54 protein-coding genes (2 of these 54 running past the window's edge) are annotated in these 55,257 nt (G+C 69.8%); 24 read left to right on the top strand and 30 right to left on the bottom strand.

Annotated elements, in window-relative coordinates; all coding sequences use genetic code 11:
* Together BLU09_RS07790 and BLU09_RS07785 are read left to right on the top strand one after the other, a co-directional pair.
* Nucleotides 1-515 carry the 3' end of a M16 family metallopeptidase gene (locus tag BLU09_RS07790; RefSeq protein WP_167371054.1) on the top strand. 790 nt of this gene lie to the left of the window's left edge, so 515 of the gene's 1,305 nt are visible here — the last part of the coding sequence; the start codon falls outside the window, past its left edge; the stop codon is at nt 513-515.
* Between the two features lie 87 nt (nt 516-602).
* Nucleotides 603-1,826, top strand: a complete 1,224-nt coding sequence (locus tag BLU09_RS07785) for a hypothetical protein (protein ID WP_244171513.1) — start codon at nt 603-605, stop codon at nt 1,824-1,826.
* Nucleotides 1,827-1,865: 39 nt separating this feature from the next.
* Here the strand turns inward: BLU09_RS07785 and BLU09_RS07780 are convergent, their stop codons facing one another.
* The 4 genes from BLU09_RS07780 to BLU09_RS07765 form a co-directional block, all read right to left on the bottom strand.
* Nucleotides 1,866-2,933: a DUF2804 domain-containing protein gene (locus BLU09_RS07780; RefSeq protein ID WP_090487797.1), complete on the bottom strand. Its 1,068-nt coding sequence runs from the start codon at nt 2,931-2,933 to the stop codon at nt 1,866-1,868.
* A 128-nt stretch (nt 2,934-3,061) separates the two neighbouring features.
* Complete coding sequence (locus BLU09_RS07775) at nt 3,062-4,234, bottom strand: ABC transporter permease (protein ID WP_090487795.1); 1,173 nt, start codon at nt 4,232-4,234, stop codon at nt 3,062-3,064.
* Nucleotides 4,231-4,968 (bottom strand): ABC transporter ATP-binding protein, encoded by a 738-nt coding sequence (locus tag BLU09_RS07770; protein WP_090487793.1) that lies wholly within the window; start codon nt 4,966-4,968, stop codon nt 4,231-4,233. Before BLU09_RS07770 ends, BLU09_RS07775 begins: the two co-directional genes overlap by 4 nt.
* A gap of 13 nt (nt 4,969-4,981) precedes the next feature.
* Nucleotides 4,982-6,487: an alpha/beta hydrolase gene (locus BLU09_RS07765; protein ID WP_090487791.1), complete on the bottom strand. Its 1,506-nt coding sequence runs from the start codon at nt 6,485-6,487 to the stop codon at nt 4,982-4,984.
* Between the two features lie 96 nt (nt 6,488-6,583).
* Between BLU09_RS07765 and BLU09_RS07760 the strand changes: the two genes are divergently transcribed.
* From BLU09_RS07760 to BLU09_RS07740, 5 genes are all read left to right on the top strand, one after another.
* On the top strand, nt 6,584-7,426 hold the full coding sequence (locus tag BLU09_RS07760) for an LEA/WHy family protein (protein WP_090487790.1): 843 nt from the start codon (nt 6,584-6,586) through the stop codon (nt 7,424-7,426).
* 105 nt (nt 7,427-7,531) lie between these two features.
* Nucleotides 7,532-7,924, top strand: coding sequence for an aspartate 1-decarboxylase (gene panD / locus BLU09_RS07755; protein ID WP_090487788.1), 393 nt, complete (start codon nt 7,532-7,534; stop codon nt 7,922-7,924).
* 109 nt (nt 7,925-8,033) lie between these two features.
* Nucleotides 8,034-8,477 carry a hypothetical protein gene (locus tag BLU09_RS07750; RefSeq protein WP_090487786.1) on the top strand — a complete coding sequence of 148 codons (444 nt, stop codon included), beginning with the start codon at nt 8,034-8,036 and terminating at the stop codon, nt 8,475-8,477.
* A 3-nt stretch (nt 8,478-8,480) separates the two neighbouring features.
* Nucleotides 8,481-9,113: an EcsC family protein gene (locus tag BLU09_RS07745; protein ID WP_090487784.1), complete on the top strand. Its 633-nt coding sequence runs from the start codon at nt 8,481-8,483 to the stop codon at nt 9,111-9,113.
* A gap of 159 nt (nt 9,114-9,272) precedes the next feature.
* The gene (locus BLU09_RS07740; RefSeq protein WP_141588111.1) at nt 9,273-9,857 is read left to right on the top strand and encodes a MarR family winged helix-turn-helix transcriptional regulator; all 585 of its coding nucleotides are present in this window, start codon (nt 9,273-9,275) and stop codon (nt 9,855-9,857) included.
* 51 nt (nt 9,858-9,908) lie between these two features.
* Here BLU09_RS07740 and BLU09_RS07735 read toward each other — a convergent pair whose 3' ends face one another.
* Entirely contained in the window at nt 9,909-11,618 is a 1,710-nt protein-coding gene (locus tag BLU09_RS07735) for a carboxypeptidase-like regulatory domain-containing protein (RefSeq protein ID WP_090487780.1), read from the bottom strand.
* Nucleotides 11,619-11,622: 4 nt separating this feature from the next.
* A complete protein-coding gene (locus BLU09_RS07730; RefSeq protein WP_090487779.1) occupies nt 11,623-12,486 on the bottom strand; it encodes an exonuclease/endonuclease/phosphatase family protein in 864 nt (287 codons plus the stop codon).
* 316 nt (nt 12,487-12,802) lie between these two features.
* Between BLU09_RS07730 and BLU09_RS07725 the strand changes: the two genes are divergently transcribed.
* The 5 genes from BLU09_RS07725 (at nt 12,803) to BLU09_RS07705 (ending at nt 16,797) form a co-directional block, all read left to right on the top strand.
* Nucleotides 12,803-13,459, top strand: coding sequence for a hypothetical protein (locus BLU09_RS07725; protein ID WP_244171512.1), 657 nt, complete (start codon nt 12,803-12,805; stop codon nt 13,457-13,459).
* Between the two features lie 46 nt (nt 13,460-13,505).
* Nucleotides 13,506-14,111, top strand: coding sequence for a hypothetical protein (locus BLU09_RS07720; protein ID WP_167371053.1), 606 nt, complete (start codon nt 13,506-13,508; stop codon nt 14,109-14,111).
* A gap of 121 nt (nt 14,112-14,232) precedes the next feature.
* The gene (locus BLU09_RS07715) at nt 14,233-14,880 is read left to right on the top strand and encodes a hypothetical protein (protein ID WP_090487773.1); all 648 of its coding nucleotides are present in this window, start codon (nt 14,233-14,235) and stop codon (nt 14,878-14,880) included.
* Between the two features lie 117 nt (nt 14,881-14,997).
* On the top strand, nt 14,998-15,699 hold the full coding sequence (locus BLU09_RS07710) for a hypothetical protein (RefSeq protein WP_244171510.1): 702 nt from the start codon (nt 14,998-15,000) through the stop codon (nt 15,697-15,699).
* A 114-nt stretch (nt 15,700-15,813) separates the two neighbouring features.
* A complete protein-coding gene (locus tag BLU09_RS07705) occupies nt 15,814-16,797 on the top strand; it encodes an Ig-like domain-containing domain (protein WP_261770718.1) in 984 nt (327 codons plus the stop codon).
* A 1-nt stretch (nt 16,798) separates the two neighbouring features.
* On the opposite strand, the gene BLU09_RS07700 is transcribed toward BLU09_RS07705, so the two are convergent.
* Nucleotides 16,799-18,118: an MFS transporter gene (locus BLU09_RS07700; RefSeq protein ID WP_090487763.1), complete on the bottom strand. Its 1,320-nt coding sequence runs from the start codon at nt 18,116-18,118 to the stop codon at nt 16,799-16,801.
* Between the two features lie 42 nt (nt 18,119-18,160).
* Nucleotides 18,161-18,748, bottom strand: coding sequence for a Crp/Fnr family transcriptional regulator (locus tag BLU09_RS07695; RefSeq protein ID WP_090487760.1), 588 nt, complete (start codon nt 18,746-18,748; stop codon nt 18,161-18,163).
* Nucleotides 18,749-18,813: 65 nt separating this feature from the next.
* Between BLU09_RS07695 and BLU09_RS07690 the strand changes: the two genes are divergently transcribed.
* Nucleotides 18,814-20,061 (top strand): sterol desaturase family protein, encoded by a 1,248-nt coding sequence (locus BLU09_RS07690; protein WP_090487757.1) that lies wholly within the window; start codon nt 18,814-18,816, stop codon nt 20,059-20,061.
* Between the two features lie 7 nt (nt 20,062-20,068).
* Here the strand turns inward: BLU09_RS07690 and BLU09_RS07685 are convergent, their stop codons facing one another.
* Nucleotides 20,069-20,908, bottom strand: coding sequence for a hypothetical protein (locus tag BLU09_RS07685; RefSeq protein ID WP_090487754.1), 840 nt, complete (start codon nt 20,906-20,908; stop codon nt 20,069-20,071).
* Nucleotides 20,905-23,520, bottom strand: a complete 2,616-nt coding sequence (locus BLU09_RS07680; protein WP_186817859.1) for a TonB family protein — start codon at nt 23,518-23,520, stop codon at nt 20,905-20,907. Before BLU09_RS07680 ends, BLU09_RS07685 begins: the two co-directional genes overlap by 4 nt.
* 131 nt (nt 23,521-23,651) lie before the next feature.
* Here BLU09_RS07680 and BLU09_RS07675 point away from each other — a divergent pair, with 131 nt between their 5' ends.
* Nucleotides 23,652-24,539 carry a hypothetical protein gene (locus BLU09_RS07675; protein ID WP_244171509.1) on the top strand — a complete coding sequence of 296 codons (888 nt, stop codon included), beginning with the start codon at nt 23,652-23,654 and terminating at the stop codon, nt 24,537-24,539.
* A gap of 7 nt (nt 24,540-24,546) precedes the next feature.
* Here BLU09_RS07675 and BLU09_RS07670 read toward each other — a convergent pair whose 3' ends face one another.
* The 7 genes from BLU09_RS07670 to BLU09_RS07640 all read right to left on the bottom strand — a co-directional run bounded on the left by BLU09_RS07670 (nt 24,547) and on the right by BLU09_RS07640 (nt 31,430).
* Nucleotides 24,547-25,782, bottom strand: a complete 1,236-nt coding sequence (locus BLU09_RS07670; RefSeq protein WP_090487747.1) for a hybrid sensor histidine kinase/response regulator — start codon at nt 25,780-25,782, stop codon at nt 24,547-24,549.
* 195 nt (nt 25,783-25,977) lie between these two features.
* Entirely contained in the window at nt 25,978-26,355 is a 378-nt protein-coding gene (gene trxA / locus BLU09_RS07665) for a thioredoxin (protein WP_090487744.1), read from the bottom strand.
* A 13-nt stretch (nt 26,356-26,368) separates the two neighbouring features.
* On the bottom strand, nt 26,369-26,692 hold the full coding sequence (locus tag BLU09_RS07660) for an FKBP-type peptidyl-prolyl cis-trans isomerase (RefSeq protein WP_011556774.1): 324 nt from the start codon (nt 26,690-26,692) through the stop codon (nt 26,369-26,371).
* A gap of 150 nt (nt 26,693-26,842) precedes the next feature.
* Nucleotides 26,843-28,054, bottom strand: a complete 1,212-nt coding sequence (locus BLU09_RS07655; RefSeq protein WP_090487741.1) for a hypothetical protein — start codon at nt 28,052-28,054, stop codon at nt 26,843-26,845.
* Nucleotides 28,055-28,144: 90 nt separating this feature from the next.
* Nucleotides 28,145-30,037 (bottom strand): NAD(+) synthase, encoded by a 1,893-nt coding sequence (gene nadE, locus BLU09_RS07650; protein ID WP_090487738.1) that lies wholly within the window; start codon nt 30,035-30,037, stop codon nt 28,145-28,147.
* 78 nt (nt 30,038-30,115) lie between these two features.
* Nucleotides 30,116-30,772, bottom strand: a complete 657-nt coding sequence (locus BLU09_RS07645; protein WP_026114049.1) for an LON peptidase substrate-binding domain-containing protein — start codon at nt 30,770-30,772, stop codon at nt 30,116-30,118.
* A 46-nt stretch (nt 30,773-30,818) separates the two neighbouring features.
* On the bottom strand, nt 30,819-31,430 hold the full coding sequence (locus BLU09_RS07640; protein WP_090487736.1) for a hypothetical protein: 612 nt from the start codon (nt 31,428-31,430) through the stop codon (nt 30,819-30,821).
* 52 nt (nt 31,431-31,482) lie between these two features.
* Here BLU09_RS07640 and BLU09_RS07635 point away from each other — a divergent pair, with 52 nt between their 5' ends.
* The gene (locus BLU09_RS07635; RefSeq protein WP_090487733.1) at nt 31,483-32,472 is read left to right on the top strand and encodes an alpha/beta hydrolase family protein; all 990 of its coding nucleotides are present in this window, start codon (nt 31,483-31,485) and stop codon (nt 32,470-32,472) included.
* 30 nt (nt 32,473-32,502) lie between these two features.
* Here the strand turns inward: BLU09_RS07635 and espC are convergent, their stop codons facing one another.
* Nucleotides 32,503-35,031 carry a serine histidine kinase EspC gene (gene espC, locus BLU09_RS07630; protein WP_090487730.1) on the bottom strand — a complete coding sequence of 843 codons (2,529 nt, stop codon included), beginning with the start codon at nt 35,029-35,031 and terminating at the stop codon, nt 32,503-32,505.
* A gap of 131 nt (nt 35,032-35,162) precedes the next feature.
* On the opposite strand from espC, the gene BLU09_RS07625 reads away from it, so the two are divergent.
* Nucleotides 35,163-35,384: a DUF5683 domain-containing protein gene (locus BLU09_RS07625; RefSeq protein WP_026114050.1), complete on the top strand. Its 222-nt coding sequence runs from the start codon at nt 35,163-35,165 to the stop codon at nt 35,382-35,384.
* A gap of 57 nt (nt 35,385-35,441) precedes the next feature.
* Here the strand turns inward: BLU09_RS07625 and BLU09_RS07620 are convergent, their stop codons facing one another.
* The 6 genes from BLU09_RS07620 to BLU09_RS07595 all read right to left on the bottom strand — a co-directional run bounded on the left by BLU09_RS07620 (nt 35,442) and on the right by BLU09_RS07595 (nt 40,629).
* Entirely contained in the window at nt 35,442-36,563 is a 1,122-nt protein-coding gene (locus BLU09_RS07620) for a HupE/UreJ family protein (RefSeq protein ID WP_090487723.1), read from the bottom strand.
* The gene (locus BLU09_RS07615; RefSeq protein WP_244171507.1) at nt 36,560-37,735 is read right to left on the bottom strand and encodes a tetratricopeptide repeat protein; all 1,176 of its coding nucleotides are present in this window, start codon (nt 37,733-37,735) and stop codon (nt 36,560-36,562) included. Before BLU09_RS07615 ends, BLU09_RS07620 begins: the two co-directional genes overlap by 4 nt.
* 189 nt (nt 37,736-37,924) lie before the next feature.
* Nucleotides 37,925-38,584 carry an HAD family hydrolase gene (locus tag BLU09_RS07610; protein WP_090487717.1) on the bottom strand — a complete coding sequence of 220 codons (660 nt, stop codon included), beginning with the start codon at nt 38,582-38,584 and terminating at the stop codon, nt 37,925-37,927.
* An 86-nt stretch (nt 38,585-38,670) separates the two neighbouring features.
* Complete coding sequence (locus tag BLU09_RS07605; RefSeq protein WP_090487714.1) at nt 38,671-39,255, bottom strand: ExbD/TolR family protein; 585 nt, start codon at nt 39,253-39,255, stop codon at nt 38,671-38,673.
* Nucleotides 39,256-39,280: 25 nt separating this feature from the next.
* Nucleotides 39,281-39,769, bottom strand: a complete 489-nt coding sequence (locus BLU09_RS07600; RefSeq protein WP_090487712.1) for an ExbD/TolR family protein — start codon at nt 39,767-39,769, stop codon at nt 39,281-39,283.
* A gap of 122 nt (nt 39,770-39,891) precedes the next feature.
* Nucleotides 39,892-40,629: a MotA/TolQ/ExbB proton channel family protein gene (locus tag BLU09_RS07595; RefSeq protein WP_011556787.1), complete on the bottom strand. Its 738-nt coding sequence runs from the start codon at nt 40,627-40,629 to the stop codon at nt 39,892-39,894.
* Between the two features lie 325 nt (nt 40,630-40,954).
* Between BLU09_RS07595 and BLU09_RS07590 the strand changes: the two genes are divergently transcribed.
* Both BLU09_RS07590 and BLU09_RS07585 read left to right on the top strand, forming a co-directional pair.
* Entirely contained in the window at nt 40,955-41,845 is an 891-nt protein-coding gene (locus BLU09_RS07590) for a GspE/PulE/PilB domain-containing protein (protein WP_090487709.1), read from the top strand.
* Nucleotides 41,846-41,977: 132 nt separating this feature from the next.
* Nucleotides 41,978-43,093: a bifunctional methionine sulfoxide reductase B/A protein gene (locus BLU09_RS07585; RefSeq protein ID WP_244171506.1), complete on the top strand. Its 1,116-nt coding sequence runs from the start codon at nt 41,978-41,980 to the stop codon at nt 43,091-43,093.
* A gap of 8 nt (nt 43,094-43,101) precedes the next feature.
* On the opposite strand, the gene BLU09_RS07580 is transcribed toward BLU09_RS07585, so the two are convergent.
* From BLU09_RS07580 to BLU09_RS07570, 3 genes are read right to left on the bottom strand one after another with little or no spacing between them, the layout of a single operon-like run.
* Nucleotides 43,102-45,018, bottom strand: a complete 1,917-nt coding sequence (locus tag BLU09_RS07580) for a GAF domain-containing sensor histidine kinase (protein WP_167371052.1) — start codon at nt 45,016-45,018, stop codon at nt 43,102-43,104.
* Entirely contained in the window at nt 45,008-46,990 is a 1,983-nt protein-coding gene (locus BLU09_RS07575) for a GAF domain-containing sensor histidine kinase (protein ID WP_244171505.1), read from the bottom strand. Before BLU09_RS07575 ends, BLU09_RS07580 begins: the two co-directional genes overlap by 11 nt.
* A 54-nt stretch (nt 46,991-47,044) precedes the next feature.
* A complete protein-coding gene (locus tag BLU09_RS07570; protein WP_244171504.1) occupies nt 47,045-48,709 on the bottom strand; it encodes a right-handed parallel beta-helix repeat-containing protein in 1,665 nt (554 codons plus the stop codon).
* Nucleotides 48,710-49,110: 401 nt separating this feature from the next.
* Between BLU09_RS07570 and queD the strand changes: the two genes are divergently transcribed.
* The 6 genes from queD to BLU09_RS07540 all read left to right on the top strand — a co-directional run bounded on the left by queD (nt 49,111) and on the right by BLU09_RS07540 (nt 53,492).
* Nucleotides 49,111-49,473, top strand: a complete 363-nt coding sequence (gene queD / locus BLU09_RS07565) for a 6-carboxytetrahydropterin synthase QueD (protein ID WP_011556793.1) — start codon at nt 49,111-49,113, stop codon at nt 49,471-49,473.
* A 42-nt stretch (nt 49,474-49,515) separates the two neighbouring features.
* Complete coding sequence (ydfG, locus tag BLU09_RS07560) at nt 49,516-50,265, top strand: bifunctional NADP-dependent 3-hydroxy acid dehydrogenase/3-hydroxypropionate dehydrogenase YdfG (protein ID WP_090487702.1); 750 nt, start codon at nt 49,516-49,518, stop codon at nt 50,263-50,265.
* A gap of 138 nt (nt 50,266-50,403) precedes the next feature.
* Nucleotides 50,404-50,967, top strand: a complete 564-nt coding sequence (locus BLU09_RS07555; RefSeq protein ID WP_090487700.1) for a Uma2 family endonuclease — start codon at nt 50,404-50,406, stop codon at nt 50,965-50,967.
* A gap of 50 nt (nt 50,968-51,017) precedes the next feature.
* The gene (locus BLU09_RS07550; protein WP_090487697.1) at nt 51,018-51,461 is read left to right on the top strand and encodes a hypothetical protein; all 444 of its coding nucleotides are present in this window, start codon (nt 51,018-51,020) and stop codon (nt 51,459-51,461) included.
* A gap of 1 nt (nt 51,462) precedes the next feature.
* Nucleotides 51,463-52,587: an alpha/beta fold hydrolase gene (locus tag BLU09_RS07545; protein ID WP_090487695.1), complete on the top strand. Its 1,125-nt coding sequence runs from the start codon at nt 51,463-51,465 to the stop codon at nt 52,585-52,587.
* Nucleotides 52,584-53,492 (top strand): alpha/beta fold hydrolase, encoded by a 909-nt coding sequence (locus tag BLU09_RS07540; protein WP_090487692.1) that lies wholly within the window; start codon nt 52,584-52,586, stop codon nt 53,490-53,492. The genes BLU09_RS07545 and BLU09_RS07540 overlap by 4 nt, the downstream gene beginning before the upstream one ends.
* 19 nt (nt 53,493-53,511) lie before the next feature.
* Here BLU09_RS07540 and BLU09_RS07535 read toward each other — a convergent pair whose 3' ends face one another.
* The 3 genes in view from BLU09_RS07535 to BLU09_RS07525 are tightly spaced (at most 40 nt apart) and all read right to left on the bottom strand, a layout consistent with a single transcriptional unit that may run on beyond the window.
* Nucleotides 53,512-54,261, bottom strand: a complete 750-nt coding sequence (locus BLU09_RS07535; RefSeq protein ID WP_090488735.1) for a queuosine precursor transporter — start codon at nt 54,259-54,261, stop codon at nt 53,512-53,514.
* A 40-nt stretch (nt 54,262-54,301) separates the two neighbouring features.
* The gene (locus BLU09_RS07530; protein ID WP_090487689.1) at nt 54,302-55,081 is read right to left on the bottom strand and encodes an SDR family NAD(P)-dependent oxidoreductase; all 780 of its coding nucleotides are present in this window, start codon (nt 55,079-55,081) and stop codon (nt 54,302-54,304) included.
* A 30-nt stretch (nt 55,082-55,111) separates the two neighbouring features.
* Nucleotides 55,112-55,257: the 3' portion of a dihydroneopterin aldolase gene (locus tag BLU09_RS07525; RefSeq protein WP_090487686.1), read on the bottom strand. The gene runs 694 nt beyond the window's last position; only the last 146 of its 840 coding nucleotides appear in the window; the start codon falls outside the window, past its right edge; it ends in the stop codon at nt 55,112-55,114.

Below are 55,257 nucleotides of genomic sequence, written 5' to 3'. Positions count from 1 at the left end.
GCGCACCGAGCACCTTCATCGCGCAGGGGTACCCGATTTCCCGCGAGGACCGAGGCACGTGTCGTGTGGTGGCGGACCTGATTCAGCTCCGGTTGCTGCGCGAGGTCCACCTGAAGGAGCCCATCGTCTCCAGCATGCGGGTGCTCTGCATCAACCTGCGAGGCAACGACCTGCTGCTCGCGTTCGCCTACACGCGCTCCATCGACGGTGCCCGGTTGCCCTACCTCATGCAGGAGACGTTCGACACGCTGGCGCTCCGTCCCCCGAGCGCGCCCGAACGGAAGCTGCTCGAGCAACGGAGCCAGCGCCTGTCGGAGTTGCTGCTTGCCGAGGGGCCGGAGCTGGCGGATACCGTGGCGGCGCTCGCGTCGGAGCCTCGTCAGGGAGAGCTCGTGAACCTGGGAGTCCTTCAGCCCGCTCGCGTCCCCACGCCCGCCGTGCTGAAGAGCTTCGTGCGCCGCAACTTCCAAGAGGACCGCGCAGTCAGAATCACCAGTTCCCCCCTGGAGGGCTGACGGCCGCCGGCGCTCCTGGGCACGTGAGGCATGATGCGGAGATTCGCCCCCCTGATGTGTCTCGCCCTGGCATGCGCCGGCCCCGCCGTGACGACGGTGAGGCCAGCGCCACCCGCGCCGCAGACGCCCGCCGCGCCGGAGCCCCCACCGAGGCCGCCGTCCGGCCCCTTCTCACGTGAGCTGGAGCCCCTGCCGAAGCAACGCGTGAACTCCACGGAGGGCATCTTCACCGCCGAGGTCGAAGCCGTGGCGGCGCCCAAGCTGACGCGGCACGAAGGCTCCACACGCCTGGAGATTCCCCTGGGCACCGAGGCCACGCTGGGCTGCTTCGTGTACGAGCGGCCCATCGACGCGGCGGGCGCGGTGCTCGCGGTGGCGAAGGCGGTGCAGGGCCACCAGGGCGTCACCGTGCGGAGCCTGACGCCCACGGACGTCTCGGTGGTCGCGGATGCGCCAGTCATGTTCGTGGACGTGGACTATGAAGTGGCCTCGCCTGGCGACAGTGTGAGCGCGGGCAGGCTGAAGCTGATGGTGAGCGCGAGCCCCGCGCTGCCCCTGCTCTGCGCGCATGACGAGCCCGGCTACGCGCGCACCTTCCAGCGCATCACGACGGGCCTGGCCTCCACGCTCCAGGTGCCGGGTCCACCGCGGGCGCCCGCGCCCATGGCGGAACTCCGGGTGCTGAAGCTGGATGGCCGGCTCGCGGGCTTCGACTGGCGCACCGGGCGGAGCTTGGGAGCGGGTGCGCAGCGCACGGAGGCCTCCACGAGCCTGCTGCTGCCAGGGGCCCCGAATGGCTCACGCGCGGAGGACCGCACCGTCACCACCATCACGGATGACGCGGGCCAGCTGATGGAGCAGCGCCACGCCCATGCCGAAAACGGCAACCTCACGCTCCAGGTGACGCTCCGGCGCGAGCGGCCACCCAAGCCCCCTCCGCGCGAGACGCCCAGCAGGGTGTACCGCTATGAGGGGCGGCAGGGCACCCGGCCGCTGAAGGGGACATTCACCTCGAAGCGAGGACTCGCCACCGAGGCGATGGTCCGCATGGGCGTGCGCGAAGGGCTGCTCACGGGCGACGCGTCCGAAGTGCTGTTCGACGTCTACCGTCCGGCGGAGCTGCTCTCCGGGCCCACGGAGGTCGTGCTGCGCAGGACGCTCTCCGCCGGGCCACGAGCCCTGGCCGTCACCATGGGTGCAACCAGCGAGGAGGCACGGGCCAACGCGAGCGGCGCATTCGAGTGGACCGAACGCACCCTCCCGGAGGGCCGCCTCACGTCCGAACTCGTCCACACCGTCCCACCGCCCTGAAGCAAACGCCTTGACGCTTCAGGCGGCGGGGCGGTCACCTCACCAGAGCATGTCCTGGTCCTCGGTGACGCCGGGGACGTTGGACAACTCCAGCGTGCGGCTCCCCACGCGCACCGTGCCGTTGAAGAAGCCCACCGGCTGCGCGAAGTGGCTCACGACGAGGCGCAGGTTCCGGTCCTCGCGGTGCACATGAAGGGGCTGGAAGCGCAGGTCCACCGCGCCATCCACCGTCGCCAGCCGCCACGGCGCCATCAGGTCCTTCGCGTCGTATTCGAAGCGGGCGCGCGCCAGCGGGTACAGCTTGTCCCCCAGCCACAGCGCGTTCTCGTTGGCGTCCGCATTGCCCTCGTTGAAGCCCTCCACAAGGTTGATGCCCACCGGCGTGCCGTCCGCCAGCCGCCCCGACGCGAAGGCCCAGCGCCACGCGGTGTGCCGCGCCAGGTAGCCCTGCGTGTAGTCCATGCCGCCCACGCCTCCGTCCAACCGGAAGCGCTTCCCGCCCGCCTCCAGGCTGCCGAAGGTGAGCAGGCCATTGCTCTTCATGGTGACGTTGACCAGCCCGTCACCCTCCACGGGCGCCACCACGGTGAGCGCGGGCGGGCCGCCGGCCACCATCATGTCGCCCTCCCACTGGAAGGACTGGAGGCTTCCGGTGCGCAGCCGGCTGACGTCCACCGCCACCCGGTAGCGCTCGTCGTCCTCGCCGCGCTGCACCGACAGCCGTCCGCCCAGCGTGCGAAAGGAGGCCTTGAGGCCCTGACCGGGCTTGTCGCCCAGCACCACCATGGGGCCGGGCGTGCCCAGGAAGCTCACGTCACACAGCGGCTTGCGCTCGCGCAAGTCCAGGGCCACCGCGAAGGCGCTCGACGTGTAGCCCAGGTCCACCACCGCGAAGAGCGCGGCGACCTCGGGCGTGGCCGCGAAGGTGTAGTGCCAACGCTTGCGCTTCAGCAGACGCGTGGTGCGGCCCGGGGCCCACTGCCCTTGCAGGCGCGGCAGGTCCACTTCGGGCAGCTCACCCTGGTAGGTACCGAATCGGGGCTCCCCCCCGGAGGTGGCCACGGAGACTGGCGCGGGAGGGAACAAGGCGTCTTGCTCTGGCTTCATCTGGCCCCATTGGAAGGCAAAGGCGCGTGGCTGTCATGTCAGGCCGCCGCCCAAGCGCCACCCGCCGACAGTGGCGCCTGAGAGGTTGTGCGGAGCGTAACGCAACAGCGGCGCGATGGGGACCCTCGTCAGCCCCGGCCGAAGACGATGCGCTCCTGGGACAACAAACGCGCGGTGACCGCCAGCGACACCACCGTGAGCAGGATGCTGGACGCGCCCGCGATGAGGAACGGCAGCGCGCCCAGCGGCTCACCGCGCATCACCTCGCCCGCGAGCACCTCCTGGCCCAGCACCGGCACCGCGAACATCCACATCTTCGGCTGGAGCGGCGACAGGGCCAGCACCATGCCCGGCAGCATGGGCACCACCATCAGGAGGGACAGGTACGTCTGCGCCTCCTTGAAGGAGCGTGCATAGGTGGACACCCACACCTGCACGGCGGAGGCGGCCAGGGCCAGCGGCAGCACGGCGGCGGCCATGCCCAGGGCGGCGGGCGCGTCGAAGCGGGCCTTCACCCCCAGGTCCTCCAAGGGCACGCGCCGCACCACCAGCATGTAGCCCACCAACGTAATGAGCACCGCCGCGACGGCCATGACCACGGTGGCCAGCCACTTGCCCGTCACCACCGCGCTCCGGGGCGCCGGGTTGAGCAGCAGGGGCTCCAGCGAGCCGCGCTCGCGCTCACCCGCCATGGCGTCGCTGGCCACCTGCATGCCGCCCGCGAAGGCGGCGATGACCAGGAAGAGCGGCACCATGTTGAGCAGCCCCGCCGCGGTGCGCTCCGGCGTGGACAGGTCCGCCTCCTGCACCCGCACGGGAATGGCCAGGTCCGGCGAGACGCCCCGCGCGTAGAGGCGCTGGTTGCCCAGCATGTGGGCGTACGCTTCCAGCAGCCGCCGCGCGCGCAGCACCGACTGGCGCGCGGACTGGCGCGAGCTGTCCACCACGAGCTGCACCTCGGCGGTGCGCCCTGCGGAGTACGCTTCGGCGTAGTCGTCCGGCACCACCAGCACCGCGTCCAGCGAGCCCGCCCGGATGCGCGACTCGTAGTCCTCCGGCGCCTCTTCCAGCTGCGCTCCGTAGCGCTCCAGGAAGGCCATCAGGCTGGGGGCATGCTCCCGCCCCACCACCGGCAGCGCCAGCGGCCGGTCCTGCCGGTACCAGGAGGCCAGCAGGTTGAACATCACCATGAACACGACGGGGCCAATCAGCGGCCACATCAACGAGGTGAGCACCGAGCGCCGGTCGCGCAGGTGGTCCTTCAGCTCCTTGCGGAAGACGGAGAAGGACAGCCCGCTCATTGCATCAACCCCTGGTCCGTGCCGATGGTCGCCACGAAGGCCTCCTCCAGGCTGTCCTTGCCGGTGCTCGCGCGCAGCGCATCCGGTGTCCCGTCCGCCACCACCCGCCCGTGTGCCACCACCACGATGCGGTCACACAGCGCGGCCACTTCCTGCATCACGTGGCTGGAGAACACCACGCACCGGCCTTCATCCTTCAGCCGCCGCAGCAGCGTGCGCACCGAGCGCGTGCTCATGACGTCCAGCCCGTTGGTGGGCTCGTCCAAGAGCACGTTGCGAGGCCCGTGCACCAGCGCCCGCGCCATGGCCACCTTCACGCGCTGGCCCTGGCTGAAGCCCTCCGCGCGGCGGTCCGCGATGTCCCGCATGTCCAACAGGTCCAGCAGCTCATCCACGCGCTTGTCCAGCGTGGCGCCGGACAGGCCGTGCAGCTCGCCGTAGTAGCGCGCGTGCTCGCGGGCGGTGAGGCGCGGATAGAGGCCACGCGCGTCCGGCAGCACGCCCAGCGCCCGCCGGGCCTCCTGCGGCCGCTGCACCACGTCCACGCCGTCCACCAGCGCGGTGCCGCGGTCCGGCCGCACCAGCGTGTAGAGCATGCGCATCGTCGTCGTCTTGCCAGCGCCGTTGGGGCCCAGCAGGCCGGTGATGACGCCGTCCTCCGCCGTGAAGGACACGTCCTCCACCGCCGTCACCTTCTTGCCAAAGCGCTTGTGCAGGTTCCTGGCTTCAATCATGGCGCGCGCGTCCTCAAGGCACCGGGCCGGCGAAGGAGGTGAAGAAGGGAGGACGGGTGAGGTTCGTGCCGCACGCGGACGACAGCCCCTCCACGCTCCCTTGGGTCAGCAGGTCCAGCATCAGCGTGCGCGCGCAGTCCGCGCCAATCGTGTTGTGGCCCACGCCGGGCACCACCACATGCAGGCTGTTGGAGAGCGTGCGCTTCGCCTCCTCGGCCCACGCGGGCGGCGTCACCGGGTCCAGCTCGCCCGACAAGAGCAGCGTGGGCACCGACGACACCACCGGCTCGCGATAGCCCTGGGGAAGGCTCCCACGCGGCCAGTCCGCGCAGACGGAGAGGACTTCGCGGCCCATGGTCGGGCCGAACCAGGTGCCCTGCGACTCGCGCACCAACGCCGCCTCGTCGTAGAAGGGCGCGTCCTCCGCGCACACGACGGCGAAGTAGAGGCCATGGCTCACCGTGCGCCCCAGGTTCTCCGTCAGGCCCACGCTGAGCGCGACGAAGGGGGACCAGTCTCCCTGCGTGGCCCGGTCCAGCATCAACGGCACCAGGGAGGACATCTCCGGGCTGTAGAGCTGCGCGAAGAGCTGAGACAGGAAGGCGCGGCGCGACAGGACGACCTCCTCCAACACGCCGGTGCGCGGGTGCGCCACCTGGGTGCGCGCGGGCGTGGTCTCCAGCGTCGTCAACAACGCCTCCGTCCTGGGCCGCAGGTTCGGATACGCCTGGGCACACGCCGCGTCCGCCTCGCAGTTCGCCAGCAGCCGGTCCAGCGCCTGCTGCGCGTCGCGAGGCGCGAACAGCGGCAGGTACAACCCCATGGGCGCCACGCCGTCCAGGATGGCGGTCCGCACGCGCTCCGGGTGCTGCCGCATGTACACGAGCGCCGCGCGCGTGCCGTAGGACACGCCCCAGAGGTTGAGCTTCTCGTAGCCCAGCGCCTCGCGGACCTCGTCCAGGTCATCCATGGCGACGGGCGTGGTGTAGTGCCGCACATCGGCGTCCCAGCCCTCGCGGCACTTGCGCACCTCCTCCGCCGCCTTGCCTTCCTCGAGCCGCGCGGACAGCCCCTCTTCCGGCGAGTCCGTCTTGCAGTTCAGCGGATTCGAGTCCCCCGTGCCTCGCTGGTCCACCAGCACGATGTCGCGCTTGCGGCGGATGCGCTCCACCGCCATCAACACCTGCGTCGAACGCGACGCCGCCTGGCCCGGGCCTCCCGCCAGCAGCACCAACGGATCCGGCTGCGGCTGCGCGGCCAGCGCCGGCACCACCACCACGCGCAGGGGAATCTTGCGGCCCGTGCGAGCCGCCCGGTCCTCGAAGACCTCGTAGGTCCCACACTGGGCCTGCGTGGCCAGCCCCTCCAGGCGGCAGGGCTTCAACGACAGCGTTCGCCGCTCCGCGGGGTCCTGGCTGCTCCTGGAACAGGACACCGATGCCGCAGCCAGGAGCCCCAGGGCCAGCACGGCGCGCCAGGGCGGAAGATGGGAGGAGATGTGTGCACGGACCCCGGACAAGGTGCCTCCATCTGGGTACGGGAGGCTCCCCACATACCACCTCCCACGGCATTGGATTGAATCCCGCGCGGAGAAGGGGCGTCCGGTGATACGCCCATGCCCACCATGAAACGTGCCCTTCTCGTCCTGGCCGTCCTTGGACTCACCACGCTCAGCGGCTGCGCCGCCTTGCAGAAGATGCTGAAGGGGGCTTTCAAGAAGCCCACCCTCTCCTTCAAGACGGCCCGGCTCGCGGATGCGTCCTTGTCCGACGCCACCATCAACCTGGTCTACGAGCTGAACAACCCCAACGGCTTCGGGTTGAACCTGGCCGAGGTGGACTACGCCTTCTTCGTGGAGGGCAAGCAGGTCGTGGCCGGCAAGCCGCGCTCGGGACTGGCGCTCAAGGCCAATGGCAAGAGCGAGCTCGTCTTCCCGGCCAACGTGAAGTTCGCGGACGTGGTCCCCGTGCTGGAGACCTTCCTCAAGCAGGACAAGGCCGCCTTCAAGGCGCAGGGCACGCTGGGCGTCAAGACGCCCCTGGGCGTGCTGAGCTTCCCGCTGGCGAAGGAGGGAACCTTCGAGGTCCCCAAGATTCCACAGGTGTCCTTCCAGGCGCCGCGCATCAAGGACATCACCCTGACCGGCGCCACCGTGGAATTCCCGTTGTCGATTACCAACCGCAACAGCTTCCCGCTGCCGGTGGCCGGCATCACTGGCGCGCTGAAGGTGGCGGGCGCGGATGTGGGCACGCTGTCCACCGGCAACCTGGGCAAGCTGGACGGCAGCGGGACGAAGCAGGTCACCCTGCCCCTCACCATCAGCTTCGCTCGCGCGGCGAACGCGGCCCTGGCCCTGCGCTCGGGCGGAAATGCGCAGGTCCGCCTGGACGGCAAGCTCACCTCGGAATCCCAGAGCGTTCCCCTGAGTCTCAATCAGCTCGTCAATTTCGTTAAGTGACGCCTGCCTGCACTACGGGCAGGGGAGCTGAACACAGGGTTGTCCCTGGGCGCCTCAGACGTTACGGTGGGGCGTCCTTGTCGCTTTTCCAAGGTCGAGACACACATGCGCCGCATCCTCTTCAAGTCGAAAATCCACCGCGCGACCGTGACCCAGGCTGACCTGGATTACGAAGGGTCCGTCACCATCGACCGCGACCTGCTTCGCGCCGCCGACATCGTGGAGAACGAAAAGGTCGCGGTCTGGAACGTCACCCAGGGCACGCGCCTGGAGACCTACGCGCTGGAAGGTGAGGCCGGCAGCGGCGTCATCTGCATCAACGGCGCGGCGGCGCACCTGAACAAGCCGGGCGACCTGGTCATCCTGGCCACCTTCGCGGAAGTGGAGGAAGCCGAGGTGGCGAACTGGAAGCCCACCGTGGTGTTCGTGGACAAGGACAACCGCGTGGTGCCCGGGCAGACGAAGGAGATTCCGGGCCCGCAGCGCCGCTCGGCCTGACGTCCCGCGCCGCGGCGGTCCGCTGGCTGCTTTGCCCCATCGAACGCCTTTTGCCATGCTCCTCCCCTCTTTAAAGGGTGGGGTCGTGGGCCCCGGAGGAGTCGATACGATGAGGCGGTCGTGGGTGAGCGCTGGCGCGCTCTCGCTGGTGCTGACAGGTTGTACGGGTACGGGGGCCTTCCGTCCGGATCCGAACAACGACGACCCGCTCTACGGGGTCATCCCCGTCGTGAAGGCGCCCCCGCAGAACCGGTGCGATGCGCTCGGCACGTCCTCCGCGCGGGGTTCGTGTGACGACGCCCTCTACCTGGCCACCGAGTACACCCGCCGGCTTTCGGTGGGGGATGAGATCTGCCTCGAGGGTGGCTACGGCGAGGACCCGGGCTCGGCGTGCAAGGCGCGCGCGGCCATCATCGACACCTCACCCAATCAGGTGAAGTTGGAGGTGCGCGGTCCGAAGCCGGACTCGCGCTGGTTCAACGTAGAGATGCGGCACGCCTGGTACGAAGAAGGCGCGCTGGTGGACCTCTACCTGTCCGAGCGGGGTTATTGAGGGATGGGTCTCTACGACAGCGTGGCCGAGCGGCTGGCCTTCATGAAGAAGATGACTCCGGCGGAGCTGAAGAAGCTCGGCTCGGCGCGGCTGTCGGACATCGTCCTCCAGGAGGTGGCGCGCTCGCGTGTGCGCATCACGACCCTGGAGAAGCGCTACCCGCAGGCGTCGCCGCGGGAGCTGGCCCAGCGCATCGTGGACGAAAAGAAGAACCTCGCCAGCATGGTGGGCGGGGTGAGCGGGGTGTTCGGGCTGGTGGCGTTGCCGGCGGACCTGCTCTTCATGGCGTACCTGCAAATCATCCTGCTCACGGACGTGGCCACCCTCTACAAGGTGAACCTCAAGACGGAGCGGGCGCGCGGGGAGATGCTGGACTTGTTCGGCTACGCCAACGGCCTGGGCCCGCTGCCTCGCGCGGGTCCCAAGGTGTTGGGGAAACTGGCCGCCATGCTGCTGGAGAAGGGCGGCATGCAGACGCTGGGGCGAGCCATGCCGCTGGTGGCCGCGCCCGTCACCGCCTACTTCAACAACCAGCACATCCAGATGGTGGGCGAGCAGGCCGTGCGCTTCTACGAGGGCTTCGACAAGGCCCACGCCAAGGCGAAGGCCCAGCGCAAGAAGGCCAGCGGCGCCTGACGGACCGCGCCCCGCACATTTCTTTCGGTGGGTCCGATATGCCTTCCGCGCCGGACCGTTGATCGCCCGGGTGGGGCCTTTGCCCCCTTGGAAGACGGGCGGTCATCGGGACTCCTCGGCCGGAGGGACGATGACGCCCGAGAGACGGAGGCGACCAGGATGTCCGAGCTCTCGGCGGAAGTGCGGGTGCAGGTGGCGCGGTTGAGGAATCTGCTCATCGACGTAGCGCGCTGCGGTGCGTTGGGCAGCCCCCTGGGTGCCCTACCCCATACCGAGCTGGACCCGATGGAGGTCCAGGCCGTCTGGTGGCTGAAGGCGGAGAGCCTCCTTCCCGTCAACGTCCTCGCGGAGCGGCTGGGCGGCATTGCCCCGCCCCGGCTGAGCCGGCTGCTGGACCGGCTGGAGGCCGCGCAGCTCGTCCAACGCGAGCGCTCCGTGCGGCATGACCGGCGCCGCGTTCGGGTGAGGCTCACGGAGCAGGGCCGCGCCCTGGCGGAGCAGGCGGACTCGGTGGTCCAGGAGCGCATGGCCCGGCTGCTGATGCCGTTGGAAGGCGAGCAGCGCAGCGCGCTGATGGACCTGCTGGAGGGGTGGGTGGAAGCCCTGGGCGGCAAGAACCGCGCGCCGGAGCTGGCCACCGAAGGGGGCGAGACGGATGCCCCGGTGGCCGATGAGCTGGAGCCCGCCGCGGCCCCCAGGCGTACTCGCACGGAGCTGATGGCCATCACCGCCAACGCGGCCTGACGTGTGCGGCCCAGGCCCTGCTCGTGGCCATCGCCGCGAGCGGGGTCTCCCCTAAAGCTGGACGCGGACCTCGCCCCCTCGCCGGCAGGCCTCGGCGACTTCGCCTGTCCAGGGCGCGTATCCCTCCGCCTCCACCTCCAGGTGAAGGCCGAACGGCCTCACGCGCCCCAACCGCCAACGTCCCTGCGCATCCGTGAGTCCCCACGCGGGAGGCAGTGAGCTCACGTCACTGGATGCCGTGACTCGCGCGCCGAACACCGGCTTGCGCCCATCCGTGACGAGCACCTCGCAATCGTTCCCCTCCACGTCCACCTGGAAGGTGACGGTGCCATCCGCCATGTCCTGGCCCACGTCCGCGGCGGTGCTGGTGTAGACCTCGTGAACAGAGAAGGACACCAGCAGCCGATAGCGCCCCGGTTCCAGAATGGACACGGCCATCCCATCCTCTTCCTGGATGAATGCGCCGGCGGAGGCCAGCTCCCACTGGTTCTCGCGGCGCCACCGCTGAAGAACGAACACGGGATAGGGCTTCTGGGTCCGTGCCTCTATCTGTGCCCGCATGGCGGCATCCATGCGCAGCACGAGCCACCGGTAGGCCTTCACGCGCCACGTCACCTCGGCGTCCCGCACACCCGGCACGGGCCTGAAATCGAAAGCCTGTTCCGTCGCGGCCACCGGACGTCTGGCAACGGGCGATGCCACCTCGACGCGGAAGCGGGACGGCTCCCAGGACGGCAGCCCCGAAACGACAAAGCGCCCATCCTGCGCGAGCGGGATTTCCACGTCCCCCGGCCCCAGGAGCCTCGCGCCTTCCGGTGGACGGAACGTTCCTTCCAGCTCCAGCTTCCCCCGTAGCGTCACCGCCTCACCCACGCCTTCAGGAAAGAGCGAACCCACGTCCAGCACCACCGGCTCCACACGCCCCTCGCGCAGAGGCACTTCCACCCACGCGCTTTCCCGTCCCGCCGCGCTCCGGAGCACCAACCCCACCGCGGGATCCGTGGGCAATGGCAGCAACTCCAGCGACTTCCCCACGGGGAGCGGCAGCGCCGTACCGTCCGCGAGCGCGGAGGCGATGTCCGGCGCGACATGCCGAATCACGGGCAACAGTTCGCTCGCGCGCTCCGCGTCGCGAACATCCCGGGATACGCCACGCACCACACGAAGGGAGAACGGGCCATGCTCGGGTCGCACTCCCGTGAGCCGCACCCGCACACCGGTAGGCGCCCGGGCAGACAGCACGGCCTCCACGACGCCCGTGGTGACCCCCTCCTCAAGCACCACATCGCCCAGCCAGAACGTTCCATCCGCTGCCCAGGCCACCACCCGGTAGAGCGGTACCACTGGAACGAGCACCGGTCCCAACGTCCCCCCCGTCGCGGACGGCGTCACCTCCACGGGCCGCCACTCCAACACGTTGGCCAGGTCCTCCAGCCGCTCAGGCCCGGCGCCCTCGCGCCCCTCGCGCTTCGACACTTCCCACAGGTGCCGGTCCGCGTCGGAGATGGAGGCCTCGCCCACGCGGGCCTCTCCCTGGAAGGGAACATCCCCTTGCAGCACCACTCGCAGAACCAGTCCCTCTGAGTGCGCGGGCTCCAGATCCTCAGGCGGCGGACTCACGGGGGTTGGGGCTTTCGTGCGGACAACGGGCGTGCGCGCGGGCGTCACCGGCGCGGCGGCGTCCGCGGGCCACAGCCACCACAGCACGAACGCGGCCAACACCAGCGCGGCCCCCCCCACACCCCATGCGCGACGTTTCAATTTCTCAATCCGTATCGCTGGTGGAATACAGCGTCAGGTAGATGGGCGCATGGTCCGCCAGGCGGGTGACGAAGTCCCGCGTGTTCCCGATGTAGTCGCGCCCCGCCGAGGAGAACTCCGTCACGTATTCGGGCTGCATCCAGAAGTGGTCATAGGCATTCACGTAGCCACCACTGAGATTGATGGTGGTGGCTACGTTCAGCTTGCAAGCCACCGTGGGAGACAGCGCCACCAGGTTCGCCCAGGACGCCGTCGTGCACGCCATGTTGTGGTCACCCACCAGGATGACGTCCTGGTCGGTGCGGCTGGCGTCCTGCACCGCCTTGAACACCGCGCCGAATTGCTTCACCTCCGCGTCGCGGTCGGAGGGATTGCCCCAGACGGTGTGCCAGTTGATGAACGTGTAGTCCGCGCCCGTGGGCGTGTGCCGCACGCGGACGATTTGCGGCTCGCGCTCGAACGTGTCGCCGGTGTCCTCGTACACACTGGATGACAGCAGTGACACCGTGTCCTCCCGGTACAACACCGCGTAGATCTCCTTGTACGATGAGCGCCCGATGAGCGGCGTCTGCGCATAGCGCCACTTCACGCCGGAGACCGCGTTGAGCTCCGCCACGATGGCCGGAACCACGCTGGTATTCATCACCTCCTGCAGGAACACCAGGTCACAGCCGTTGTTGGAATTGCTGTTCGCGCCGTACTGCCGCCAGATCTGCTCCGCGTCCTCGCGATACGTCTGCTCCGCGGTCCACCCCTCGTGACGCAGGTTCCAACTGACGACGCGCAGATACGAGCCCGCCTGAGCCCACGTGGGAACAGCCAGGACAACCAGCACCACCACGCGCAACAAGAAGGACGGAAATCCCATGGAGTGACCTCGGCGTGAGAGGGGCGGCCATGCGGGGCGGCCGCACGCGCGGACCAAGCACGTGCAACGGTCCTAGTGGATGAGGTTCGTGACCGGCAACCAACCTTCCTGAAAAACAAGAAATACAGGGTCCCAAAAGACCCACCACACGGCGCGATTCCCCCCCTCCGCGCACGTCCCCACGTCACCGCTCTACCTCTAAAATGCAACTTGATTGCAACTGACTCACGATGTCACATTATCGCGAGCGTTCCTGGAATGGGGACCTGGCGGGGACGGCAGCGCTCTGTCCCGCCGCGACGGAGGGCGCGTCATCGTGAGCCGACTCATCTGGAGCATGGGATTCACGGGACTGGCGTTGGCCTGCGCCGTCGCGGCCTGGCTTGACCGGCCCGTGGCGCTTCCGTCCCAGGCCGCGGAGCCCGAGGTTTCCACCTCGCTCGCCCAGGCCCCCACACCGCGGCCGCGCTCCGTCACGCCCCCGCCTTCCACGCCTGTCGCCCCCGCGCTGGCGGACTCTCGCCTCATCACCAGGCCCACCTCGGCGTCCGACACAGAGCGCTCCGCACGCTCCCGGCGCACGCCCCCTGCCCAGCGCCTGCGGCTGGTGACGGCCCTGCGCGGCGCGTACTCCTCGCCTGAAGCCCGCCGCGACGCGGTGCTGGCGGAGCTGACGGCCTCCGGCGAAAGCCACGAGCCCTGGACGGCGCAGGCCCGGGCGGCGCTGGCGAAGTGGCATGCCCAGGTGGAGGCCGACGTGCTGCCCGTCCAGGCCGAGCCACCTCGATGCTTCGCGGCCGGCTGCGTCGCCCGCGTCACCTTCCCGGACAGCGACTCATTCCAGGAGTCCTTCCGCCGCACCGCCGACCTGCGGCTCGGCGAGGACACCACGCACATGCAGCTGCCCCCCGAGCGCCGGGCCTCGGGCGAGGTCGTGGCCGCGTGGCTCGTCCTGCGTCCCGCCACGCCCTGAACACCCCCCCTGTCACCCCGCAGTACCCCTCCAAGGAGCAACCACCATGAAGCTGGAGTTCCCCTTCAAGCAGTCCCTGCTCGCCACCAGCGTGGCCGTCCTGATCGCCGGCTGCGGCACCCCCGTCGAGGAGGAGTCCCCCGTGGCGCCCGAGGCCGCCGCGCTGGAGAGCAGCGAGGACGCCCTGTTCAGCATGCTCCCCGCCTGCGAGGAGCCCGAGGAGTTGGAGCACGTCGTGGAGCACGCGTGCTACCACGCCGAATACGGCCCCTTCGAACCCATCACCGCCGCCGCCCTGGGCGCGCCCGTCCTGGTGGATGTCAGCCAGGCCCACACCGCCTACCAGGTCACCCTGCCGCAGCGCTCGCCGTTCAACTACGCCGGTCGCGTCTCGTTCCTCCCGGACGAGTCGGGTGAGTTCGCCTTCATCCTGTCGCGTCAGCGAGGCCTGCGCATCTTCGAGGCCGCCACCGGCACCGAGGTGGCGCGCGAGTGCCGCTACACCGTCCCCACCGAGGTCTGCTCCAGCCTGAAGACGGCCTACGTCGCGGACCTCGAGGCCGACACCGAGTACTACCTGGAGTTCCGCTCCATCCTCCCCTCCAACGCCGCCTTCACCCTCATCATCGAGGAGGCGGGTCACCACCACTGACCTGACCCGCGGAGCATCTTGAAGGCCCACGGCGGGAGCTTCCTCCTCCCGCCGTGGGCCTTCGCCCGTACACACTTGGACGCAATTGCACTTTAGTTGCATTTGAATTCAGGAAACACATATGAAGCACCTCATGCGCCCGACCCTCCGAGTCCTCTTCCTGACCGCGTGTGCCGCGGCGGCCGTCGCCTGTGGCGGTGACGATGACCCCGCGCTCATCGAGCCCGGCGACCCCTGCGAGCCCGACGGCCACATCCACCGGGAGCCCACGGGCGACTGGTGCCACTGCAACAAGGGTTACGTGGCCGCCGATGATGGCCTGGCCTGCGTGCCGGACCCGAACCACGTCCCTGGCGACGGCTTCGACTTCGGTGACGACGGCGAGCACGCCTGCTGGCACGTGACGAACGGTCCCTTCGTCACCGTCAACGCCACCACCGCCCGTCATCCCCGCGTGGACGACTTCCACACCTACTACACGGTGAAGCTCCTCCCGGAGAACGGCCAGTACGTGGGGACGTTCAGCTATAAGGCCTTCGCCACCGGCAACTTCGTCGTCTACCTGAGCAGCCCGGACGTGCCCGTCACCCTCACCGAGACGGCCATCAGCACCACCGTGCCCCAGGCCGGCGCCCAGGCCACCGGCGGCTTCTGCGACGAGCTGAAGCACATGGTCGGCTACGAACTGACGGACCGCGTCCAGTACACGCTCCAGCTCGGCCCCACGTCGCTGCCCGAACTCCACATGGTCATCGAGCACGTGCAGTAACGCATCCGGGACGAACCGACCTCTCGCGTTATTGCAATTAAGTTGCGTTTACATCATGAGTGGGGACTGCGGGTGCCCGCGCCTCGCGGGGCCCGGCTCACGAAAGGAAGCCTCATCATGAAGCTGACCCAGCGGCCCCTTTGCAGTGCATTCCTCGGCCTGGTGCTGGCCGCCTGCGGCCCCATGGACGACACAGGGCAGGACTTCACGTCGGAGCAGGAGCAGCCCCTGGAGGCCACCTGCGCCAGCGTGGACAACACGGCCATGACGACGCACGCGTGCGCCCATGCGTCCAACCCTGGTGACAACGTGAACGTGAATGGCGCCACGGGGGCGCCCGACATCAGCACCCAGCACAAGCACTACACCGTGACGCTGTCCGGCAGCGGCACGGGCAAGGTGACGTACATCCCCGTGGCCAGGGCCTCGGCGGGCTCCACCGTGGAGTCCGTCGCGTTCTACGCCACGCAGAACGTCACCATCACCGCCGTGGACAAGAGCGTCACGCCCAACGTCACGCTGACCGCGCTGGTCAGCACCAACGGCATCACCGAGGGCACCTGCACGCTGCACCACGCACGGGTGTTCGACCTCACGGTCGGCCACACCTACGAGCTGAACATCACCGCGCCCACCACCTCGGTCGGCATCGTGCCCGAGTACCTGTTTGACAACCGCGGCCGCTACTACCGGGACGCGGACGGAGATGGCTACGGCGCCAACAGCCCGCTCTACCGCTTCGCGTGTGAGGCGCCTGCGGGCTACGTCACCCAACGCTTCGACTGCGACGACACCAACCCCGCCATCTTCAACTGCTAGCCCGTCACCCTCGGGGTGACCTGGGCATCACCGCAGCCCCTCCACCGGGGCGCCCCGCTCACCTCGGGGGGCGCTCCGGACCTTCTCCCCGCCCCACCTCACCAAGGCCCTCCGATGCGAACCGTCGCCACCACCACCTTGCTCGCCACGTGCGCCCTGCTGGCTCTGGCCGGCTGTGACCATGACGACCCCGTCCCTCCGACGCCGGACGCGGGCACCCGTCCGGATGCGGGGACCGAACCTGATGCGGGCAGGCAGCCCGATGCCGGAACACAGCCCGACGCGGGCTCGGTCCAGGGCCCCGCGGTCATCGGCTCCACGCCCTCGGAGGGAGAGACGAACGTCCTGCCCGTGGAGATGTTCAAGGCGGATGCGACGACCACCGGAGTGCGCAAGCTCGTCACGCTCACCTTCGACACGCCCATGGACACCACGGCGGCGGAAGTCACGCTCGTCGACCGGACGACGCCGGCCAATCCCCCTCGCACGCTGACGGGCACCTGGTCCGAGGATGGCCTGACGCTCTCGGTCGCCATCCCCCGGCCCGAATCCGACCTGCCGCCGCTGGAGGAGGAGACGGCGTACACCCTGGAGCTCGGCGCGCTGCGCGGCACGGAGGGCCACGCGGTGGACACGTCGCATGCGGGACTCGGTGATGGGCGGCTGGACTTCACCACCGGCCGGCGCGACGGCACCACCGAACACGCCTGCGCCCACGCACTGCTGGAGAGCCCGGTGCCCGTCACCGCGAGCGCCTCCCCGACCATCTACCCCGCGACGGATAGCTCCCACGAGTTCTACGGCCTGACGCTCCCCGCCAGCGGCACCTCCTTCCTGGGCTACACGGAAGTCGTGTCGGGAGAGAGCCGGGACGAGCCCGTCATCCTGTACCTCAACCACCCCATCCCGGTGGCGGTGCACGACACGACGGAAGGGGAGGACGCCGTCGCCTCCACGCTGGAGCCCGCCCGCCCCGTCTGCCTTCCCGCCATCACCCACACGCTGAAGTTCACCGCGCCCGGCGGCGACCGCTTCCTCCGGCTCACCTTCGGCCCGACGGAGCGGGAGACGTTCACCTTCGTCTTCGAACGCTACTGAGTCAGCGCTCGGTGGCGGGGTGCAGCGCCGAGCCCCGCCCCGCGCGCAGCAGGTGCAGCGCGATCCCCACGCCCATGACACTCACCGCCGCCACGTAGTGCGCGGGCGCATGGGGCGACGCCTTCATCATCAAGGTGACGACCAGCGGGGTGAGCCCGCCGAAGATGGCGTAGGCCATGTTGTATGAGAAGGAGAGCCCCGAGAAGCGCACCGCCGCGGGGAAGGCGCGCACGATGGCGGTGGGGACCACGCCCACCACGCCGACGCAGAAGCCCGCCAGCGCGGACAGCGGCACCAGCGCCTCCGGCGACGACGCCGCGCCCAGGTACAGCGCATACGTCGCCGAGAGCATCAACGCACAGCCCAGCCCCAGCGACGGCCCCACGCCCACCCGGTCCGCGAGCAGGCCATACGCCACGCAGCCGAACGTGAGGCTCAGCGTGGCCACGCTGCTGGCGACCAGCGCTTGCGTGGCGGTGATGGCGTGCAGGGTCTGCATCAACGTGGGCGTCATCAGGATGACCACCACGATGCCGGCGGTGAGCACCCAGGTGAGCAGCATGGACATCACCACGGTGCCACCGTGGCCTCGCAGCACGGCCTTGAGCGGCAACTCCCGCACCAGCGCCTTGCGCCGCCGCAGCTCCTCGAAGACGGGCGTCTCCGCCAGCCACCGGCGAAGGAACACCGCCAGGAAGCCGAACACGCCGCCGATGACGAAGGGCGCTCGCCAGCCGTAGGCATTCACCTGCTCGGGGCCCAGCAGCGAATTCACCGCAGTGGCCACCAGCGAGCCCAGCAGGATTCCGAACGTGAGGCCCGCGGTGAGCGTTCCGCACGCCAGCCCCACCCTGCGCGTGGGCACGTGCTCCGACACGAAGACCCAGGCCCCCGGGACTTCACCGCCCACCGCCGCACCCTGCACCGCGCGAAGCAGGAGCAGCGCCAGGGGCGCCGCGTAGCCCGCGGTCTCATAGGTGGGCAGCAGGCCAATCAGCAGCGTGGGCACCGACATCATGAACACGCTCAACGTGAACATGCGCTTGCGGCCTGCCCGGTCTCCGAAGTGGGCCATGACGATGCCGCCCAGCGGGCGCGCCAGGTAGCCCGCGGCGAACAGTCCGAAGGCCTGCAGCTGTCGCAGCCACTCCGGCGTATCGGGCGGGAAGAAGCGCTCGCCGATGACCTTGGTGAAGAAGACGAAGATGATGAAGTCGTAGAACTCCAGCGCGCCACCCAGCGCCGCCAGCGTGAGCGTCCGGGCGTCGTCACGGGTCAACGGCCGCTGCGGGAGGTCCTGCGAGGCTGGGAGGGAGGACATGGCGGTCGGCCTTCGATGAAACCATGGACCGCGCCGCCGCGCTCACTCCGCCCGCTTGCGGCGTCGTGACACGATGCGGCTCAAGGCCACCTCCGTGATGCCCAGGTAGGCCGCGACGTCCCGCTGAGGGACACGCCCGTGCAGGTGGGGATGCTCCTGCCAGAAGCGCTCCAGGCGCTCCTCCGCGGACAGGTCGAGGAACTCCTGCTCGCGGCGCTCCTTCAGGATGTAGTGACGCTCCGCCACCCGCCGGGCGAGCTGGGCCCAGCAGGGATGGCCGGCCTCCAGCGATTGAAGGTCATGCGCCTGGAAGGCCAGCACGCGGCCCGGCTCCAGCGCCTCGATGGCTGTCATGGAGGGTTGGCCCTGCAACATCTCCGCGTAGGCGCCAATGAACTCACCCTCGGCGCGGAAGGCCTTGATGGACTCCTCGCCCCGAGCGGAGACGCGCACCGCGCGGAAGACGCCCTGGAGCACCAGCCCGAAGCGGTCCGCGGCGTCGCCCGGCCGCAGGAAGAGCGCCCGCTTGTCCAGCGCCTGCTCCCGCGCCAACGCCTCCGCCTTCAGCCATTCGCTGGCGGGAAGCGGCGCGAGCGCGGTGATGTGCTCGAAGAGCTTCGGGTATCTCAAGCGGAAGGCACCTGGGCTTAACCCAGGTTAAGGCGGCCTTCCTCCGGGCGCCATACACCGGCGGCATGAGCATCAACGTCTACGCCGTGGCCACGCCCTTCGTCATCGTCCTGGCGCTGGGGGAATTCGCCTACTGCGTCATCCGACGCAACGGGTACTACGCCTTCCAGGACTCCATCGCGAGCATGGGCACCGCGGTGCTCAACCAGTGCGTCAACGTGGCGGTGGCACTGCTGGTGCTCCCGCTCTTCATCCAACTGGGGCAGTTCGCGCCCTGGCAGCTGGGTGCGTCGTCGCCGCTGGAGCTGGTGGCGCTCTTTCTGGGCGTGGACTTCCTCTTCTACTGGTTCCATCGCTTCGGGCACCGCACCAACATCGGCTGGGCCGCCCATTCGCCGCACCACTCCACCGAGGAACTCAACTACGCGGTGGCCCTGCGCGCGAGCGTGACGCAGCGCCTCTTCTCGTTCCTCTTCTACTGGCCGCTGGTGCTGGTGGGCTTCCCGCCCGAGGCCGTGCTGGCCATGGTGGCCTTCCACCTGGTGCTCCAGTTCATCCCCCACACGCGCGTCATCCCGAAGATGCCCCGGTGGATTGAGTCCTGGCTCAACACGCCGTCGCACCATCGCGTCCACCACGCGCGCAATGACGTCTACATCGACAAGAACTACGCGGGCTTCCTCATCATCTGGGACAAGCTGTTCGGCACCTTCGAGGAGGAGAAGGAGGCGTGCTCCTACGGCCTCACCTCCCCGCCCAACACCTGGGACCCCACCGTCATCAACTTCCAGGCATGGGGGAAGCTGGTCAGCGACGCGGTGGCCACCAAGAGCCACTGGGACCGGCTGCGCATCTGGGTGATGCCCACCGGCTGGCGGCCCGCGGACCTGCCACCGCGCCCCTCCGTGGGCTGGCAAAAGGACGGCGTGGAGTTGAAGTTCCAGTCCACCGAGCTGCCCGGCGTCCGCGGCTACCTCGTGTTCCAGTTGCTGGCGGCGATGCCCTTCATGCTGCTGGTGAGCCACCACGCCTCGCCGCTGTCCGGCTGGCAGAAGCTGGTGCTCAGCCTGCTCTTCTGGGCCATGGCCACCGCGTGGAGCGGGATGCTGGAGTCACGGCGCTGGAGCCTTCCGCTGGAGCTGGGGCGGGTGCTCGCCATGGGGGCAGCGGTGACGTGGTGGCTGATGCACACCTCCGCGCCGCAGAGCTGGACCGCGTTGTGCGCGGCGTGGATGGGCGTGTCGCTCGTCTGGCTGGGGGTGGTGCGCGGCGCCAGCCAGGGCGCCACGCCCGTGCCGCAGGGCTCGCGCTGAACGCGCGTCAGGCGGGCTCCCACGTCCCGGCGAAGGCCGTGTAGCGGCGCACGTTGAGCGTCAGCGCCCGGTACACCTGCGTGTCGGGCGTCAGGTCCACCACCTCGCCGCCCTCGGGCACCGTCACGCGGTCGAAGTGCGCGCCCTCGAACCAGCAGTGCGGCTGCACCTCCACGACGAAGCGGCCGCCCTCGTCGAGCTCCGCCGCGATGGGCACGAAGTCCACCCGTTGCAGCTCGACGGGCGGCGGGAAGTCCAGGGCCACCCGGAACGGGACGTGCGTCTCCTGCCGGGAGGCGGTTCCTTCCAGAATCATCGACCGGCCTCCCAGCGCCGCCCCTTCCGCGCCCAGGGCCCGGGACGGCGGCTGGAGCAGCAGCGAGAAGGAGCGCGCCAGCCCGGCGATGCCCGGCGAGCGCCCCAGTTCCCGCACCTCCCCCGCCTCCGCCAGCAGGTCGAACACCACCTCGCGGTCCCACTCGCCCAGCACCGTGCCGCCGGAGAAGAAGTGCCCGTCGTGGGCGTGCGCGGTGGGCAGCAACCACTGTCCCAGCTGTCGCAGGACGCGCGGCGCCGAGGCCGTGGGCTCCAGCGGCGAGGCATTCTCGAAGATGTAGATGGGCCCCAGCACCATCACCCCGGACGAGAGGCGGATGCGCCAGCCCGTGTCGGTGGTGAACTCGCCGAGCGATTCCTCCCCGGGTGCCTTCGCGGTGCGCAGGCCCATGCGGAAGGTGACGCCGCGGCCTCCCGTGCCGGAGAGGCCACACGCGGACGCGCCTCCCACGAACGCGGTGCCCAACATCCACGTGAAGGCGCGGCGGGTGGTGTGCAGCGGAGACGTCATGGCGAGTCCTCCTGGAGGTCCAGGTGCAGGGTGAGCGTGCCCATGAAGGTGCGGGGCGCGCCCGCGGTGAAGTGGCGGGTGGCCATCAGCGAGGCGGGCGCATCCGGACCGCGGAAGTTGGACACGTAGTTGAACTCCGACTCGCGCCAGCGCGTGTCGAGCAGGTTCTCCACCGACAGCCCCACCTCCACTGCCTTCCACCGGGCCCGTGTGCCCACGTCGAACAGGAAGATGGGCGCGCTGTAGCGGTCCAGCGGCAGGGGCCGAGGGCCAATGGCGCTGTGCCCCAGCGCCACGTTCCAGTCCACCTGCTGCCCCGCGACGCGGGTGGTGCCTCGCAGCGACGCATCCACGCGGCCCAGCAGCTCCGGGATGTAAGGCATCACCGTCCCATCCCACAGCTTCCACGCCGAGGCCCCAGGCACCGGCAGCGTGGCGCGCGCCCAGGCCAGCGAGGCCTGGATGTCCACCCGGTCCCGCAGCGTCCCGCGCGCGCTGACGAAGGCGCCCAACCGCTGCGATGCGCCCACGGGCTGGTTGCGGCCCACCGTCTCGTCGAACACGAAGTCCTGCGACACGCGCGTGGCGAAGAAGGCGCCGCGTGCCTCCAGCGCCAGCGGCCCGTCCAGCCGCCAGCCCAGTCCCGTCTCGCCCGAGGCCACGCGGGCGTAGGGCGCCAGCTCCGCGTCGGACAGCGCGGCGGCGTCGCTGGAGCGCGCGCCCAGGCCCGCGCTGGTGAGCCAGGTGAGCCGGGGCGTCAGGCGAAGCTCGGCGGAGGCGCGCGGGCTGGCGAAGAAGCCGTAGGCCTCCAGGGACTCGTCGGGGAGGCGGGGACCATCGCGGTCCTCGGTGGGCCGGTTGTGGTCGTCCACGCCGAAGAGGAAGGTGTCCAGGCGCACGCCGCCGCGCAGGGTGAGCCACGACACGGGGGCGACTCGCAACGAGGCGTAGGCCCCGAGGTTCGTGGTGCGGACCTGGTTGTCGAATACGGTGGCGTAGGGCACACCGCCGCTGTCCCTCAGTCGGCGCGAGCGCGTGCGCACGTCGTCGTAGCGGGCCACGTAGCCAAGCTCCAGCGGCTGCGGCTGTCCCAACAGCGTCAGTCCCGGGGTGTAGCGACCCCGCAGGCCCAGGGTGGAGCCGCGGTAGTACCCTTCCGTGTTGTCACCGCGCTGGCGCTCTCCGTCCGGCGGGGTGGTGTCCAGCAGGAAGCCCGTGAAGTTGTCGCGGATGCGCGTCTGCCGCAGGATGACGTAGCCCTGCTGGACGAAGCGCCCGCCGCGCTTCAGCCGTGACTGGAGTTCAGCGGAGAGGATGTGGCGCTGCCCCGCCCCGCCCTGGTTGGGGCCGTAGGAGCAGAAGAACTGCGAGTCCGAATCTGGAGCGCACGGCATCCGGGAGTCCACCACGTCCGTCTCCCGCACCACGCCCGGCGATGCGAAGCGCGAGCCATAGCTGGTGCCGAACAGGCGCAGCCGTGACTCGTCGCCGACGCGCAGCTCCACCTGCGCCATGACGCCCGCGTTGGCATAGGAGCGGTTGGGGCCGAAGCCGTGGCCCTGACGCAGCAGCAGTCCCACGAAAGTGGCTTCACTGGCCTCCGGCGGCCCCCAGAGCAGGGACAGCCGCCGCGCGGCGTAGCTGCCCGTGGAGAGGGACGCGGTCAGGCCGCGCCGCGCCAGCCCGAGCTGGTACTCCACCGTGCCCGCCACGCCGAAGTCGCCTTGGGATGGGTCATAGGGCCCCTCGGTGACGCGCAGGGACTCCACCAGCTCCGGGATGATGAAGTACGTGTCCGCGTAGCCGTGGCCGTGCGCGTGGGACACCTCGTTGAGGGGGACGCCGTTGAGGCGCAACTCCACGTCCTTGCCCTCTCCCGCGTCGAAGCCTCGGATGTAGATGCTCTCCGCGTGGCCCTCGCCGCCGTGGTTGGCCAGCATGACGCCGGGCGCCAGCAACATCAGGTCGGACGCGGAGCGGCGCGGCACGTCCGCGAGCTGTCCCACCGGAATGTGGAAGTCGCCCACGGCGACCGGCGGCGGTGCCTGGGAGGCGCCACGGACCGTGGTGGAGAAGGATGGTGGCTGCGGCGCCACGGGCCCCAGAAGCTCCGAGTGCTCCGTCTCAGAGGCGTCCTGCCTCGTCCCCGCCGGCGCGGCTGGCGGGCTTTCCGTCTCCGACGCGGCGCCACCTGGGGCACGCGCATCTCCCGAACCGTGCGCCACCGCCTCGCCCGGAGACACATCCGCCCCGGCATGTCCGGAAGCCACGGGCTCGATGTGGTGGCCATGCACCGGCGGCACGAAGGTGACGGGCACATCCACCCGCACGTCGATGGCTTCTTCACCGCGCCGCGCTGGCTGGAACCGCCAGCGCAGCGCGGCACTCATCGCGGCGCGATCAAACGCCACGCCCGCGGACTGCCGCACCTCCACCTGGGACACCTCGCCCATACGGTCGATGGTGAGCCGCAGCAGGACGGTGGCGGGCACCTCGGGCGGAGGCACCTCCGCGGGCAGCACGGGCCCAGGCGCATCCAGCGGAACGGGTGGAGTCACAGGCAGCTCGCCCGTGGCGCTCAGCACGCAGAGCACCAGAGTCGGAATCCACACGGGTGATGACCTCTCTAGGTTCCGGAGCAGCCCGCCCTGGGGCGGAATCCATGCATCCGGGTTGCATCCACACCTCAGATACACCACACCTCGATTGACTCGCAACCATGTTGCAATTAACTACTTATTGCATGAACACGGAGCAGCGGCAGTCCCGGAAGTGGTGGTGCGCGACCCTGGTGGTGTGGGCCCTGGCGGGCACGGCCTGTGGCAACGTGGCCACGGGCGACGTCCAGGTCACGATGAGTGGCGGTGATGGCACGCAGCGAGGACTCCCGGACACGCTCTTCCAGGATGGCTGGTCCATCCAGTTCACCCGCTACCTGGTGTCGCTGGGCGACGTCACCCTCACCTCCGCGTCTGGCGAAACCCACCGCAGCAGCCGCCACGTGCTGGTGGACGTGCAGAAGGGCGACATCCCCCTGGTGGAATTGACGGGCGTTCCGGCGGGCCGCTGGGACGTGGGCTTCCGGGTGAGCCCGCCCGAAGCGCGCACCGAACTGGCGGACGGGCAGGTCTCCGAGGAGGACCTCGCGATGATGCGCGAGCGCGGCTTCAGCTACTTCGTGGAAGGCCACGCGACGAAGCAGAGCGAGCCCGTGCTGCGCTTCCGCATGGGCTTCCCCGTCAACGTGTTGATGAACAACTGCATCAACGGCGCGGACGGAACGCAGGGCATCATCGTCCCCGAGGGCTCCGTGGCCCGCCCCGAGGTCACCATCCACGCCGAGCACATGTTCTACGACCGGCTGGGCACGCACCGGGGCGTGCAGCTGCGCTTCGAGGCCATCGCCGCCACCGCGGGCGAGGACCACGTCATCACCCCCGAGGGGCTCGCCACGCAGGAGCTCACCGACCTCCGGGGCCGCGATGGCAACGAGCTGCGCGATGCCCAGGGCCAGCCCGTCATCTACCAGCCTGGCGCGTTCGACGTGCGCACGCTCCAGGAGTTCATCACCCAGAGCGTGGTGGATCAGGCCCACCTCAACGGCGGCGGCGTCTGCACCGTGGTGAAGTGACGGCGCGTCACGCCGTCATGGGCGCGGGGGAGGCCCCCGCGTCGCTCGCACCGCCGGCGGGCAACCGCGCGTCCGCCCGCCGGGGCAGGCAGAGCCGGAAGGTGGTGCCCTCGGCTTCCGAGGAGCGGACCGTCAGCCGCCCCCGGTGCGCCTCCACGACGGCCCGGGCGATGTAGAGCCCCAGGCCCAGGCTGGTGCGGGCCAGCTCCCGCGAGTCCTCGCCCCGTTGGAAGGGCTCGAACAGGTGCGGCAGCAGCGAGCGAGGAATGGGCGCGCCTTCGTTGTGGACCTCCATGAAGACGGCGTCCGGCTTCTCCCAGGTGGAGAGGCGGACGGCGGACGGCTCCGGGCTGTACTTCAAGGCGTTGTCCAGCAGGTTGGCCACCACCTGCCCCATGCGCTCCAGGTCCCAGACGCCGTGCAGGCTGTCGCGTGAGAAGTCGCACCGGATGATGCGGCCCGGCCGGGCCACCTGCAGCTCGTCCACCACCTCGCGGCACAGCTCGTTGAGGTCGCCCGCCCGAGGGATGACGGGGATGCCGCCCCCCAGCCGCGAGCGGGTGAAGTCCGTGAGCAGGTCCACGATGTGCTGGATGCGCTCGCCGCTGCGCGCCACCCGCTCGAACGCCTTCTGCTGCGCCGGCTCCAACGCGCCACTGGCGAGCTGACTCTTCGCCGTCGTCAGCACGACGGAGAGGGGCGTGCGGATGTCGTGGCCGACGATGCCCATGAGCTGCTGCTCCAGTTCGGAGGCCCGCTGCGCCGCTTCCTCGGACCGGCGCCGCTCCGCGAGCTCCACCGCCTGCCGCTTCACCTCCTCGCCGCGCAGGTACAGCGCCACGAAGACCTGCACCTTGGCGCGCAGGATGTCCGGGTCCACGGGCTTGAGCAGGTAGTCCACCGCCCCCTGGGCATAGCCCCGGGTGACGAAGGCCGCCTCGCGGCTCAACGCGGTGATGAAGAGGATGGGCAGGTAGCGCGTGCGCTCGCGCGCCCGGATGAGATGCGCCGTCTCCAACCCATTCAGCCCTGGCATCTGCACGTCCATGAGGATGCAGGCGAACTCTCCTCGCAGCAGCTCGCGCAGCGCCTCCTCGCCGGAGCGGGCCAGCACCAGCTCCTGGCCAAGCGGCTCCAGGATGGCTTCCAGGGACAGCAGGTTGGCGGGCGTGTCGTCCACCAGGAGGATGCGCGCGCGCGGCGCGTCCTCACCCGGGGCGTCTCGAATAACGGAAGGCGGCATCGAATCCAGGCGTGAGGTGGGAATACGCGGCTCCGCTGGCCGACCCATCCGGGCATGACCGGTGCGAGCCACGCTCCGACAACACACCCCGGGGCCCTCACGTTCCAGCCCCCCAGGTGCACGGGCCCTGAAACGCAGCGGGTGGCCGGCGGCGAACATGCCACCGGCCCCCCACCCGGCACCTGGTAGCAGCCGTCAGGCCTGCGGCGGCTCACCGCGCTTGGCGGCGACTTCCTTGCGGACCTGCTCCATGTCCAGGGCCTTCACCTGCTTGAGCAGGTCCTCCAGCGCGGCGGCCGGAAGCGCTCCGGGCTGCTCGAACAGGAGAATCCCGTCACGAAACACCATGAGCGTGGGAATGGAGCGAATCTCGAACGCCCCGGACAGCTCCTGCTGGGCATCCGTATCAATCTTCCCGAAGACGATGTCCGGATGCTTGTTCGAGGTCTGCTCGAAGATGGGTGCGAAGGCACGGCAGGGGCCGCACCACGACGCCCACCAGTCCAGGATGACGATGCCCTCTTTGGACACCGTCTCCTTGAAGTTGTCCTTGGTGATTTCGACCGCCGCCATCAGGTCCTCGCTTTCAACGAACGTCCAGGAGCTCCACCTCGAACAGCAGGGTGGAGTTGGGGGGAATAACGGGCGGGAACCCTCGCGCGCCATATCCCATCTCCGGCGGGATGGTGAGCTTGCGCACGCCGCCCACCTTCATGCCGGCCACGCCCTTGTCCCACCCCTCGATGACCTGCCCGGCGCCCAGGCGGAACGTGAAGCCCTGGCCCCGGTCCCGGCTGCTATCGAACTTGGAGCCGCTGGTCAGCGTCCCCACGTAGTGCACGGTAACGGACTTGCCGGCCGTTGCCTCCGTGCCGGTGCCCACCTTCACGTCTTCCACATTCAAACCCATCCAACGCTCCTCTGACCGCGTGAAAGGACGGCACCTTAGCGCGACCTCGGCGCCCATGCCCCCCTGGAAAACACAGCGGCGCGGGCCCGTTGGCTACCGGGCACCGCGCCACCGATTCCTGCTCAAACCACCTGGGGCTTCATCTTCGCGTCAGAAGGTACCGCCGATGCTGACCGTGCCCTGGTAGCTGCCGCCTCCCTCGAAGTCACCGCCGCCGCGCTCGATGCCCGGGGCGAAGTCCTTGTCGAAGAGGAAGTTGTAGTTGGCGCGCGCGTCCACGACGAAGTGGCCGACGTGGCCTCGCAGCCCCAAGCCCGCGGGCACGTTGCCCACGGTGTCATCGCGGTACCCCAGGGACTCACCACCCCGGAAGTTGTAGTCGTTGATGCCGATGCCGCCCAGCAGGTACGGCTGCCACGCCGTGGGCGCGATGCCCAGCGTCAGGACGGCCTGACCACCGTTACGCACGAGGTCCGGTCCGCTCGCGCCCGTCTCCGCGTGGCGGATGTTGTTCAGCGCGCCCGTGTAGCCCAGCTCGAGGCCCAGCACCTTGGACGGCTTGATGGCGGCACGCACGCCCGCGGTGGCACCGGGGCTGAGCTGCGGAGCCAGCGCGCCGGTGTAACCCTCCACACCACCGCCCAGCATCACCGAGAGGCCTTTGATCTTGTTCTTTTCCTCGTGCTTCTCCGCTTTCATCGGCTCGGCGCGCTCGGCCGACGGCTGGAAGTTGGAGGGAGGCGGCGTCGTGGCGATGCCGCTACCGCCCGTGGCGCCCTCCGGGGGCGGGTACGCGGACTCCGGCTCCGGGTAGACAGGCTTCGAGGAAGGCTGCCCGCTGCCGCCCGTGCCCAACGGCTGCGCCGGCGGCACCATGAGCTGCTCGCTGTCATGCGTGCCCTGGGGCGCGGCGGGAGGCGGCGTCATGGACTCCTGGCCGCTGCCGCCCGTGCCCTGCTGGCCCACCGGCTCGCAGCGGACGGGCATGTTCATGTAGACCTCGCCCTGCGCGTTCGAGGGCTGCTGGCCGCTGCCGCCGATGCCCATGCTGCCCTGCGACTGCTGACCGGAGACGTCGGGAACGGGCTCCGTCTCCAGGATGATGGTGTCGTCCTCCTGCAGCAGGTCATCACCGCCCAGGTCTTCCTGCTGTGCCTGGGCCACCATCGCGTCCTGCTGGCCCTGGCTGGTGCTGGCCTGCGGTGGCGGGCAGTCGCCGTCATTGGCAACAGCAACGCCTCCGTACATGAGCGCCGCAACGGCGCCCGCCAGAATCTTCGCTTTCATCCATGCCTCCATCGTCGAGTGGCAGACATGAAGGTTGTTTCCCGCGCGACGTCCGGCAAGGCGCGGAGACGGCACTCACCCCCGGGGGTAATTGCCCGGGGGGCAGGCCACCGGGCGTGGAGGACTGCCCACACCTGCGCGATGCGGGCAGCGGATGGCAGCGTGCTACCCCTGCCGCATCCACTCCGTGCCGGTGACGACGGGCAGTTGCAACGCGCGCTCCCGGTCCAGGTCCAGGTTGCCGATGTGGAGCGACAGCGGTGACTGCACCCACTTGTAGATGGACTGCTGGAAGAGGCGGACGAACTTCTCCACGTAGCCGCTCAGCCGGGATGCCGCCACCTCCGGGAACATGGCGGTGAGCGCCTGGAGGATTTCGGCGGGCGTCAGCTTCTCACTGCCGTACAGGTAGAAGCAGGCGTCGAGGATGGGGAAGGGCATCAGCTCCTCTTCGCCCACCTGGTCATGCGCCAGCTCCGGCCCCGCGGGCTTGGCGAGCACCTTGCGGATGCCCTCGTAGCCCGTGGTGTCCTGGAGGTAGTCGAGCAGGTACATCACCACCGTCTTCGGGACGTTGGCGATGACGGCCAGCGCGCCCATGAGGTCTCCCCCGATGGTGGTGTAGCCCACGGACTTCTCGCTCATGTTGCCCGTCTGCAGGAAGAGTCCGCCGCAGGAGTTGCTCCAGTTCCACATGCGCTGGGCGCGCAGGCGGGCCTGGATGTTCTGCTCGGTAATCGGCGTGACGTCCTTGCCGCCCAGCATCGTCTTCGCGACTTCGCGCTCGCGCTCGAAGGCCTCGTCGATGGACACCACCTGGAAGGCCACGCCCAGCTCGCGCGCAATCGTCTCCGCCGCGTCGCGCGTGGCGTCGCTGGAGTAGCGGCTGGGCATGTAGAACGCCTGGATGAGCGAACCGGGGTTCTCCGGCCGCGCGCGCTTCGCGTAGCGGTGCGCGATGAGCAGCGTCAGCAGCGAGTCCCGTCCACCCGACAGCGCGATGCCCAGCACCTTGAAGGCGCGCGTCTTCTCGAAGTAGTCGCCCACGCCCAGGGAGAGCGCGTCCAGGATGTCCTCGCACAGCGCATCTCGCGCGGTGCGGCGCGTGTCCGGAGACGGCAGGAAGAAGCTGCGGTGGGGAGGCACCGGGTACGTCAGCGCGTCGCGCTTCGTGTGCACCACCTGGGTGCAGTCCAGCACCGGCACCGCCTGGCCGCCTTGCGCCAGCCATGACTCGCGGTCCACGCGCCAGGTGGTGGCCTCGGCGCGCAGGCGCAGGGTGCGGTCCAGGTCCACCACCGCCGCCGCGTAGCCTTCCTGGAAGCGCGGCGTCTCCATGACGTGGCGGCCGTTCTGGTTGAGGAAGCCGCCGCCGTCGAAGATGAGGCCGTCGTTGCTGCCCACCGCGTTGCAGTAGGCAATGGTGCACTGGTGGTCCGCCGCGCGGGTGGCGATGAGCTCACGCCGCGTCTCCACGAAGCCCAGCCGGAAGGGTGACGCGGACAGGTTCACCACCAGCTCCGCGCCGGAGTACGTGCGCCGCCGCATGGGGCCGTCCGCGCTCCAGATGTCCTCGCACACCTCCGGGGACACCACGCCGAAGTCGAAGTGGAACAGGTAGTCCCCCAGCGGCACACCCCGGTGGACCTCCGCCATGCCCGGCTGACCGCGGCCGAAGGTGCGCGCCTCGTAGAAGACGCTGTAGGTGGGCAGCTTCTCCTTGGGGACCAGGCCCAGGATGCGGCCACCGGCCACCACCGCCGCGCAGTTGAGGCGCAGGCCCTGGTGGGCCACGCCCACGCCCACCACGAAGACGGTGGGCAAGGGCGCCGTCTCACGCGCGAAGCGCTCCAGCTCCGGCCACTGGCGGTCCATGAAGCCCTGCCACTGCACCATGTCCTCGGCCGGGTAGCCGGCGATGAGCTGCTCCTGGAAGACGCCCAGCGTGACGCCCTCCGCCGCCATCTTCCCCGCCAACGCCAGCGCCTTGTCCGTGTTCCGGGTGAAGGACCCCACGGTGGTGTTCACACTGGCAAGCCCGAGCTTCACGAGCCGCATGGTTGCTCCCGTCCCTTTCGATGACGCGTCCGGCGCGCAGCAATGCGCGGCCCGCCGGACAAGGCAAGCGCAACCCGCTCAGTTCAAGGGGCCAGTGGGCCGCAGGGGCTGGAGCCTGCCGATGAGCGCCCCCACGTCCTCCAGCACGCCTTCCAGGCGCTTGCGCACGTCCAGCTCCGCCAGCAGTTCCTGCCGCCGCTCCGGCTCCGGGATGACGGCGGAGGCCACCACGTCCGCGAGCATGCCGCCCTGGGCCCGCGCGGCCACCGGCAGCAGGTTCTCCGCGAAGGACGGCGGGACGCGGCCGGCCAGCTCGAAGACGGCCTGCCGCAGCTGCTCCTCCTCGGGGCCCTCGTAGGGCACGTCCGGCAGCACCTCCGCGAGCACCTCCCGGTAGGCCTTTTCCGTCGTCAGCTCGGACGTCATGCGGATGCGGCTCACGCCCTGGAGGAGGATGTTGTAGCGCCCCTCCTCCACCTGTTCGTCCCAGACGATGACGCCCGCGCACATCATGGGCAGCATGGGCGGCCGGCCCCCATAGTTGCCTTCCCAACCGGGCTCGAGCTGGGACAGCGCCAGGACGCGGTCGCCCGCGAGCGCGTCCCGGACGAGGGCCCGGTAGCGCGGCTCGAAGATGTGCAGCGGGATGACGGTGTGCGGGAACAGCACCGCCGACGGGAGGGGGAAGACCTTCAGCGCGCTGGCGGCACGCTCGATGCGTTCTTGAGCGGTCATGGGGGGCACCTTGCAGTGATAAGCCCGGTTCCCCCCAGCCGCATTCCTAACGCGCCCGGGAATGATACGCCCGGTCCCACCGCAAATGGGGCACGTGCGCTTCCAACCACTGGAGCGCCACGTGCGAGGCCTCGTTCTCCACGGCCCCCTGCCGGATGGATGCGGCGGACAAAGCGAGGACATGCCCCGCCCCCGCGATGTCCTCCGCGTGACAGCCCTGCGCGCGCAGCCGCCAGGCCAGACTCCCAAGCGGCGGTGTGGTGCCGTGGCGCCAGAAGTGCAACTCCAGGTCGCACCGCAGCGCTTCCGCCTCACTCCGGGCACGCGCGGCGGAAGAAGCGCGGGACACCTCCAGGCCATCCTCTTCGAACTGGAGCGCGTGCTGGACCGCGTGCGTGCACGCGACCACCTGACGCCACAAGTCCCACCCGGCCCGGGGCACGCCCACCTCGAAAGGCAGGTGGAGACAATGCCCCGGGGCCACGCCGGCGCGCGGGGAGAGCCGCGCGGGGCTCACGTGACCGCACACCGCGTCCGTGGGGAAGCACCGCTGCATGTGCCGCCAGAACACCTGGACTTCCTCGGGCTGGATGTCCCCCTGGCGGAACCAGGCTCCCACCCGGGGCAGCGACTGGAAGAATCCCTTGAATGAATCCATTGATTTAATCATTTGATTAAGATGGTCGCGGCGTCAAGGGCGGGGGCATAGGATGACGCGGGTGCTGCGAACCCATCCGGTGGACGTCCTCTTCGCGGGCCTGTCCCGCCGCGCCCGGCTCTTCTCCCAGGGCTGGGGTGATGAGCAGTTCCTCGAAGAGGTCGCGGCGGCCGCGCCGTTCCAGCAGCGGCCTCCGCCCATCACCCCCGAGTGGAGCGCGCCCCGGCTCCAGCGCGGTCTCCAGGTCCGGGATGGCACCTTTCCGTCTCCGCTGGCCCGGCTCGACGCGGCAGCGCGCACGGCGCATGTCCGGTGGCTGAGCGCGGGGCAAGGGCCCTCACGCGGCGCCTGCGTCGTGCTCGCTGCGTCCCGTGAGGAGGGCTTCTCCCTGCGAGAGCGCATGTACGCGTCGCTCGCGCGGGAAGGCATCGACCTGTTCCTGCTGGAGAACCCCTATTACGGCCTGCGCCGTCCCGTGGGGCAGAAGGGCGGCGCGCTGCGCACCGTCAGCGACCACGTCTTGATGAACCTGGGCATGGTCGACGAGGCCCGCGCGCTGCTCGCGTGGCTGCGGAGTGAGGGCCATGCGCGCCTGGGCGTGGCGGGCTACAGCATGGGCGGCTACATGGCGGCGCTGACGGCGGCCGTCGTCCCGGAGCCGCTCGCCGTGGCGGCGCTCGCGGCTGGAGCGTCTCCCGTCCCCGTCTTCACGCAGGGGCTGCTGTCCTGGTCCATTGCCTTTGCATTGCTGGATGGCCCCCGGCGCGACGCGGAGCAGGCCCGGCGCCGGCTGGGGCGGATTTTCGACCTGGCGAACCTCGCGCGCTTCCCGCCTCCGCGGCAGCCCGAAGCGGCCGTCCTGGTGGCCTGCCGACGTGACGGGTTCGTGCCCGGTGATGAAACGCTTGCGCTGCACGCGCACTGGCCCCGAAGCGAGCTGCGCTGGGTGGACGCCGGGCACGTCACCGCGCTCTTCACGGAGCGGGCCGCGCTGTGCGCCGCCATCCGGGACGCGCTATCGCGGGTGGATGCCACGACGTGAGCACGACGCGGCCCGGAGCGCGCGCATGCCTCAGTGCCGCACGCCGCTCACGGCCGCCACGGGCGACGCCTCATCCACGCGCGGCTCCGGCCCCATTGCATCCGCTGCCGTCAGGGCCGTGGCCACCGTGGCCATGAGCAGGTCCGGCCGAACGGGCTTCTCCAAGACGCGGGTGGGCACGGTGTCGATGAACGCGCGGGACTCCGGCGTATAGGCACCGCCGGAGATGAACACCACCCGCGCGGCCTGGTCCGGCGCGTGGGCGCACAGGTGCTGGTAGACGGCGGCGCCGTCCGTCTCTGGCATCTGCAAGTCACACAGGATGACGTCGAAGCGGTGGCCCGCGTCCACCAGCGCCAGCGCCTCGCTGCCCCGCGTGGTGGTGACGACGTCGTGGAAGGGCTCCAGCAGCAGCCGCATGGACTGCGCGAGGCGCGGCTCATCATCCACCACCAGCACCCGGCCCCGCCGGGCCGCGGAGGGCTGAGGCAGACTGACGCGGGGCAACGGCCGCGGCGGCGTGGGTGCCTGCACGCGCGCGGGCGGCAACAGCACACTGAAGACGGAGCCCCGGCCCGGCTCGCTGCGGACCTCCAGCTCGCCCCCGTGCGCGCGGACAATCTGCTGGCAGATGGCGAGCCCCAGCCCCGTGCCCTCGCCGCTGGACTTGGTGGTGTAGAAGGCCTCGAAGATGCGCGGCAGCACGTGCGCGGGAATCCCCGCGCCGCTGTCCACCACGTCCACGCGGGCCCGGCCAGAGGCATCCGTGCTGGTGCGCACGCGCACCTCGTTCATGGACGGGTTGCCCTCCGGGATGGCCTGCATCGCGTTCACCAACAGGTTGAGCAGCACCTGTCCCAAGCGCGCCTCGCTCCCCGACACGCGCGGCACCGGACCGAACTCCTCCACCAACCGGGCGCGGTGGCGCAGCGCGTGGCTGATGATGCGCACCGCGGGCGGCACCAGCGCGTTGAGGTCCACCAGCCCCGATTCCTGGTTCCCCTGGCGGCTGAACACCTGGAGGTCCCGGACGATGAGGCGGATGCGCTCGGCGCCTTCCAACGCGCCCCGCACGCTGGCCATCGCGTCGCGCATGCCCGACATGCCGCCCTGGCTCAAGCCGCGCTCGGCGGCCTCCAGGTTCAGCACCAGGTAGGCCAGCGGGTTGTTGATTTCGTGCCCCACACCGGCCGCGAGCGTCCCCACCGCGGCCACACGTTCGGCCGCCACCAGGCGGGCCTGGAGCTCCTTGGTCGCGGAGATGTCGCGGTGGGTGGCCACGAAGTGGGTGATGTCCTCGCCCGTGGCGCGCACCGGGGACAGCAGCACCTCGCTCCACACGAGGCCGCCCTGCTTGTGCGCCAGCTTCACCTCCGCGAACACCGGCTCGCCCGCGAGCAGGGACTGCCGCGTGCGCTGACGGAACTCCGGCTCCTCCGCGCCGTAGAGCGAGCACGGGTCCTGGCCCACCAGTTCCTCCAGCCGGTATCCCAGGAGCGAGCACAGCGCCTGGTTGGCGAACACGGTGCGCAGCGTGCCTCCCGCGCGGACCTCCGCGATGAGGACGCCTTCGTGCACGCTCCGCACGGAGGTGCCCAGCAGTTGGAGCTGGCCGATGGCGCGCTGACGCTCGGTGCTCGCCGCCGCCAGCAGCAGCCCGGTGACGGCGTTGGCGGCGATGAAGAGCTGCAACACCAACAAGTCCTGCGTCAGGTCATCCGTGGCGAAGGGCCCCTGCCCCCGCGCGGTGCCCACGATGGAAGCGGCGGCGATGCACAGCGTGGCCGCCGCCGCGCCCCGAGGACCGAAGCGAAGCGCGGCCCAGGCGGACATGGGGAAGAGGAGGAAGGCGGCCGCGTGCGCCGCGCTGTGCGGCAGGTCCGGAACGAAGAAGATGGCGCCGCCCAGCACCGTGGTGAGCCCCGCGAGCACCACCGCCTCGCCGCCTCGCCGCGGCCAGGACCACCGCTTGAACAACATCAACGGCGGCGCCACCACGAGCACGCCCATCAAGTCCCCCACCCACCACACCCGCAGGCCCGCGGCCAGGGACGTCGAGGGAAGCCGCCCGCCCAGCACGAGGCTCGCCACGCCCACCCATGCGCTCACGCCCAGGCACAGCGCGCCCGCTCCCGCGCACAGCGCGACGACATCGCGGATCCGCTCCAGCCTCTTGTCGAAACCCACCCACCGCAGAAGGCCCACGCCGAGCACGGCCGCCAGCGTGCTGCCCACGCCCACGCCGAGCGAGGCCACGACAGGCGCATCCCCCAGGACCGAAATGACCGACGCGCCCACGAAGACGCCGGGCCAGCGTGACACCCCCAGCACGAGCAGCGCCGCCAGGGCCACCCCCGCCGGAGCCCAGGCCGGGCTGATGTTGCCCACGATGGCCACCTGCAGCCCCAGGGCCCCCGCGAGGAGGTACACGACGACCAGGCCCAGCATCTCCAGCAGATGCCGGCCTTGGACTCCACGTACACTGGCTTGGAGCAGCCCGAAGATGACCCTTCCCCCCGACACCCGCCCGCCGACCCGGCGGGTATCCATGAAGGCCATGCTAGCCGGGGCACCGCCGGCATTGCACCTGCCCCCCGGTTGACTGGAAGGCAACCGTCCAGGAGCCGATAGGCGCAGTGCAATGGCTTCGGAACTCGCCCGTAGGGGAAGACAAGGAGGCCACCCGAACCATGTCGCGTCCCGCAATCGCAGCCCTGCTGTCTTTTCTCATCCCTGGCGTGGGGCAGATCTACAACGGGGACCTGCTCCGGGGCCTGTTCTGGCTCATCATCACCCCAGGCTTCTGGATTGGCACGGGTGGGTGCCTGGGCTGGGTGTGCCACATCGTCGCCGCTGTCACCGCCCACAACCGGGCGGAGGACAAGGACAAGTACAGAGTCACAGTCGTCTGACGCGGCGATGCGGCCCCACCGCTGACACGCGGGCGGAGCACATGGCACGCCCGCGTGTCAGGTAACCGACACGCCCAGGCCCAGGGCGCGCTCCGCCAACCAGACGCACGCCAGCAGCGCGATGGCCACCGAGCCGCCCACGACGACCGCGCGGCGGTAGAGCGGCGCCTGTCGCAAGACGAAGGCCAGGGGCAACAACGCGGCCACGAAGGCCACCTGTCCCAGCTCCACGCCCAGGTTGAAGCCCAGCAGCGCCAGCGCGAGGCTTCCGGCGGACAGCCCCATCCCCGCCAGCACCGACGCGAAGCCGAAACCGTGCAGCAGTCCCAGCACGAAGGCCACCGTCCAGCGAGTCCCCCACCCCAGGGGGCGGACGTTGTCGAGCGCCGCCACCAGGATGCCCAGCGCGATGGCGACCGACACGAAGCGCGGCGGCAGGGATGCCCAGCCCAGCGTGGCGGCGACCAACGTCAGCGCGTGCGCCACGGTGAAGGCGGACACCACCTTCACCACGTCCCACAGCGCCGTGCCGAAATCCGAGACGGCCACCCACCGCCCGTCCGCGTCACGGCGAAGGACCGAGGGCAGCAGCAGCGCGAAGAGGAAGAGCAGGTGGTCGGCCCGCGTCACGACGTGCAGCGCCCCCTCCACCGTCATGCGCTCCGCGGTGCGCCAGGGAGACTCGTCCCGCAGGCGCACCCGCGCGAAGTGCTGGGACGCGGAGAAGATGAGCGGCTCGCGCGCGCCCACGCGCACGATGCCCCGGTGAAGCGGGTCGCGATCGAACAGCAGCGTGTAGTCCACGTCCAGCCGCGCGGCGGGGCCGGTGCAGCGCGCGTCGAAGTCCAGCACCGCATAGGCCCCGTCCGAGTGCTGCCGGATGTGCAGCCCGCCCTGGGGAACGAGCGCACAGGGCGAACCTTCCGCCCCGAGCACCAGCCGGCCGAGCACATAGCGCCGGATGTCGGCCTCGCGCGCCAGCACCTCGCCCCAGGTGATGGCGCCGTCTCCGCCCGCGTCCAACCCGAGGACGTCGTCCAGGTCCTGGAGCGACACGTCCCACCGGCCGGAGATGCCTTGGCCGTCCGCCTCGATGATTTGCAGGTAGCTGTCGCTCGGCTTTTGCGCCAGGGCGGACAGGGAGGCCAGCAGGAGCGACAGCAGGGCAACGCGGCTCATGGCAGCAGGCTCCGCACGCGCTCGGCCAGGAAGACGAGCCCCGGGTCCTCGCAGCCCGAAGCTTGAAGGAAGTCCAGCGCGGGCCGGGCCGCCTCCGGTCTGCCTGCGGCCAGCGCGGCTTCGATCAACAGCCGCACGTCCCATGGCTCACGCTGTGATGCCCACACGGCCTGCGCCAGCCGGAGCGCCTTCTCCGGCGCCTTCTCCACCTGGAGCGCGAAGCGGGCCTCCTCGCGCGCGAGGAGACTGTCCCCCCGCAGGCGGCTCTCCTCGAACCGGCGGGACAAGGCTTGGGTGACTTCAGACGCGCGAGACGACCCGAGCGCGTTCTCCGCCAACGCGTGGCGCAGGAGCAGCCGGTCGTCCTGCGTGTGGTCCATCACCACGACGGCTGCCTCCCGCGCGCGGCCCGCGTCCAGCAGCAGGTCCGCGTAGGCCGCGCGTGCGGCGTAGTCCTTCGAATCCAGCGAGAGCGCCCGGAGGAAGTAACGCTCCGCCAGGCCGGCATCCCCCGCCAGCGCGGCGGCCTCCGCCAGCGTGGCCAGTGCGCGCGTGCGTGACTCCTGACTGCGCTCGCTGCGCCGCAGCGCCTCCGACAGGAGCGCGTGCGCCTTGCGCGAATGGCCCGCGAGGCTTCGTACCCGGGCCTCGCACACCGCGACCGTCAACGAAGAGGTCAACGCGGTGAGCCTCTCGCAGCTGCGGGCCGCCTCGGCATGCTCGCCTCGAATCCCCAACACCTCCGCGCGCAGCAACCACGCGTCGACGTTGCCGGGGTCCTCCTTCACCACCGCGTCCAGGTCCTCCAAGGCCGCCGGAAAGTCGCGCCGCGCGTGGTGGAAGGTGGCGCGTACCAGCCGCACGCCCGGCGGCGGCGTGGCCAGGTCCCACCAGGGACGCAGCGCCGCCTGTGCGCGCCCCAGGTAGCGAGGCTCTCCCAACACGCGGCTCGCCTCGATTTCCAACCGCGCCAGGCGCAGCGCCATGTCCAACTGTCCGGCGTGCCCGGCCAGGGCCTTGCGAAGCGCGGCACGCTCGCGGGCGCGCGCATCCACACCGACGGCCGGCACGCGCGCCAGGACCTCCGCGGCGTCCCGGGGAATGAAGGGCTCGCGCTCCCCGAAGGAAGGCGAGCGCCCACAACCGAGTACCCACGCCGTGGCCAGGACCACGGCGCGTCTCGCGGCGGAAGAGCGGCGGCACATCGGAGCTCGCATGGGCTCCGCACTGTACGCAGCCGTTTTTCGAATGGCGGCCGCCCGGAGACATGGGTCGCCGGAGCAACACACCGCTCAGGGTCGCCGCCCTCTACTCAACAGCGAAGCGGGACTGGAGTGCGCCCACGCGGGCCTTCTCCCTGTTCAAGGCCTGGCATCCCGCAGCGCCGCCAGCAACTCCGCCGCGGTGGCGGCCACCGCGCGCGCGCCGTGGGCCTTCAGCTCGTCCACCTCGCGGAAGCCCCAGGCCACGCCCACGCCGTACATCCCCGCCGCGCGCGCCGTGTCCATGTCGATGGAGGTGTCCCCCACGAAGCCGCAGGCCGCGGGCGGTACGCCCAGCTCCGAGGCCAACGCCAGCGCCGCCGTCGGGTCCGGCTTGCGCGGCAGCTCCGGCCGCTCACCGTACACGGCGGCGAAGGAGGCTTGCGGCAGCAGGCGTGCGACCAGGCGCTTCACGAAGTCGTCTGACTTGTTGCTGAGCACCGCCAGCTTCGCGCCCTGGGCGGCCAGCGCGGTCAGCATCTCCGGGATGCCCGGGTAGTGCGCGGTGCGGTCGAAGAGGTGGCCGTCGTAGTAGGCCTTGTAGGAGGCCAGCACCGGCTCGATGAGCGCGTCCTGCCCTGAAGGCACCGCCCGGCGAATCAACTCCCGGACACCGCTGCCCACGAAGCGCAGGTACGCGGACTCCGGATGGGTGGGCAGACCGTGGTGGGCCAGCGCGTGGTTCGTCGCATCGGCGATGTCCCCCAGCGAGTCCACCAGGGTTCCATCGAGGTCGAAGATGACGGCACGAAGCAGCATGAAGACGCGTCCTTCTTCAAAAACGAAAACGCCCTGGCCACGAGGACCAGGGCGTCGCGGGGCCCCAAGGCCCAATCACCTGGAAGCTACGGGGTGGCCTTGGTGCTGGCGGCCTTCACCGCCTCGGCATCGCCCGCCGTAATCACCGCGAAGTTGATGTTGTTGTAGCCCGCCGTGGCGCAGCTGAACATCACCCGCTTGATGATGGAGTACTCCACGTCCTTGTGGGCCTGGATGTTGATGTCGCCCTTGAAGGTGTTGGCCGTGTCCTGCGCCATGGAGTGGAGGTCCTCGTACTGCTTCTTCATGTCGCGGAGCTTCTCCTCCAGCGACGGGATGTTGAGGTACTCGTCCTTGGTGAAGTCCTCCACGCGGCCAATGATGGTGCCGGAGACGCTGATCTGATCACCGGAGACCATCACCACCGGGTGCATCTCCACTTCCTTGACGTTGACCGCCTCGGGAAGCTCGATGTCCTTGGTCATCATCAGCACCTCACCCGTCGCGGAGAAGTTCGCGATGAGGAAGAGCACGATGATGATGAACATGTCGACCAGCGGGGTGATGAGAAGGTCGGAGTAACCGCTCTTCTTCGCGGTCCCGCCGTGCCCGAACACCTTGGAGTGCTGGAGCCGCTTGCCGTATCGCTTGCCTGGAACCTGAATGGCCATGACGTGTCGTGAGCTCCTTGGGCGGCTAGCCCATCGCCGCGGACACCGACACCTGGGGCAGCCCAGCGCCGATGCACTCGTCAATGATGCGGACCAGGTCCTCGTAGCGGACCTTGTCTTCAGGTTGCAGGGTGATGGCGGACTGGTCCGGCAGCTGCGCCTTCAGTTCCTTGAAGCGCGCCACCAGCTTGGACAGGTCCGTCTTGCCCTTCGCATCCTTGGTGAGGGGAATCGGATCGAAGGCGCTCTGGTCCGCGGACAGCCGCAGCTCCGTGGGCGTGATGAGCAGGTTGAGCTGGACCGTCTTGGTCTGCTCTTCCTGCTGCTGCTCCTCCTCCGTGGAGGGGCCACCCGCCTGCGAAACCTGGAGCCGGCCAATCTGGGTCCAGACCGCCGTCAGGATGAGGAAGCTGATGGTCACCGCCATCAGGTCGATGAATGCCGTGAGGTTGATAGAGGTGTCGAGCGACTTCTTGCCGCCTTTGCCTCCACCTGTGTCCATTCCGCCGGCCATGGCGTTCTTCTCCTTCGGCCGCGCTCAGTGAGCGTCGGTGAGACTGATGGAAGCGCGCCGCGCGTCCCCACATCCGTGGGGACAGGACAGCGCGCCCGGACTCCGGGTTCCCGAAGGACTTCCTACTCCTCGTCGCGAGCCGCCGTGGGGACGTTCAGGTTCTTGAACTTGTCCTTGTTGGCCACGATGAGGTTGAGGACGGAGACGCTGGTCTCGTTGATGTCGTTGATGAGGCTCTGCGTGCGGCCCGTCAGCACGGAGAAGGAGATCAGCGCCGGGATGGCCGTGAGCAGACCGAAGCCGGTGCAGTTCATGGCTTCAGAGATACCGATGGCGAGAATCGCCGCCTTGTCGGCCGGGTTCACGTTGGCCACGGCCTCGAAGCAGGCGATGAGACCGGACACCGTTCCGAGCAGACCGGCGAGCATCGCCGCGTTGCCGAGCATGGCGAGGTAACCGGTGCGGGCCTCGATCTTCGGCGTCTCGCGGAGGCTGGCCTCGTCGAGCGCGGCCTGGACCTCGTCGTTGCCCTTCGGAACGTTCATCAGACCGGCCTTGATGACGTTCGTCAGCGGCGTGGACTTCTGGCCGGCCACGTAGTTGATGGCCTTGTCCAGGTCACCCGCGTAGATGTGCTTCTTCAGGCCACGCAGGAAGGCCTCCTTGTTGATGGAGGCCTTGCCGAAAAGGATGATGCTTCGCTCGACCATGATGGCGAGTGCCACGATGAGGCAGGCGGCGATGGGGTACATACCCCACTGGCCGGCCTCCCAGCGCATGGCGATTTCTTCGAAGAAGCCCCGCTGAGGGCCGCCGACATTCGCCAGCACGGTCAGGTTCGTCACAGACGCCAGGTCCATCGAGTGTTGCCTCCACAGGCAGCTTGGCCCGCTCTAGCGGACCTTCCAGACCTGACGTCCCCCCGAGCGGACGGTCCACCCGGTTGGGCGGCAGGAATGGATGTTGAAAACGGTGTGCCGACTTTAGGAATGGGCGTGTGGGGTGTCAAGGTAGGGGCAGCGCCGTTAAGTGCTGAAATCTCACAGGAATTTTGCGCTGAACCCCCTCTTGCCAGGCCGTCCTCCAAGCAGCAGCGCGGGCATTTTCGGGGGTATTCCCAAGTGCCTCCAGATGTGACACCGCGCTTGCTTCCTGGGTTTCGTCGCGCGTGTTAAGGCCGGATTCATGGCGAGGAAGCGCATTGGCGAGCTCCTGTTGGAGCAGCGGGCGATCAGCGTCGCCCAGCTCGAGGCGGGGCTCGCGGCTCACCGGAAATCAGGACAGCGTCTGGGGGCCACCCTCATCGCGCAGGGTGCCATCACGGAGGCCACGCTCGCGGACGCGCTGAGCCAGGCCCTGGGGTTGCCGCGAGTGGACCTCGCGGCCACCACGCCGGAGTGGGCGGCGGTGCACATGCTGCGCGCGCGCTTCTGCGAACAGCACGACTTGTTCCCCATCGCACTGGAGAGCACAGGCGGGCGCAAACAGCTCGTGGTGGCGATGAGCGATCCGCTCAACGTGACGGCGGTGGAGGAGATTGAGTTCACCACCGGCCTCAAGGTCAGCCCGCGCGTGGCGCCGCTGTCCACCGTGCGCGGCGCCATCCTCCGCTACTACCACAAGGTGCCGGTGGCCTCGCCCTCCGCCAGCCGCCCCGCGCCCGCGAGGCCCGCCGCGAAGCCGGTGCAGGCCGCGCCGCCGGTGACACGCCCCACGGCGCCGCCGTCCGAAGAGGATGACGACGAGGAGGTCATCATCGGCGAGGAGCTGCCGCCCGGCGAGGCGACGCAGCGCACGTCCCTGGCGGAGCTGATTCGCGCCCGCGAGGAGCAGAGCAGGCAGAAGCGCGGACAGGGCGGCGCCGCGAAGCCCAAGGCCGCGGTGGCGAACACGGGCGGCGTGCTGGACGACTTGGACTACCTCTTCGGACAAGCGCGAGAAGACCCCGACCGCGTCGAGGAGCTGGAGCGGAAGTTCTGGGCGCTGATGCGCATCATGGCGCGCAAGGGCCTGCTCACGAACGAGGAGTTCACCCGCGAGCTGGACGACGAGGACAAGGCCAGCGGCGAGTCGTGACGATGCGCCGGGACGCCCGCCTGCATGCCCGGCGGGCCGAGGCCCGGTGTCACCGCCTCTGAAACCACCTGGGGGCCTCGCGCGTACACACAGAAGCACCCGCGCTCGCGGGAACTTCCGGAGACCGCGTCCATGCCCACCGCCTCCACGTCCTCGTCCCTGGCCCGTCGGCTCATGCCCCTGGCCCTTGCCGCGCTCGCCGTGCTGTCCGCGTGCACCGAGGCCCGCGGGGCCGCGCCCACCGCGCCAGGCCCCACCATCCAGGACACCCGCCGCTACGAGAAGCCCTCGGACGCCGACTTGCGGCGCACCTTGTCCCCGCTGGCCTATGAGGTGACGCAGAAGGGCGCCACGGAGCCCGCCTTCCGCAATCCCCTGTGGAACCACCACGACGAGGGCCTCTACGTCGACGTGGTGAGCGGCGAGCCCCTCTTCTCCTCGCGCGACAAGTTCGACTCCGGCACCGGCTGGCCCAGCTTCACTCGCCCGGTGGACAGCGCTCGCGTCGTCGAGAAGCGGGACAGCACACAGGGCATGGAGCGTGTGGAGGTGCGCTCGAAGGCCGCGGGCTCACACCTGGGCCACCTCTTCGGAGACGGCCCCGCGCCCGCGAAGACGCGCTACTGCATCAACTCCGCGGCCCTGCGCTTCGTCGCGGTGAATGACCTGGCGAAGGAGGGTTATGGGGCCTGGCTGCCACTCTTCGGCCGCCCCGCTCCGGCCGCCGCCACGAAGCGCCAGGACGCCTCGCCCTTCACGGAGACAGCGCTGCTGGCGGGTGGGTGCTTCTGGGGCATGGAGGACCTGCTGCGCAAGATTCCCGGCGTCGTCCAGACGGAGGTGGGCTACACGGGCGGCTCCAGCGCCTTCCGCAATCCCACGTATCACGACGTGAGCTCCGGCAAGACGGGGCACGCCGAAGCCGTGCGCGTCGTGTTCGACCCCACCCGGCTGACGTACGAGACGCTGCTGGAGCAGGGGTTCTTCCGCATGCACGACCCGACGACGCTCAACCGTCAGGGCAATGACGTGGGCACGCAGTACCGCTCCGCCATCTTCTACCTGTCCGACGCCCAGAAGCGCGTCGCCGAGCAGGTGAAGGCGCGGGTGGATGCCTCCAAGAAGTGGCCCCGGCCCGTCGTCACGCAGATTGTGCCCGCGGGCGCCTTCACCCCCGCCGAGGACTATCACCAGGACTACCTGGTGAAGAACCCGGGCGGCTACACCTGCCACTACATGCGGGACTGAGCGCGGGCTCAGCCCTGCTGAAGCGGCAGGCGCACGATGAAGGTGGTGCCCTCGCCCATGGTGCTCTCCACCGTCAGCCGGCCACCGTGGTTCTCCACGATGCCCTGGCAGATGGAGAGCCCCAAGCCGGTGCCCCGCCCTTCCGGCTTGGTGGTGAAGAAGGGCTCGAAGATGCGCTGCAGGTGCTTGGGCTCGATGCCCGTGCCCGTGTCGCGCACCTTCACCACCGCGTCCTGCCCGTCACGGCCCGTGGCCAGGATGACGGAGCCTCCCGGCGGCATCGCGTGGCACGCGTTGGTGATGAGGTTGACGAACACCTGCACCAGGTTGGCGCGCACGGCGGACAGGGGCGGCAGGTCGATGTACTCGCGCTGGATGCTGACGCGCGCCTGGGCCACCACGTGCTCGCAGAAGCCCACCGCCATGTCCACGATGGCGTTGAGTTGCACCCGCTCCGGCCGGTCCTGCGCCGGGCGCGCGTAGCTGACCAGGTCTCGCGTGAAGCGGAGGATGCGGTGGCTGCTCTCCAGGATTTTGCGCAGCTTCTCCTGGTCCGCCGGGTTGGCCCCCGGCGTCATCCGCGAGCGCTGGAGCAGCGCGTCCGCGTACGTGGCCACCGCCGTCATCGGGTTGTTGATTTCGTGCACCACGCTGGCGGCGAGCTGACCGATGGAGGCCAGCTTCTCCGCGTGGATGATGCGCTTCTCCAGCTCCTTCACCACCGTGATGTCCTGACCGATGGCGATGACGCCCTCCACCTCCCCGTGCTGGGAGAGCTTGGAGGAGGTCGCGAAGGAGACGCGCACCTCCGCGCCGCTGCTCGTCAGCAGCCGCGTCTCGAAGCTGTTCACCGGCTCGCCGCGAATCGCCGCGGCGATGAGCTGGTTGAGCCGCAGGTGCTCGCTCTCCGGGATGAGCCAGAAGAAGTCCCGGCCCAGCACCTCTTCCTTGCCGAAGCCGGTGAGCGCGCTCAGCGCCTGGTTGAAGACGACGACCTGCTTGTCCCGGTTCGCCACCAGGATGAGGGCGTTGGCCTTCTCCAGCAGGTCCTCCAGGTACTTGCGGACGAACGTCAGCTCATCGATGAGCTTCGCGTTCTTCACCGCCACCGCCACCTGGTTGGCGAGCTGGAGCAGCACGCGCTCGTCATGCGGCACGTCGGAGACGAAGTCCGCCGGGTACTCCATGTTGATGGCGCCGAAGAGTTGCCCGCTGGCAACCAGCGGCGCGCTCACGCCGTGGGTGCTGTCCTGGAACAGCAGCGGGACTTCGCCCAGCACCGCCACGCGGTCCACGGGCAGGGACGCGCGGTCCAGGCTCGTCTTCTCCACCGCGCGCTCCATCAGCACCAGCGGCTCGTGCGCGCCTTCCTTCAGCCGCCCCTCCGCGTAGAGCGACGTGAGGCCGCCCGTCCGCGAGTCGGTGATGCGGATGCAGAACGAACGCCCGGGGAACAGCTCCTTCACGCCGCGAGCCACCGCGGCGACCAGCTCCTCCTCGCCGCCGGCCTCGGCCACGCTGCGGCCCAGGTCCAACAGCACGCCTTCGGTGCGCGCCTGCTCCAGAAGGGCCCGCTCCGCCACCACCAGCCGGTTGCGAGACAGCTCCGGCTCGTTGCGCGCGCGGACGGCCACCACGTCGCCCCGGCGGGACAGCGTCAACACCACGCCGGGCAGGTCGGGCAAGAGCTCCACGTCGCAGCTGGCGCCATCCGCCGGCACGCTGGCGCCGGCCAGGGTGCGCGCCACCTCCTCCACGGCCACGTGCTGGTCGGCGCAGAAGCGGCGGAAGGCGTCGTTGACGGCGACCAGGCGCAGGGCCGGGTCACACATGGCCGCGGGGGCGTCGAGCGCCTCGAACAGGGCCTGGAAGGACTCGGGGGCAGGGCCGCCGGCGATGCGCACGGCGCGGGTCTCAGTCTTCATGGGAGGTGGCCTTGTCCAGGTCGAGAATCTGTTGCGCCCCCATGTAGGACTTCGTTTCGTAGCGGGTAATCTTGCCAATCTTCCGGACGATTTCCGCCATGCGCTCCGCCTCGCGGTAGATGATGTCCACCGGCTTCCAGGCGAAGTCGTCTTCCTTCAGCTTCCGCTTCAGCAGCTCGGCATAGCCCATCACCGAGGTGAGCGGCTGGTTCAGCTCGTGCGCGGCGGTGCCCGCGAGCGCGACGATGACCGCGCTCTTCTCGCTCTCCTCCAGCCGCGTCTCCACGTCGGACAGCTTGCGCTCCAGCTGCATGCGCGCGCGCATGTCCGTGAAGATGCCCACGCTGAACACCTCACGGCCCCCTTCATAGACGATGGAGGCCGTCATGTTCACCGGCACCCTCTCACCGGAGCGATGCACCAGTTCCTCCCGGATGAGGGAAAGCCGGCCCTTGCCGCCGTGCTCGGGCGCCCGAATCATGGCCATCACCCGCTTCGCCACGCCCGGCGGATAGAGCTGGTGCACGGAGAGGCCGCCGCCCAGAGCCTCCTGCGCGGTGTAGCCGCACAGCGCCTCCGCGCCCTTGTTGAAGAGGATGATGCGCCCCTTCAGGTCCGCCGCGATGATGGCGTCCACCGACGAGTCGATGAGCCGCTCCAGGAAGTCCTTCGTCTGGAGCAGCTCGTCCTCCAGCCTTCGCGCGTCCGTGACGTCGCGGAAGGAGAGGATGGTGGCCGCCTCCTCGTCGCGCAGCGGCGCCGCGGACATGGACAGCGTCAGGCGGCGTCCCGTGCGGGTGCACACCTGCACGTCCGCGCCGGAGCGGGCCTCGCCGCGCGCGGCGGTGGTCACCAGTTCCATCAGCACGTTCTCATCCACCGGCTGAGTCACATGGTGCAGGTGACGGCCCCGCGCGTCCGGCGCATCCACGTCCAGCATGGCCGCGCCGGACGGATTCAGCGACAGCACGCAGGCCTTGTCGTCGAGGATGGCCACGCCTTCACTGACGTGCGCGAAGAAGAGCTGGTACGGCTTGAACGAGGCCGCCTGCTCCTCCGCGGCCAGACGGGCCGTCTTCTCCGCCTCCGTCTGCCCGCGCACGGACTGGAGCACGGACGCGTTGCGCAGGGCCACCGCGGTGGCGTGCGCCACGGTGGTGAGGAAGTCGATCTCCCGCGGCGTGAAGGTGCGCCGCCGTCCCGCCGCGCGCAGCAGCAGCACGCCGCGCACCTGCCCGCGGATGGGCAACGGCAGCGCGGCGATGGCGTGGATGCCCCGGGCGGCCACCGCGCGCCGCTCCACGTCCCCCAACAGCGGGTGGGTGGAGGCCTCCTGCATCACCACCGGCTTGCCCGTTCGCATCACCTCGCGAATCTCGGGGTAGCGCGACAGGTCGATGCGCAGGTCCTTGAGCGTGGGGTCGTCGCTGGCGGCGACGATGATGCCCTCATCCGCGCTGCGCCCCAGCATCACCAGCGTGGCGCGCGCGATGTCCAGCTTCTCCGCCAGCCGCCGGGTGACGCCGTGCAGCAGCGCCTCCACGTCCGACGTCTCCGCGTAGTCCGCCGTCAGCTCCAGCAGGAGCGCCAGGTCCTCCTGGCTGCGCGCCTGTTCCTCGCGCTCCACGTGGCGCTCGGCGGCGCACTGGAGCCGCCAGGCCAGCTCGTGCATGGCCACCGGCACGGTGAGGACGTCCGCCGGCTTGAAGGACTGCGCCTCGGCGAAGTGGCGTTCGCCCGGTGCCACCAGCACCACCAACGTGAGGTGGGCGGCGAGGGCGGCGTCCACCAGGGCCTGCCCCGCGGCGAGCCCTCCCGGCGCGGTGAGGTCCACCAGCGCCAGGGAGGCCTCTTCGAGACCGCCCACCACCCGTAGACCCGCACGCGCGGCGGCCGCGGCCAGCAGCTCCCGCGCGGGTGAGTCCGAGGGCACCAGGGAGATGCCTGATACGAATTCCAGCGAGGACGGCACGTGGAGAGTGGGGTCCAGGGCAGAAGGGGCCCCCACTCTACACGCCCTGAGGGCTCAGGGGCAGTCCGACTCGAAAGCGCCCTGGTCCGGGCCCGGTCCGCACCAGGTCAACCCCAGCGACAGCCCCGCGTTGAGGGCGGGGGAACCCGCCCCCAGGCGGAAGTCCCCGGTGTCGATGTTGACGAAGCCAGGGGCCTTCTCCTGGGAGCGGCCGTCCAGCCCGCTCTGCGAGCACCACTGCGAGAAGCCCATGTCCACGCCGTTCAGCCGGAAGAGGGCCGAGCCCGAATTGCGGAAGTAGAGGTTGGCGTCCACCACCGCCCCTGAGCGCCCGGGGCCGCCGCGCACCGCCACCCCACAGCCGGAGAAGACGTTGTTGCGCACATCCAGGCTGGCGCTGGCCCCGGTGTCGCCATGGCCGAAGGTGAGGCACGGCCCGGGCATGTTCCAGACGGTGTTGTGATGGACCTTCACGTTCGACGTCGTGTCCACGCGGATGCCGCTGCCCTCCTCACCGCCGCCCAGGCCGTCCCGCACCAGGTTGCGGCGGATGACGATGTTGGTGGGCGGCGAGCCCTGGCGCACCCCGCCGATGCTGATGGCGCGGCCGTTGTTGTAGAAGACGTTGTCCTCCAGGGTGACGTCCTTCGCGGACAGGTGCACCACCACGCCCTCGCCGCGCGAAGTGGATGACGTCTTGTGGCCCCAGATGATGTTGCCGCGCAGCGTGACGCGGGTGCACGTCTTCACGTCGACGCCATTCTCCCGGTTCTCGTGCAGCTCGTTGTCCTCCACCAGGAGGTTGTCGAAGGGCGTGCCGGAGATGGTGGCGCCGCCCTCCGGGCCGATGCACTGCACCGCGTCCCCGGAGTTGTGGTGGATGTCGTTGCCACGCACCACCACGTTGCGCGCCGTCGTCTGGACGATGACGCCGTGGCTGTCATCTCCGTTGCGGTTGAAGTGGGAGATGGTGTTCCCCTCGATGAGGACATCACTGGCCTTCTCGCACACGTTGACGCCCGCGCCCGCGGTGCCGTTCTTCAGCGTGGAGCCGCGCAGCACGCCGTGGTGGGAACCCACGCCGCGGAACAGCACCGCGAAGGAGGCAGTGCCCGCCGCGTCTATGGTGAGCCCCTCGATGCTCCAGTACGCACCGCGCACGTCCACCATGGCGGAGCCGCTGCCGGACGGCTTCAGCACCGGCGTCGCGCCCGGCGCGGCCCGCAGCGTGAGCAGGTTGGACGCCGAGCCCCCCTTCTCCTCCAGCTTGAGGCGCTCGGCGTAGGTGCCCGTCTTCAGGTAGATGGCCTCGCCCGGCCGCACCAACGCCAGCGCGCGCGTCACCGTCCGCAGCGGCGCCGCCTCCGTGGCGGAAGCACTGTCACTGCCGTTGGGCGCCACCCAGAGGATGCGCGAGTACTGGGGCGCGGGTTCAGGCGGAGGCTCCGGTTCTGGCTGGGGTTGGGGCTCGGGCTGAGTCGGCGGATCCGGGATGTCGACGATGACGGGCGGAGGCTCCGACGTTCCAGGGCTCGTCGTGTCGTCGTCATCGTGGGTGGGAGGCGTGCCAGGAACGGACGGGGTGCCCGTCGACGGCGTCTCGCTGGAGCCCGGAGGCGAGCCACTTTCCTGGGTGAGCTCCCCCTTCCCATTGCAGGCCAACAAGGACAGCAGGGCAGCGGAGCAGAGGGCCGTGGACCACGGCGAGCGGTTGCGCATCCTGGCGGACTCCTGGTGTGGGTCGCGGCGCGGGAGGCGCTCGCGAGGACGGCCGCCAATTCCGAGCCCCGCGCTGTTCATTCCCTCCGAGCGCGGCAACCCCTGCCTGCCGGGACGTAGAGGGAGGAGACAGGAAACGTGGTTTCGCGGGGTTGGGACGGATGCTCCGCCTCACCGACAGGTGGGCCTTCGCGGGGAGCTGGAGTGTGATGTGTGCAACGCGCGCGGGAATATTCCCGGGGATTTTTCACACAGAGCGAAGGGCCGAGCCGGGCGTCCCCGGGCGCGTGGGCGCGCGGCGGGGCGAGACATGCCGGTGTATCAGGGAGGCAGGGCGTACCTTGACGCCAGGAGGAACGCGCGGGATATGAGCCGCCTTCCACCCGCTGTCAGGAGACGCCTTGGACATCTTCAAGGAATTCACCTTCGAAGCCGCGCACCGGCTTCCCAACGTGCCGCCCGGGCACAAGTGCAGCCGGCTTCACGGCCACAGCTACCGGGTGGAAATCCACGTGCGTGGCCCGGTGGGCTCGCAGTCCGGGTGGGTGATGGACTTCTCCGACATCAAGGAGGCCTTCGAGCCCCTGCGGCTGAAGCTGGACCACTACTACCTCAATGAGGTGGAAGGCCTGGAGAACCCCACCAGCGAGAACCTGTCGCGGTGGATCTGGAAGCGCCTGCGTCCGGGCCTGCCCCTGCTCAGCCGGGTGGTGGTCCGCGAGACGTGCACCAGTGGCTGCATCTATCAAGGCGAAGACGACTGACACGCCGGGCCCTCGCGGGGCTGGCTCCACGAGGGGACTGCCATGAACGTTCTGATTACCGGGGCCACCGCGGGATTCGGCCTGGCCATTGCCCGCCGCTTCATCCAGGACGGCGCGCGCGTCATCGCCTCCGGGCGGCGCACCGAGCGGCTGGAGGCCCTGCGCGCGGAGCTGGGCGAGCGGGTGCTCCCCTTGACGCTCGACATCACGGACCGTGAGGCCGTGGAGCGGGCCATCCGCTCGCTGCCGTCGGAGTTCGCCGAGGTGGACGTGCTGGTCAACAACGCGGGCCTGGCGCTGGGGTTGGACCTGGCGCAGTCGGCCCGCGTGGAGGACTGGGACACGATGGTGGACACCAACGTGAAGGGCCTCCTGTACTGCACGCACGCGGTGCTGCCCGGCATGGTGGCGCGCAACCGGGGCCACGTCGTCAACATGGGCTCGGTGGCGGCGGAGTGGCCCTACCCGGGCGGCAACGTGTACGGCGCCACCAAGGCCTTCGTGCACCAGTTCAGCCTCAACCTCCGCGCGGACCTGCACGGCACCGCCGTGCGCGTGACGGACATCGAGCCCGGGCTGGTGGGCGGCACGGAGTTCTCCAACGTCCGCTTCAAGGGCGACGACGCGCGCGCGGCGTCCGTCTACGCCAACACCCAGGCGCTGACGCCCGAGGACATCGCGGACGCGGTGCACTGGGTGGCCACGCGGCCCGCGCACGTGAACATCAACGTCATGTCGCTGATGCCGGTGTCACAGTCCTTCGGGCCCCTGCCGGTGAAGCGACAGGGCTGAGCCAGGGGGACCTCTGGGGTTTCCTCCTTATCGGAGGATGTCAGAGGTATGGCGCATGCTCGACACATGAGCGAAGCCATCCATGCGGGAGAGGCAGTCCGGCTTGCGAGGTCCCAGACATGGCCCCATTCTGGGCGCATGGGTGACAAGCCACCGCCGGAGCAGGTGTACGAGGCGTTGGAGCGCCTCCCCCCGCACGTCGTCGGGGAAATCATCGAGGGTGAGCTGCATGTCAGCCCCCGTCCGAGGATGCTTCACGGCAGGGCCGCCATCCGGCTCAGCCAGCAACTGGCGCCGTTCGACCCGGAGCTCGGAGCGGAAGGCCCGGGCGGCTGGGTCATCCTCCCGGAGCCTGAGCTCCACCTGGGCGGCAACGTGCTCGTGCCAGACCTCGCCGGGTGGCGGCGCGAACGCATGCCAGAGATTCCAGACGTGACGGGCGTGGAACTCGTCCCCGACTGGCTCTGCGAAGTCCTGTCCCCCTCCACCGAAGCCCTGGACCGTTCGAGGAAGATGACGATCTACGCCCGCGAGGGCGTGAACCATCTGTGGTTCGTGGACCCGCGCATTCAGTTGCTTGAGGTCTATCGTCGGGAAGGCAACCACTGGCAGCGCCTGGGCGCGTACACCGGTAGCGCCCATGTCCATGCCGAGCCCTTCGAGGCACGCAAGTTGAATCTTGGTTCACTTTGGGAGCGATAGAGCCAGGCAGCGGCGTCCCCTGCGCCGCGCCTTGAGATAACCTGCCGGCCATGAGTCATCCGGAACGACCGCCGCCGTCCCAGGGGCTCCTCGCCCGCGGACTGAAGCTGCTGGGCCACCTCACCCACCCGGACACGCGCACCGGCAAGGTCTTCACCCGCGCCGAGGAGGGCCTCACCCGCGCGGCCGCCAAGGTCACCGAGAGCCCCGCGTACCTGCGCGTGAGCGGCTCTCTCATGCGCCAGGGCTTCAACGCCCGCATCCGCCGCAATGGCCTGGTGGAAGGCGCGCTGCGCACCCTGCGCCTGCCCACCACCTCCGAGGTGGAGAACCTGCGCGACCAGCTCCGCCGGATGAATGACCAGGTGGAGGCGCTCGGCACCCAGTTGGAACTGGTGGTGGACCTGCTCCACCGTCAGGAAGGCGCGGAGCCCGAGCCTGAGTCTCCCGAGCCCACGCCCAAGGAGCGCGCGCCCTCCAAGCGCCGCCGCTGACATGACCGCGTCCACGCCCCAGCGCCTTCGCTCCTTCGTCACCGGGCAGGTCGAGCTGACCCGCGCCGTCGCACACGCGCTCAAGTCGCGGCCCTTCAATCCGTACCCGTACCTCAAGCCCTTCATCGAAAGGGCCTCGGGCGTGCGCGAGCCGCCCATCAGCGCCACGCCGCACACCGTCGTGTACACGCGCGGCAGCATGCGGCTGCTGCGCTACGCGGCCCCGCGCCGGCGCCACCGCACGCCCATCCTCTTCGTCTATTCGCTCATCAATCGCTGGTACATCCTCGACTTCCTTCCAGGGCGCAGCCTCATCGAGCACCTCACCCGCGAGGGCTATGACGTCTACGCCATCGACTGGGGCGTACCGGGACAGGACGAGGAGCGGCTCACGTGGGATGACCTGCTCGGCGGGCTCATCCAGACGGCGGTGCGGTGGACGCTGCGCGTGAGCAAGAGCCGGGATTTGACGCTCTACGGCTACTGCATGGGCGGCACCATGGCCCTGGCGTACACGTCCCTGTACCCCGAGGGCATCCGCAACCTCGTGGCCCAGGCCACGCCGGTGGACTTCAGCAAGGGTGGCCTCTACACGCTGTGGACGTCCGCCAACCACTTCGACGTGGACTCGCTGGTGGACGCCTACGGCAACGTGCCCACGCCGGTGCTGGAGAGCGGCTTCCTCATGGCCGCGCCGGTGCAGCGCCTCACCCGGTGGCTGGAGGTGTGCCGCCGCATCGACGACCCGGAGTTCGTCACCACGTTCCTGGCCATGGAGCGCTGGGGCGCGGACCCCGTGCCCTTCCCGGGTGAGGTGTACCGGCAGTACATCAAGGACTGCTACCAGCAGAACCTCTTCCCCCAGGGCCTCATGGAAGTGGGCGGCGAGCGCGTGGACCTGAGCCACATCCAGTGCGCCATCCTCAACGTCATCGCCGAGCACGACACCATCGCGCTGCCGGCGATGAGCGAGCCGCTGCCCTCCCTGGTCAGCTCGAAGGACTGTGAGACGCGGCGCTACCCCGTGGGCCACATTGGCCTGTCCGCCTCCAGCAAGGGCGCGACGAAGGTGTGGCCCTCTATTTCCGCGTGGATTGGCGCGCGCTCGAAGCCGATGGAACCATGAACGCCTCGTCCGACACCGAAGCCATGGGCGTGCAGGTCCGCGAAGGCACCGTCCACCTGCGGGATGGCCGGCGGCTCGCGTACGTCGAGTCTGGAGACTTGAGCGGCCTGCCCGTGTTCTTCATCCACGGCAACCCGGGCTCGCGCCACATGCGTCACCCGGATGACCGGCTCACTCACGCGCTGGGCGTGCGCCTCATCACCCCGGACCGGCCGGGCTATGGCCTGTCGGACTACCAGCCCGGGCGCACGCTGCTCGACTTCCCGGATGACTTGGAGCAGCTGGCCAACGCGCTGAGGATTGGCCGCTTCGCCCTCTTCGGCGTGTCCGCGGGCGGGCCCTACGTCGCCGCGTCCGCGTGGAAGCTGGGCGAGCGCATCACCCGCGCGGCGCTCGTGTCCGGCGCGGCGCCCCTGGCCCGGCCGGGCGCCATGGCGGGCGTGAACCGGGACTACCGCAACGCGTACAGCATGGCCGCGTGGCCGGAGTGGCTACTGCATCCATTGATGGCCATGCATGACCGGCAGGTGCGCGCCAATCCCGCGCGAGCGCTGGCGGGCCTGCGCTCCCAGGCGTCGGCGGATGACCGCGCGGTGCTCGCGGACCCGCGCATCGCCGCGCAGGTGCAGGGCTGGCGGTATGAGGCCACGCGCAAGGGCGTAGCGGGCATGCGGCGCGAGGCGCACATCCTCGCGCAGCCGTGGAACGTCCCCCTGGAGGAGATTCGGACGGAGGTGGACCTCTGGTACTGGGAGGGAGACAGCATTGTCCCGCCGCAGATGGGACGGTACCTCGCGAACCGGATTCCGCGCGCGGTGCCCCGCTTCTTCCCTGGCGGCGGGCACTTCTCCATCTTCTCCCACTGGACGGACATCCTCACGCCGCTGGTGCAGCAGGGAAGCTGAGCCACTGAGCCCCACGCGCTCAGGCGGCGCGGGGCTGCTCCTCCTGGGTGACGGGCGGCGCGGGCGGGGCAATGGGTTCGCCGTTCTCCCCCAGCACCACGGGGGCTATGCCCAGCTTGCGCTCGACGAAGGCGTGGCCCAGGTAGATGAAGGGCGTCAGGCCCACCGCGACCAGCAACTTCACCACGTAGGACGTGTAGATGATGCTGAGGATGGTGGCGTTGGGCAGCACGCCCGTCCACGCCACGTACTGCACCACCACCGTGTCGAGGAGCTGCGACACCAGCGTGGAGCCCGTCGCCCGCACCCACAAGAACCGGTTGCGCGTCAGTCGCTTGAGCCCGTTGAAGATGGCGATGTCGCAGAACTGGCCCACCAGGTACGCCATCATCGACGCGACGAGGAAGCGCTGTGAGCCGGCGAAGACGTTGTTGAACGAGCCTTCCACCGTCCCCGTGAAGTCCGGCGCACGCGTCAGCGGCGCCCACGGCACCTGCACGGCCATGGCAATCACCACGACCGCGAAGATGGCCATGAAGAAGCCCACCCACGTCACGAAGCGGGCCGCCTTCTTCCCGTAGAACTCGTTGAGGATATCCGTGAGGAGGAACGTCACCGGGAAGGGCAGGATGCCGATGGACATCACCGCCACCACCGGCCCCACCTTCGCCTCGAACAGCTTCACGCTGATGATGTCGCCCACCACCAGCGAGGTGACGAACACCCCCACCAACACCACGAAGAGCTGAAACCGTCTATCGAGGAGCATCTCGTCGTTCTCGTGAGCCGAGGCCACCTCATACCGCGCCTCACTCCCGCAGCAGTAGCCCTCCATCCAGCACCAGCTCGGAACCGGAAATCCACGACGCGCCCAGCAGGTAGCGCACCGCCTCGGCGACGTCCTCGGGGCGCCCCAGCCGTCCGAGCGGATGCAGCGCCCGCAAGCCCGCCAGCTGCGCCTCCTGCCGCCGCGTGTACTCGGGCTCGGACAGCGGCCCCGCGCCGGGAGCCAGGCGCACCTCGCGCACCATGTCCGTCTCCACCACGCCCGGCAGCACCGCGCTGGCACGCACGCCTCGCGCGGCACCCGCCAACGCCAGCACCTTCATCACCTGAAGGAGTCCTGCCTTCGCCGCGCTGTACACCGCGCTGGTGACGACGGGCCTCGTGGCCAGCGTGGACGCGATGAAGACCTGCGCCCCACCCGGCTCCAGCACCTCCAGTGCCTGCTCGCCCAGCCGCAGCGGCGCGATGAGGTTGACCTCGAGCTGCGCGCGAAGCGCGTCCTCGCCGATGTGGCCCGGCGGCTGGTGCACCACCTGCCCCGCGCTGTGGACGAAACCGTCCAGCCCTCCCAACAACCCGGCGGCACGGCGAAGCAGCCCCTCGCGGGCTTCCAGCGAGGCCAGGTCACACGGCAGCGCGAAGGCCCGTCCCGGCCATGCGGTCGTCAGCGACTCCAGCACCTCCGCGCGCCGGCCCGACACCACCACCTGCCCCCCCGCGCGCAGCAGGGCCTCCGCCACCGCGCGGCCAATGCCCGTCCCACCGCCAGTGACGAGCACCTTGCGCGTGCCCACCTCACTCATGGAAGGCGCTCCTTGAAGACACGGCCCCGCTCACGGTTGGTGCTCCGCGGGAGAGCCCGGCGCCGCGGGCTCATCCAGCGGGTAATAGGAGTGGCCGGTGACGGGCAGCAGCCCCTCCGGCGGCGGCTCGGTCTCCACCTCGTCCGACGGGATGAAGCCCGGCCTGTCCACACAGA

Origin of the sequence: Myxococcus virescens (genome assembly GCF_900101905.1) — a bacterium.
GTDB lineage: Bacteria > Myxococcota > Myxococcia > Myxococcales > Myxococcaceae > Myxococcus > Myxococcus virescens.
This window is presented reverse-complemented; position numbering and strand designations above follow the sequence as displayed.

What these genes read in the sequence shown, in the direction of transcription:
- BLU09_RS07780 (WP_090487797.1), bottom strand. Translation starts at nt 2,933, where the DNA reads ATGAAGCCAGAGCAAGACGCCTTGTTCCCTCCCGCGCCAGTCTCCGTG.
- BLU09_RS07775 (WP_090487795.1), bottom strand. Translation starts at nt 4,234, where the DNA reads ATGAGCGGGCTGTCCTTCTCCGTCTTCCGCAAGGAGCTGAAGGACCAC.
- BLU09_RS07770 (WP_090487793.1), bottom strand. Translation starts at nt 4,968, where the DNA reads ATGATTGAAGCCAGGAACCTGCACAAGCGCTTTGGCAAGAAGGTGACG.
- BLU09_RS07760 (WP_090487790.1), top strand. Translation starts at nt 6,584, where the DNA reads ATGCCCACCATGAAACGTGCCCTTCTCGTCCTGGCCGTCCTTGGACTC.
- panD (WP_090487788.1), top strand. Translation starts at nt 7,532, where the DNA reads ATGCGCCGCATCCTCTTCAAGTCGAAAATCCACCGCGCGACCGTGACC.
- BLU09_RS07750 (WP_090487786.1), top strand. Translation starts at nt 8,034, where the DNA reads ATGAGGCGGTCGTGGGTGAGCGCTGGCGCGCTCTCGCTGGTGCTGACA.
- BLU09_RS07745 (WP_090487784.1), top strand. Translation starts at nt 8,481, where the DNA reads ATGGGTCTCTACGACAGCGTGGCCGAGCGGCTGGCCTTCATGAAGAAG.
- BLU09_RS07740 (WP_141588111.1), top strand. Translation starts at nt 9,273, where the DNA reads ATGTCCGAGCTCTCGGCGGAAGTGCGGGTGCAGGTGGCGCGGTTGAGG.
- BLU09_RS07730 (WP_090487779.1), bottom strand. Translation starts at nt 12,486, where the DNA reads ATGGGATTTCCGTCCTTCTTGTTGCGCGTGGTGGTGCTGGTTGTCCTG.
- BLU09_RS07720 (WP_167371053.1), top strand. Translation starts at nt 13,506, where the DNA reads ATGAAGCTGGAGTTCCCCTTCAAGCAGTCCCTGCTCGCCACCAGCGTG.
- BLU09_RS07715 (WP_090487773.1), top strand. Translation starts at nt 14,233, where the DNA reads ATGAAGCACCTCATGCGCCCGACCCTCCGAGTCCTCTTCCTGACCGCG.
- BLU09_RS07710 (WP_244171510.1), top strand. Translation starts at nt 14,998, where the DNA reads ATGAAGCTGACCCAGCGGCCCCTTTGCAGTGCATTCCTCGGCCTGGTG.
- BLU09_RS07705 (WP_261770718.1), top strand. Translation starts at nt 15,814, where the DNA reads ATGCGAACCGTCGCCACCACCACCTTGCTCGCCACGTGCGCCCTGCTG.
- BLU09_RS07700 (WP_090487763.1), bottom strand. Translation starts at nt 18,118, where the DNA reads ATGTCCTCCCTCCCAGCCTCGCAGGACCTCCCGCAGCGGCCGTTGACC.
- BLU09_RS07690 (WP_090487757.1), top strand. Translation starts at nt 18,814, where the DNA reads ATGAGCATCAACGTCTACGCCGTGGCCACGCCCTTCGTCATCGTCCTG.
- BLU09_RS07685 (WP_090487754.1), bottom strand. Translation starts at nt 20,908, where the DNA reads ATGACGTCTCCGCTGCACACCACCCGCCGCGCCTTCACGTGGATGTTG.
- BLU09_RS07675 (WP_244171509.1), top strand. Translation starts at nt 23,652, where the DNA reads ATGAACACGGAGCAGCGGCAGTCCCGGAAGTGGTGGTGCGCGACCCTG.
- BLU09_RS07670 (WP_090487747.1), bottom strand. Translation starts at nt 25,782, where the DNA reads ATGCCGCCTTCCGTTATTCGAGACGCCCCGGGTGAGGACGCGCCGCGC.
- trxA (WP_090487744.1), bottom strand. Translation starts at nt 26,355, where the DNA reads ATGGCGGCGGTCGAAATCACCAAGGACAACTTCAAGGAGACGGTGTCC.
- BLU09_RS07660 (WP_011556774.1), bottom strand. Translation starts at nt 26,692, where the DNA reads ATGGGTTTGAATGTGGAAGACGTGAAGGTGGGCACCGGCACGGAGGCA.
- nadE (WP_090487738.1), bottom strand. Translation starts at nt 30,037, where the DNA reads ATGCGGCTCGTGAAGCTCGGGCTTGCCAGTGTGAACACCACCGTGGGG.
- BLU09_RS07645 (WP_026114049.1), bottom strand. Translation starts at nt 30,772, where the DNA reads ATGACCGCTCAAGAACGCATCGAGCGTGCCGCCAGCGCGCTGAAGGTC.
- BLU09_RS07640 (WP_090487736.1), bottom strand. Translation starts at nt 31,430, where the DNA reads ATGGATTCATTCAAGGGATTCTTCCAGTCGCTGCCCCGGGTGGGAGCC.
- BLU09_RS07635 (WP_090487733.1), top strand. Translation starts at nt 31,483, where the DNA reads ATGACGCGGGTGCTGCGAACCCATCCGGTGGACGTCCTCTTCGCGGGC.
- espC (WP_090487730.1), bottom strand. Translation starts at nt 35,031, where the DNA reads ATGGCCTTCATGGATACCCGCCGGGTCGGCGGGCGGGTGTCGGGGGGA.
- BLU09_RS07625 (WP_026114050.1), top strand. Translation starts at nt 35,163, where the DNA reads ATGTCGCGTCCCGCAATCGCAGCCCTGCTGTCTTTTCTCATCCCTGGC.
- BLU09_RS07620 (WP_090487723.1), bottom strand. Translation starts at nt 36,563, where the DNA reads ATGAGCCGCGTTGCCCTGCTGTCGCTCCTGCTGGCCTCCCTGTCCGCC.
- BLU09_RS07610 (WP_090487717.1), bottom strand. Translation starts at nt 38,584, where the DNA reads ATGCTGCTTCGTGCCGTCATCTTCGACCTCGATGGAACCCTGGTGGAC.
- BLU09_RS07605 (WP_090487714.1), bottom strand. Translation starts at nt 39,255, where the DNA reads ATGGCCATTCAGGTTCCAGGCAAGCGATACGGCAAGCGGCTCCAGCAC.
- BLU09_RS07600 (WP_090487712.1), bottom strand. Translation starts at nt 39,769, where the DNA reads ATGGCCGGCGGAATGGACACAGGTGGAGGCAAAGGCGGCAAGAAGTCG.
- BLU09_RS07595 (WP_011556787.1), bottom strand. Translation starts at nt 40,629, where the DNA reads ATGGACCTGGCGTCTGTGACGAACCTGACCGTGCTGGCGAATGTCGGC.
- BLU09_RS07590 (WP_090487709.1), top strand. Translation starts at nt 40,955, where the DNA reads ATGGCGAGGAAGCGCATTGGCGAGCTCCTGTTGGAGCAGCGGGCGATC.
- BLU09_RS07585 (WP_244171506.1), top strand. Translation starts at nt 41,978, where the DNA reads ATGCCCACCGCCTCCACGTCCTCGTCCCTGGCCCGTCGGCTCATGCCC.
- BLU09_RS07580 (WP_167371052.1), bottom strand. Translation starts at nt 45,018, where the DNA reads ATGAAGACTGAGACCCGCGCCGTGCGCATCGCCGGCGGCCCTGCCCCC.
- BLU09_RS07570 (WP_244171504.1), bottom strand. Translation starts at nt 48,709, where the DNA reads ATGCGCAACCGCTCGCCGTGGTCCACGGCCCTCTGCTCCGCTGCCCTG.
- ydfG (WP_090487702.1), top strand. Translation starts at nt 49,516, where the DNA reads ATGAACGTTCTGATTACCGGGGCCACCGCGGGATTCGGCCTGGCCATT.
- BLU09_RS07555 (WP_090487700.1), top strand. Translation starts at nt 50,404, where the DNA reads ATGGGTGACAAGCCACCGCCGGAGCAGGTGTACGAGGCGTTGGAGCGC.
- BLU09_RS07550 (WP_090487697.1), top strand. Translation starts at nt 51,018, where the DNA reads ATGAGTCATCCGGAACGACCGCCGCCGTCCCAGGGGCTCCTCGCCCGC.
- BLU09_RS07545 (WP_090487695.1), top strand. Translation starts at nt 51,463, where the DNA reads ATGACCGCGTCCACGCCCCAGCGCCTTCGCTCCTTCGTCACCGGGCAG.
- BLU09_RS07540 (WP_090487692.1), top strand. Translation starts at nt 52,584, where the DNA reads ATGAACGCCTCGTCCGACACCGAAGCCATGGGCGTGCAGGTCCGCGAA.
- BLU09_RS07535 (WP_090488735.1), bottom strand. Translation starts at nt 54,261, where the DNA reads ATGCTCCTCGATAGACGGTTTCAGCTCTTCGTGGTGTTGGTGGGGGTG.
- BLU09_RS07530 (WP_090487689.1), bottom strand. Translation starts at nt 55,081, where the DNA reads ATGAGTGAGGTGGGCACGCGCAAGGTGCTCGTCACTGGCGGTGGGACG.